The 56,107-nt window shown below is 59.7% G+C and carries 51 protein-coding genes and 4 tRNA genes (1 of these 55 cut by a window edge); 42 read left to right on the top strand and 13 right to left on the bottom strand.

Features of this window, described 5'->3' with window-relative positions:
* Positions 1-288 precede the first annotated feature (288 nt).
* Positions 289-780, bottom strand: coding sequence for a 5-(carboxyamino)imidazole ribonucleotide mutase (gene purE, locus NLK58_RS05615; RefSeq protein ID WP_117617644.1), 492 nt, complete (start codon positions 778-780; stop codon positions 289-291).
* A 312-nt stretch (positions 781-1,092) separates the two neighbouring features.
* On the opposite strand from purE, the gene NLK58_RS05610 reads away from it, so the two are divergent.
* The 6 genes from NLK58_RS05610 (at position 1,093) to NLK58_RS05585 (ending at position 3,910) form a co-directional block, all read left to right on the top strand.
* The gene (locus tag NLK58_RS05610) at positions 1,093-2,073 is read left to right on the top strand and encodes a hypothetical protein (protein WP_117617643.1); all 981 of its coding nucleotides are present in this window, start codon (positions 1,093-1,095) and stop codon (positions 2,071-2,073) included.
* Positions 2,074-2,214: 141 nt separating this feature from the next.
* Positions 2,215-3,087 (top strand): DUF2846 domain-containing protein, encoded by an 873-nt coding sequence (locus NLK58_RS05605; RefSeq protein WP_117617642.1) that lies wholly within the window; start codon positions 2,215-2,217, stop codon positions 3,085-3,087.
* A 47-nt stretch (positions 3,088-3,134) separates the two neighbouring features.
* Entirely contained in the window at positions 3,135-3,392 is a 258-nt protein-coding gene (locus NLK58_RS05600; protein ID WP_117617641.1) for a hypothetical protein, read from the top strand.
* A 215-nt stretch (positions 3,393-3,607) separates the two neighbouring features.
* Positions 3,608-3,683 (top strand) — tRNA-Val (locus tag NLK58_RS05595).
* Between the two features lie 67 nt (positions 3,684-3,750).
* A tRNA-Asp gene (locus NLK58_RS05590) sits at positions 3,751-3,827 on the top strand.
* Between the two features lie 7 nt (positions 3,828-3,834).
* Positions 3,835-3,910, top strand: a tRNA-Val gene (locus NLK58_RS05585).
* A gap of 166 nt (positions 3,911-4,076) precedes the next feature.
* On the opposite strand, the gene NLK58_RS05580 is transcribed toward NLK58_RS05585, so the two are convergent.
* A complete protein-coding gene (locus NLK58_RS05580; RefSeq protein WP_341582229.1) occupies positions 4,077-5,483 on the bottom strand; it encodes a 3-oxoacyl-ACP reductase in 1,407 nt (468 codons plus the stop codon).
* A 310-nt stretch (positions 5,484-5,793) separates the two neighbouring features.
* Here NLK58_RS05580 and NLK58_RS05575 point away from each other — a divergent pair, with 310 nt between their 5' ends.
* The 8 genes from NLK58_RS05575 to NLK58_RS05540 all read left to right on the top strand — a co-directional run bounded on the left by NLK58_RS05575 (position 5,794) and on the right by NLK58_RS05540 (position 15,370).
* Complete coding sequence (locus NLK58_RS05575) at positions 5,794-7,131, top strand: acetyl-CoA C-acetyltransferase (protein ID WP_227539450.1); 1,338 nt, start codon at positions 5,794-5,796, stop codon at positions 7,129-7,131.
* 357 nt (positions 7,132-7,488) lie between these two features.
* Positions 7,489-7,565, top strand: a tRNA-Met gene (locus NLK58_RS05570).
* Between the two features lie 262 nt (positions 7,566-7,827).
* Positions 7,828-8,016 (top strand): DUF2933 domain-containing protein, encoded by a 189-nt coding sequence (locus NLK58_RS05565; RefSeq protein WP_341582228.1) that lies wholly within the window; start codon positions 7,828-7,830, stop codon positions 8,014-8,016.
* A 12-nt stretch (positions 8,017-8,028) separates the two neighbouring features.
* Positions 8,029-8,301, top strand: coding sequence for a DUF5676 family membrane protein (locus NLK58_RS05560; protein WP_117617637.1), 273 nt, complete (start codon positions 8,029-8,031; stop codon positions 8,299-8,301).
* A 57-nt stretch (positions 8,302-8,358) separates the two neighbouring features.
* A complete protein-coding gene (gene nhaA, locus NLK58_RS05555; RefSeq protein WP_341582227.1) occupies positions 8,359-9,525 on the top strand; it encodes a Na+/H+ antiporter NhaA in 1,167 nt (388 codons plus the stop codon).
* Positions 9,526-9,615: 90 nt separating this feature from the next.
* Positions 9,616-12,162, top strand: coding sequence for an alpha-glucan family phosphorylase (gene glgP, locus NLK58_RS05550; RefSeq protein WP_341582226.1), 2,547 nt, complete (start codon positions 9,616-9,618; stop codon positions 12,160-12,162).
* Between the two features lie 73 nt (positions 12,163-12,235).
* Positions 12,236-12,901: a DUF998 domain-containing protein gene (locus NLK58_RS05545; protein WP_341582225.1), complete on the top strand. Its 666-nt coding sequence runs from the start codon at positions 12,236-12,238 to the stop codon at positions 12,899-12,901.
* A gap of 114 nt (positions 12,902-13,015) precedes the next feature.
* Positions 13,016-15,370, top strand: coding sequence for a phosphoketolase family protein (locus NLK58_RS05540; RefSeq protein WP_341582772.1), 2,355 nt, complete (start codon positions 13,016-13,018; stop codon positions 15,368-15,370).
* A gap of 66 nt (positions 15,371-15,436) precedes the next feature.
* On the opposite strand, the gene NLK58_RS05535 is transcribed toward NLK58_RS05540, so the two are convergent.
* From NLK58_RS05535 to NLK58_RS05525, 3 genes are all read right to left on the bottom strand, one after another.
* Positions 15,437-16,675: a cyclopropane-fatty-acyl-phospholipid synthase family protein gene (locus NLK58_RS05535; RefSeq protein ID WP_341582224.1), complete on the bottom strand. Its 1,239-nt coding sequence runs from the start codon at positions 16,673-16,675 to the stop codon at positions 15,437-15,439.
* A gap of 232 nt (positions 16,676-16,907) precedes the next feature.
* Positions 16,908-18,395, bottom strand: coding sequence for an amidase family protein (locus NLK58_RS05530; RefSeq protein ID WP_341582223.1), 1,488 nt, complete (start codon positions 18,393-18,395; stop codon positions 16,908-16,910).
* 44 nt (positions 18,396-18,439) lie between these two features.
* Complete coding sequence (locus tag NLK58_RS05525; protein WP_341582222.1) at positions 18,440-19,447, bottom strand: hypothetical protein; 1,008 nt, start codon at positions 19,445-19,447, stop codon at positions 18,440-18,442.
* Between the two features lie 291 nt (positions 19,448-19,738).
* Here NLK58_RS05525 and NLK58_RS05520 point away from each other — a divergent pair, with 291 nt between their 5' ends.
* Both NLK58_RS05520 and NLK58_RS05515 read left to right on the top strand, forming a co-directional pair.
* Positions 19,739-21,388, top strand: coding sequence for an autotransporter assembly complex family protein (locus NLK58_RS05520; RefSeq protein WP_117617631.1), 1,650 nt, complete (start codon positions 19,739-19,741; stop codon positions 21,386-21,388).
* Positions 21,385-25,146: a translocation/assembly module TamB domain-containing protein gene (locus NLK58_RS05515; RefSeq protein ID WP_341582221.1), complete on the top strand. Its 3,762-nt coding sequence runs from the start codon at positions 21,385-21,387 to the stop codon at positions 25,144-25,146. The genes NLK58_RS05520 and NLK58_RS05515 overlap by 4 nt, the downstream gene beginning before the upstream one ends.
* A 2-nt stretch (positions 25,147-25,148) precedes the next feature.
* Here the strand turns inward: NLK58_RS05515 and NLK58_RS05510 are convergent, their stop codons facing one another.
* From NLK58_RS05510 to NLK58_RS05500, 3 genes are read right to left on the bottom strand one after another with little or no spacing between them, the layout of a single operon-like run.
* A complete protein-coding gene (locus NLK58_RS05510) occupies positions 25,149-25,835 on the bottom strand; it encodes an SIMPL domain-containing protein (protein ID WP_117617630.1) in 687 nt (228 codons plus the stop codon).
* Positions 25,836-25,866: 31 nt separating this feature from the next.
* A complete protein-coding gene (locus NLK58_RS05505; RefSeq protein ID WP_117617629.1) occupies positions 25,867-26,607 on the bottom strand; it encodes a gamma-glutamyl-gamma-aminobutyrate hydrolase family protein in 741 nt (246 codons plus the stop codon).
* Entirely contained in the window at positions 26,600-27,601 is a 1,002-nt protein-coding gene (locus NLK58_RS05500; protein ID WP_117617628.1) for an amidoligase family protein, read from the bottom strand. The genes NLK58_RS05505 and NLK58_RS05500 overlap by 8 nt, the downstream gene beginning before the upstream one ends.
* Before the next feature lie 219 nt (positions 27,602-27,820).
* Between NLK58_RS05500 and lexA the strand changes: the two genes are divergently transcribed.
* Positions 27,821-28,429, top strand: coding sequence for a transcriptional repressor LexA (lexA, locus tag NLK58_RS05495; protein ID WP_117617627.1), 609 nt, complete (start codon positions 27,821-27,823; stop codon positions 28,427-28,429).
* Positions 28,430-28,471: 42 nt separating this feature from the next.
* A complete protein-coding gene (locus NLK58_RS05490) occupies positions 28,472-28,963 on the top strand; it encodes a SulA-like leucine-rich domain-containing protein (protein WP_341582220.1) in 492 nt (163 codons plus the stop codon).
* Positions 28,964-28,967: 4 nt separating this feature from the next.
* On the opposite strand, the gene NLK58_RS05485 is transcribed toward NLK58_RS05490, so the two are convergent.
* Both NLK58_RS05485 and NLK58_RS05480 read right to left on the bottom strand, forming a co-directional pair.
* Positions 28,968-29,228, bottom strand: a complete 261-nt coding sequence (locus NLK58_RS05485) for a hypothetical protein (RefSeq protein WP_117617625.1) — start codon at positions 29,226-29,228, stop codon at positions 28,968-28,970.
* A 51-nt stretch (positions 29,229-29,279) separates the two neighbouring features.
* Positions 29,280-29,792 carry a hypothetical protein gene (locus tag NLK58_RS05480; protein WP_341582219.1) on the bottom strand — a complete coding sequence of 171 codons (513 nt, stop codon included), beginning with the start codon at positions 29,790-29,792 and terminating at the stop codon, positions 29,280-29,282.
* 274 nt (positions 29,793-30,066) lie between these two features.
* Between NLK58_RS05480 and NLK58_RS05475 the strand changes: the two genes are divergently transcribed.
* The 22 genes from NLK58_RS05475 (at position 30,067) to flhB (ending at position 50,588) form a co-directional block, all read left to right on the top strand.
* Positions 30,067-30,396: an SOS cell division inhibitor gene (locus tag NLK58_RS05475; RefSeq protein WP_341582218.1), complete on the top strand. Its 330-nt coding sequence runs from the start codon at positions 30,067-30,069 to the stop codon at positions 30,394-30,396.
* Positions 30,397-30,466: 70 nt separating this feature from the next.
* Positions 30,467-31,918: a sigma-54 dependent transcriptional regulator gene (locus NLK58_RS05470; RefSeq protein WP_117617622.1), complete on the top strand. Its 1,452-nt coding sequence runs from the start codon at positions 30,467-30,469 to the stop codon at positions 31,916-31,918.
* Positions 31,919-32,149: 231 nt separating this feature from the next.
* The gene (locus tag NLK58_RS05465; protein ID WP_117617621.1) at positions 32,150-33,388 is read left to right on the top strand and encodes a PAS domain-containing sensor histidine kinase; all 1,239 of its coding nucleotides are present in this window, start codon (positions 32,150-32,152) and stop codon (positions 33,386-33,388) included.
* Positions 33,389-33,400: 12 nt separating this feature from the next.
* Positions 33,401-34,852: a sigma-54 dependent transcriptional regulator gene (locus NLK58_RS05460; RefSeq protein ID WP_117617620.1), complete on the top strand. Its 1,452-nt coding sequence runs from the start codon at positions 33,401-33,403 to the stop codon at positions 34,850-34,852.
* Between the two features lie 252 nt (positions 34,853-35,104).
* On the top strand, positions 35,105-35,473 hold the full coding sequence (fliE, locus tag NLK58_RS05455; protein ID WP_341582217.1) for a flagellar hook-basal body complex protein FliE: 369 nt from the start codon (positions 35,105-35,107) through the stop codon (positions 35,471-35,473).
* Between the two features lie 15 nt (positions 35,474-35,488).
* The gene (gene fliF / locus NLK58_RS05450; RefSeq protein WP_341582216.1) at positions 35,489-37,189 is read left to right on the top strand and encodes a flagellar basal-body MS-ring/collar protein FliF; all 1,701 of its coding nucleotides are present in this window, start codon (positions 35,489-35,491) and stop codon (positions 37,187-37,189) included.
* The gene (fliG, locus tag NLK58_RS05445) at positions 37,182-38,225 is read left to right on the top strand and encodes a flagellar motor switch protein FliG (RefSeq protein WP_117617617.1); all 1,044 of its coding nucleotides are present in this window, start codon (positions 37,182-37,184) and stop codon (positions 38,223-38,225) included. Before fliF ends, fliG begins: the two co-directional genes overlap by 8 nt.
* Positions 38,225-39,118, top strand: coding sequence for a flagellar assembly protein FliH (locus NLK58_RS05440; protein ID WP_341582215.1), 894 nt, complete (start codon positions 38,225-38,227; stop codon positions 39,116-39,118). The genes fliG and NLK58_RS05440 overlap by 1 nt, the downstream gene beginning before the upstream one ends.
* Positions 39,099-40,490, top strand: a complete 1,392-nt coding sequence (gene fliI, locus NLK58_RS05435; protein ID WP_341582214.1) for a flagellar protein export ATPase FliI — start codon at positions 39,099-39,101, stop codon at positions 40,488-40,490. The genes NLK58_RS05440 and fliI overlap by 20 nt, the downstream gene beginning before the upstream one ends.
* Positions 40,490-40,933 (top strand): flagellar export protein FliJ, encoded by a 444-nt coding sequence (gene fliJ, locus NLK58_RS05430; RefSeq protein ID WP_117617614.1) that lies wholly within the window; start codon positions 40,490-40,492, stop codon positions 40,931-40,933. Before fliI ends, fliJ begins: the two co-directional genes overlap by 1 nt.
* A 122-nt stretch (positions 40,934-41,055) precedes the next feature.
* On the top strand, positions 41,056-41,361 hold the full coding sequence (locus NLK58_RS05425; RefSeq protein ID WP_341582213.1) for an STAS domain-containing protein: 306 nt from the start codon (positions 41,056-41,058) through the stop codon (positions 41,359-41,361).
* Between the two features lie 24 nt (positions 41,362-41,385).
* Positions 41,386-43,149 carry a fused response regulator/phosphatase gene (locus tag NLK58_RS05420; RefSeq protein ID WP_341582212.1) on the top strand — a complete coding sequence of 588 codons (1,764 nt, stop codon included), beginning with the start codon at positions 41,386-41,388 and terminating at the stop codon, positions 43,147-43,149.
* Between the two features lie 29 nt (positions 43,150-43,178).
* Complete coding sequence (locus NLK58_RS05415; protein ID WP_117617611.1) at positions 43,179-43,526, top strand: Hpt domain-containing protein; 348 nt, start codon at positions 43,179-43,181, stop codon at positions 43,524-43,526.
* Positions 43,527-43,665: 139 nt separating this feature from the next.
* Positions 43,666-44,859, top strand: a complete 1,194-nt coding sequence (locus NLK58_RS05410; protein ID WP_341582211.1) for a flagellar hook-length control protein FliK — start codon at positions 43,666-43,668, stop codon at positions 44,857-44,859.
* A 165-nt stretch (positions 44,860-45,024) separates the two neighbouring features.
* Positions 45,025-45,534, top strand: a complete 510-nt coding sequence (gene fliL / locus NLK58_RS05405; protein ID WP_117617609.1) for a flagellar basal body-associated protein FliL — start codon at positions 45,025-45,027, stop codon at positions 45,532-45,534.
* Positions 45,535-45,569: 35 nt separating this feature from the next.
* A complete protein-coding gene (gene fliM / locus NLK58_RS05400; protein WP_117617608.1) occupies positions 45,570-46,568 on the top strand; it encodes a flagellar motor switch protein FliM in 999 nt (332 codons plus the stop codon).
* Entirely contained in the window at positions 46,561-47,052 is a 492-nt protein-coding gene (gene fliN / locus NLK58_RS05395) for a flagellar motor switch protein FliN (protein WP_117617607.1), read from the top strand. Before fliM ends, fliN begins: the two co-directional genes overlap by 8 nt.
* A 1-nt stretch (position 47,053) precedes the next feature.
* Complete coding sequence (gene fliO / locus NLK58_RS05390; RefSeq protein WP_117617606.1) at positions 47,054-47,503, top strand: flagellar biosynthetic protein FliO; 450 nt, start codon at positions 47,054-47,056, stop codon at positions 47,501-47,503.
* A 4-nt stretch (positions 47,504-47,507) separates the two neighbouring features.
* Positions 47,508-48,299 carry a flagellar type III secretion system pore protein FliP gene (gene fliP / locus NLK58_RS05385; RefSeq protein ID WP_341582210.1) on the top strand — a complete coding sequence of 264 codons (792 nt, stop codon included), beginning with the start codon at positions 47,508-47,510 and terminating at the stop codon, positions 48,297-48,299.
* A gap of 8 nt (positions 48,300-48,307) precedes the next feature.
* Positions 48,308-48,577: a flagellar biosynthesis protein FliQ gene (gene fliQ / locus NLK58_RS05380; protein ID WP_053112477.1), complete on the top strand. Its 270-nt coding sequence runs from the start codon at positions 48,308-48,310 to the stop codon at positions 48,575-48,577.
* Positions 48,578-48,580: 3 nt separating this feature from the next.
* A complete protein-coding gene (fliR, locus tag NLK58_RS05375) occupies positions 48,581-49,366 on the top strand; it encodes a flagellar biosynthetic protein FliR (RefSeq protein ID WP_341582209.1) in 786 nt (261 codons plus the stop codon).
* Between the two features lie 85 nt (positions 49,367-49,451).
* The gene (gene flhB, locus NLK58_RS05370; RefSeq protein WP_341582208.1) at positions 49,452-50,588 is read left to right on the top strand and encodes a flagellar biosynthesis protein FlhB; all 1,137 of its coding nucleotides are present in this window, start codon (positions 49,452-49,454) and stop codon (positions 50,586-50,588) included.
* Between the two features lie 94 nt (positions 50,589-50,682).
* Here the strand turns inward: flhB and NLK58_RS05365 are convergent, their stop codons facing one another.
* The 3 genes from NLK58_RS05365 to upp are packed head-to-tail and all read right to left on the bottom strand — an operon-like array spanning position 50,683 to position 53,415.
* Entirely contained in the window at positions 50,683-51,537 is an 855-nt protein-coding gene (locus NLK58_RS05365) for a class I SAM-dependent methyltransferase (protein WP_341582207.1), read from the bottom strand.
* The gene (locus tag NLK58_RS05360; protein ID WP_117617601.1) at positions 51,518-52,774 is read right to left on the bottom strand and encodes a uracil-xanthine permease family protein; all 1,257 of its coding nucleotides are present in this window, start codon (positions 52,772-52,774) and stop codon (positions 51,518-51,520) included. The genes NLK58_RS05365 and NLK58_RS05360 overlap by 20 nt, the downstream gene beginning before the upstream one ends.
* A 2-nt stretch (positions 52,775-52,776) precedes the next feature.
* Complete coding sequence (gene upp / locus NLK58_RS05355) at positions 52,777-53,415, bottom strand: uracil phosphoribosyltransferase (protein WP_117617600.1); 639 nt, start codon at positions 53,413-53,415, stop codon at positions 52,777-52,779.
* A 218-nt stretch (positions 53,416-53,633) separates the two neighbouring features.
* On the opposite strand from upp, the gene flhA reads away from it, so the two are divergent.
* Positions 53,634-55,814: a flagellar biosynthesis protein FlhA gene (flhA, locus tag NLK58_RS05350; protein ID WP_117617599.1), complete on the top strand. Its 2,181-nt coding sequence runs from the start codon at positions 53,634-53,636 to the stop codon at positions 55,812-55,814.
* A gap of 60 nt (positions 55,815-55,874) precedes the next feature.
* Positions 55,875-56,107 carry the 5' end (the start) of a flagellar biosynthesis protein FlhF gene (gene flhF / locus NLK58_RS05345; RefSeq protein WP_341582206.1) on the top strand. Its footprint extends 1,060 nt past the window's final position, so the window shows 233 of its 1,293 coding nt (coding positions 1-233); it begins with the start codon at positions 55,875-55,877; the stop codon falls past the right edge of the window.

The following is a 56,107-nucleotide window of genomic DNA, read 5'->3' as shown; positions in this document are numbered from 1 at the left end:
CTTGGGCTCCGCCATCCATGGCTCCGCACAGTTTTGGAAAAGGGTTTCCACCCCGCTCAGCAGGCTTGGGAGTCAACGCGTGGCTTAGTTTGTTTGACCATGGTGCCATTTATGATGAACCACCCAAAGCTGGGGGAGCCTTCGGGAGATGCCCTTCCAAAACTGTAGAGGGCCATGGATGGCCCGAAACAAGCGCACATGGACGTGCTTGTAGCGTGTTTTGGAAGGGCATCTCCCGAAGGCTCCTTTCTCCGGAGTTTGGCTCCGGGGCCTGGCACCCAGTTCTGATTACTGATCCTGAGGGTCAGGATTGTCCAGTATCGTCTGTGTTTGAGTAGAGCGAAATTCTTCTACGGCTTTGCGGACATTGTCGTCGGACGTGCCGATAATCTGTGCTGCCAGCAGGCCAGCGTTGGTGGCCCCGGCTTTGCCGATGGCCAGTGTGCCAACGGCGATGCCGCCGGGCATCTGGACGATGGACAGCAGGGAATCGAGGCCATTCAGGGTTTTGGACTGAACAGGCACGCCCAGGACCGGCAGGGCGGTTTGCGAGGCAATCATGCCCGGCAGGTGCGCTGCGCCGCCGGCACCGGCAATGATGACTTTCAGGCCGCGGTCCGCGGCGGTTTTGGCGTAGTCAAACAGCAGATCCGGGGTGCGGTGGGCCGAGACGACTTTGGTTTCATAGGGTACGCCAAGTTTTTCGAGCATGTTGGCGGCGTGTTCCATGGTGGGCCAGTCGGATTTGGAGCCCATGATGAGTCCTACAAGCGGCTGCATATGCAACAGTCCTGTGATAATTGGAAAGCCGGCCATTGTATGTTTTGCCTACCTGCCATGCAACAAAGCCCGGAGCATGGCGGGGTTGGGGTTCCTTTTCCAGAAACCGCTACGAGCACATCCCTGTGCGCTTGACTCCGGCCATCCTTGGCCTCCGACATTTCTGGAAAAGGAACCCCAACCCCGCCCCAGGGCTCTGTGCGGTGTTCCTGTAACAAGCCTTCATTTCACCCTGCTTATAAGTACAGGTATTATCGGTCCTTATTGTTTAAACCGTCCATTTGTTTAAACCGCCTATAGTCAGGAGCTGTAATGGAACCCATCCGTCCAGGTGATGATGAGCTGAGAGCCGAACGACCGATTGGTAGTGCCGGGCCCAGGGCAGCGGCTGAGAAAAAGCCCAAGCCATTTTCCGCCGGAAAGGGGGAGCCGCCGCGGCGTGAGAGGCCGGCTGTCGGGGGTAAAAGCGGCAAGGGCGGTAGCGGCGGCAATGGCCGTGGGAGTGTGGCGATGCTCTGGTTGCTGGTGATTGCGGTGGCCGTGGCAGCGGGTGCTGGCTGGTATTCGCAGAACCAGAGGGTTCAGGCTTTGGAGAGCCAGTTGGAGGAGGCGGACTACTGGGCGCGGCAGAGCAAGCTGGCGTTGGCGCGGTTTGAGGGGGATCTTTCCGAGACCGGGGAGACTCTTCAGGAGCGTGGTGCGTCGCTGGCGGATCAGATTGCTGCGCAGAAGAAGCGGCTGGATACGGCGGACAGTGAGATCAGGAAACTTTGGGCCATTGCCAATGAGCGCAACAAGAAGCGCCTGGACGAGCATCAGGAGCGGATTGCCGCAGTTGAGTCCGGCCTTGCTGAAAGCAAGAAGGCCGTTGGTGCGCTGGAGGCTTCAGCCGAGAAGGTCCGGACGTCGCTTTCGGCAGATATTGCGGCCGTGAAGCAACAGACGGAGACGTCGATAACGGCCCTGCAGGACGCAAACCGGCAGGCGACGAATCAGCTTACCAAACTCAGCCAGCAACTGGCGGATGTGGATCAGGTGATTGAGAGCCGTATCCGGCGGTTTGAGCAGGAGCAGAAACTGGGGATCAGCGGTATGGAAGGGCGGGTTGCGGCCCTCGAGCGGAAGACCGAGGCGCTTTCCGATGGCGGCCGGGTTCAGGCGCTTCGGAATGAGCTCGCAAGCCTGAAAAGGACGGTGGAGTCCATTGATGCCTCCCGCTCGCAGCTGACTTCCCGTCTGGTAAGGCTTTCCGAGGAGTTGAACCAGCTTCGGACTCAGGTGAGCCGGCAGTAGTCTGAGGTTTTCGGTTCATTAAACGGTGGTATTTCGGGTTTTGTAACGGTTTGTAGTCATCCCTTGCGGTAGCTCTCATTTCTGCTGTTTTGCAGTTGTTATGATCAGGCAACTCGCAATCAGGATGAAGAGTTAACAACAATGAAAACCCGGGTGCCCTCTGCTTTGTCTGTTCTCCGGCCGCTGGCTGTGTTGTCTCTGTTGCTGGTGATGTCGGGTTGTACGGTTTACCAGTCCATCGGCAAGAGCGTGGGCTCGTTCCTGCATCCGGTCTCCGGCCATGACTTCGTGCATATTGATAACGACCGCTGGGACCGCCGGAATGCGGTGCTGTACTTCTACCGGACCCATTCCCAGTGGGCGGCGGACGAGATTGAGGCCCCCAGTGTCTACATCGACGACACGCACTACTTCAATATCCGCAACGACAGTTATACCTGGCTGGAGGTCAGCCCGGGGGAACGTCACATTGCCATGCGCCGGCCGTTGCTAGGGCTGGAGGGGATGAACTCCTTCAGTCTGAGCCTGATTGCGGACGCCACGCTGGAGGTTGAGCCGGGCCAGATCTATTACCTGCGGTACAACGAGCTCACGGAGCCAGGTCAGCGGCATCCGGATCTGGATCCGGATCATCCGCTGGCTCGGGGCGACCTGCAGCTGGTGACCCGGGATTATGCAATGCAGGCGGAGGAGATTGTCTCAACCCGTTTTCTGAACAGCGATCTGCTGGCGCCAAATCACGCAGCTACGTCTATTGTCGAAGTTAATGAGGATATGGATTATGAGCGTCGGCTGGTGCTGCTCGAGGAAGAGCGTGAGCTTGAAACCGAGCGTCTGAAGCAGGAGGGCAAGTACGAATCTGCCTCATGGTTCTGGCCCTTTGGCGGTGGTCCCACGGTTCCTTTGGAAGCGGATCGCAAGATCGAGAAGCTGGAAGCCGAATACGCGGAGCTGGAACTGGAGCGCGAGCGCCGTGAGGAAGCGGAATCCGGTGGTCGCTGGTGGATTTTCTGAGGGCTGACTACACTGTCTGCAGTTGAAACGCTCGGGAAGTGAAAACAATGTCGCTCAAGGATTCTCTACGCCATCGTTTGGAAAAACTGACGGATGATGTTGTTCCGCAACTGCTGGAAACTTGGGGTGATCTGCGGAAACGTCTGGACGATCTGAATTGCTCCCTGGCGAATCGCGCGGTTCCGGAAGACAGGCGCAGCCGTGTGAGTGAGTTGTCTCTGCAGGAAAAGGCCAAGCAGGCGGGCCAGAATCGTCCGGAAATGAGGTTGGTCCGGACCGCCGGCAGGGCCTCCGGCAAAAAGTAGGATTGCTCAAAAACTGTCCTTTTTTTAGAGGCTTGCAGGTTTTCCCGGAAAATTTCCGGAAAATATTTGACACCGCCAGCCAAATGCTTAAAATGCGCCTCTCACTTGATTGAGACAGCGTCGCTGGCCAGCAAGTGAGCGCCTTTGGAAGGTTTTACGCCTTTGTCAGGTTTGTTTGTACGCCTTTGTCAGGTTTGAGAGAAAGGCTTGAAAGTGGGTGGTTAGCTCAGCTGGGAGAGCATCGCCCTTACAAGGCGAGGGTCACTGGTTCGATCCCAGTACCACCCACCACTTTCAAATGCATCACCGGATCCCCCCATCCGGTTTCAGGTTCAGGCCCACGGGCCGGGACTGATGCGGAGCGGTAGTTCAGTTGGTTAGAATACCGGCCTGTCACGCCGGGGGTCGCGGGTTCGAGTCCCGTCCGCTCCGCCATTTTCCCGGGTGGTTAGCTCAGCTGGGAGAGCATCGCCCTTACAAGGCGAGGGTCACTGGTTCGATCCCAGTACCACCCACCAGAATTCCGAAAAGGGCCGGTCCGCAAGGACCGGCCCTTTTTTCGTGCTGAAACCGGGGTCAGATGTGGAATCGGTGAAATCGGTGAAATCGGGGTCAGATGAAAGCTTTCATCTGACCCCAGGTTAATGACCCCAGGTTCATGACTCCCGGTTCATGAACCCAGGTTCACTTGCCGATCAGCGACTGCCCGCAAACCCGCACCACATTGCCATTCACGCCGTTCGACGCAGGGCTGCAGTACCAGGCGATGGTTTCGGCAACATCGACCGGTTGACCACCCTGAGACAGGCTGTTCATGCGGCGCCCGGCCTCGCGGATGGTGATGGGCATGGCGGCGGTCATCCGGGTTTCGATAAACCCGGGGGCGACGGCGTTGATGGTGATGCCATTTTTCACCTGCCGGGCCATGGCTTCCACGTAACCGATGACCCCGCACTTGGCGGTGGCGTAGTTGGTCTGCCCGAAATTACCGGCAATGCCGCTGATGGAGGAGATACAGACAATACGCCCGTTCTCTTTCAGTAGCTCCCGGTGCATCAATTCCTCGTCAATCAGCTCTTCCGCAGTCAGGTTCACTGCGATGGTCATGTCCCAGAAGTGTTCGGGCATATTGCCGAGGGTTTTGTCGCGGGTGATGCCTGCATTGTGGATGACCAGATCAATGCCCCCGAAATGTTCTTCAAGAAAATCAGCGATCAGCTTCGGGGCTTTGCCGTCGGTAATGTCACAGGCCAGGGCCCTGCCGTTGATGGCGCCGGTAACTGTCTCCAGCTCCTCCCTGGCCGGAGGGATATCCAGCCCGATCACGGTGGCGCCGTCCCGGGCCAGGGTTTCGGCGATGGCGGCGCCAATACCCCGGGATGCGCCGGTGACCAGCGCAACTTTGCCGGTCAGCGGTGCAACGGGGTTGGTTGCCGGTGCGGCATCGCTCTTGCCGATTTTTACGATCTGTCCGGATACGTAAGCCGAGCGGGGAGACAGGAAGAAGCGCACACTGGAATCCAGCTGCTTTTCGGCCCCCGGGGCTATCCATAGCAGGTTGGCGGTGGAGCCTTTGTTTCCGATTTCCTTGCCGACACTGCGGACAAAACCTTCGAGTGCCCGTTGCGCGGCGGCCTGCGGCGCCTTGCGGCAATTGGCGGGATTCTGGCCGATTACCAGAACGCGGGCGTTGCTGCCCAGTTTTTTGATGGTGGGGTGGAAGAAGTCGTACAGGGCCCGTAGGTCGGCCGGACCTTTCAGGCCGGTGGCGTCAAACACCAGGGCCGAAAACCGCTGGTTGATGTCGGAGCCCAGGTCCAGCGGCCGGGCTTTGTTGCCGGCTTTCGATGAGTCCGCCAGGCGATTGCTTTCGCTGGCGTGATGAAGGGTGGCCGCGCTGGCGCCGAGAATACTGCCTAAAGTGGCAATGGCTTTTCCGCCGTTGGCGGCGCCGATGAGCACCTCGCCTTCGATAAACGGCTGGTCGGTGCGCTTCAGGCGCTTCAGTGGCGCGGGCGCGGGGAGACCAAGGGATTGTGCGGCGGTTTTACCGACGGGGGTGTTTACTAGTCTAAGATAGAGGTCGGACATGGGGGCTTCCTTGTGGTTGCAATCGGTTCTCTGGATGCGGATCGTCTACAGGGTAAAGAATCGGACAGTTTTTGGATTGACTCAATGCCTGTAAGGTGTTGTCAGGGGTGCCAATGAGGCATTGTGCGTTGTCGCTACACTTGTTGCCAGCCTGGGTGCAGGGAGCATTGGGGGCTGGCCTCCCAAAACACGCTGTGAATACGTCCTTGTACGCTCGGCTCCGCCATCCATGGCTCCGAACGGTTTTGGGAGGCCAGCCCCCAATGCTCCATCCGGCAATGAAATTTTCCGCAAAAGGATTGGATTGATCATGGCAGAAGCATCGAAAACTCCACGCAAGAAAACCGCTACTTCAAAAAAGTCCAGCACAGCCCCTTCGGGTATTCGCCGCGTAGCGGTGCTGGGTGGTAACCGGGTTCCGTTTGCCCGGTCCAATACCGCCTATAGCAAGATCAGTAACCAGGAGTTGCTGACGTCCGCGCTGCGGGGGCTGGTGGATCGGTACAGTCTTCAGGGCAAGCGGCTGGGGGAAGTGGCGGCAGGGGCGGTGATCAAGCATCCCCGGGATTTTAACCTTACCCGGGAGTCGGCGATGAGCTGTGGTCTGGCGCCGGAGACACCGGCTTATGATATTCAGCTGGCCTGCGGGACGGGGCTGGAGGCAGCCATTCTGGTGGCCAACAGGATTGCCCTGGGGCAGATCGAATGTGGTATTGCCGGTGGTACCGATACCACGTCCGATGCGCCGATTGGTGTAAGCGAGGGGCTTCGGGAGATTCTGCTGGATCTGAACCGGGCCAAAACCACCGGCGAGCGGTTGAAGATTCTGGCGCGGTTCCGGCCCGCGCACCTAAAGCCCGAGGTTCCGGAGAACCGCGAGCCTCGCACCGGCATGTCCATGGGGGAGCATGCCCAGGTGATGGCCAGGGAGTGGGACATTCCCCGGGAAGATCAGGACAGGCTGGCCTGGGAGAGTCATCAGAAGCTTGCCAAGGCCTATGAAGAGGGGTTCTTTACAGATTTGCTGACGCCGCTGGCGGGGCTGGAGAAGGATAATATTCTGCGGCCGGATACGACCCTTGAGAAGCTGGCGACGCTCAAGCCGGTGTTTGACCGGGACAACGGCACCATGACGGCGGCCAACAGCACGGCGCTGACTGATGGCGCCTCCTGCGTGCTGCTGGCCAGTGAGGAGTGGGCGAAAGAGAATAACCATGAGGTGAAGGCCTGGTTGACGTTCTCCGAGGTGGCAGCGGTGGATTTTGTGGACAAGAAAGAGGGGCTGCTGATGGCGCCAGCTTACGCCGTGCCCCGGATGCTGGAAAAAGCGGGGCTGACACTTCAGGATTTCGATTTCTACGAGATCCACGAAGCCTTCGCCTCGCAGGTGCTGTGTACTCTGAAAGCCTGGCAGGATCCCGCCTTCTGCAAGGACCGTCTGGGGCTGGACAAGCCGGTGGGCGGCATCGACCGGGACAAACTCAATGTGAAAGGCAGCAGCCTGGCCACCGGCCATCCGTTCGCCGCCACCGGCGGGCGCATCATTGCGACCCTGGCCAAGTTGCTGGAGGAAAAGGGCAGTGGCCGCGGCCTGATCTCCATCTGCACGGCAGGCGGGCAGGGGGTAACGGCGATTCTGGAGCGGTAAGTTTCCGAAAAACCGGAACTTTCCTTTGACAGTGCCAGGCTCACCCCTTATCATGCGCGCCACGTTGATCAGGGGTTCTCTGAGAAACAACCAGTTTGATGCGGGGTGGAGCAGTCTGGTAGCTCGTCGGGCTCCCAATCCCGAGAAAGCCGAAGGGAGTCATCGACCTTCGGCTTATGAGCCCGACCAAGAGGCGGACTCTGAAGAAAAAATTGATGAAAAGTTTGATGCGGGGTGGAGCAGTCTGGTAGCTCGTCGGGCTCCCAATCCCGAGAAAGCCGAAGGGAGTCATCGACCTTCGGCTTATGAGCCCGACCGAGAGGTGGACTCTGAAGAAAAAATTGATGAAAAGTTTGATGCGGGGTGGAGCAGTCTGGTAGCTCGTCGGGCTCATAACCCGAAGGTCGTTGGTTCGAATCCAGCCCCCGCTACCACATAAAAGAAAGGCAGATCAGTTACGTACTGGTCTGCCTTTTTTGTTTGTCCGGCGGAAAGTGCTGCGGTGCTGTATAACCGGTTGAGTGCATTGATCAAAAACCGCAGTTGATTGAGATCAAACTTCGGTCCGGTTTGTGCGGAGAATTCAGGCTGGGCTCAGGTAGTTGTGGTTTGATGGTGGCGGTGAATGGAGACGATTGCCCGCACCGGAGATCAGTCGATGGCAGCCGGGTGCAACCGCAGACGAAGGAGGGTTATATGGAGTGGTTAGCGGAAAACTGGTTCTGGGTGGTTATCGGCATCCTGTTCGTGGGCATGCACATGTTCGGCCACGGAGGGCATGGTGGTCACGGTGGGGGCGGGCACGGCGGACATGGCGCGCCAGACAAACCGGACAATCCAGACAAACCGGACAAGCCGGACAGGCCCTCGGGCCATCAGCATTGACGGGGGTGGAACATGCTTAACACAAGACTGGTTACCTGGGCGCTGGGGCTGTTCACAGCGGTCACCTTCATTGTCTGCGTTATCTACGGACTGGTGACGCCCCAAAGCCTGCATATGCACACGTTTCTTGAGCAGGTGCTGCCAGGGTTCAAGTGGCTGACCTGGTGGGGATTTCTGCTCGGCCTGATTGAGAGTTTTCTGTATGGCGCCTATGCCGGGCTGGTGTTCTGCCCGATCTACAATCGACTTCACCGCCACTTCGGTGCCGGGCGAAGTGGGGACTGAGTCTGTGCTCGTCCACGCTGTAAGCTCGGCGGAGGATCTCCGGTGAGTTCTGGAGCCTTGTCGCGCTCGCAGCTTGTCGCCGGCCTGACCACGCTCGGGGCGATGTTGCTGGCGCTATTGCTCGACAACTCGCCCGTGCGAGCCTGGTATGACATCGTCCACCACGTGCCGGTGTCCCTGCGCGTAGGTGAGTTTGCCATCGACAAGCCGCTCATCCTCTGGATCAATGAGGGGCTGATGGTGTTCTTTTTCCTGCTCATTGCCCTGGAGCTGAAGCGCGAGGTGGTGGAAGGGCAACTGGCGACACCCAAGGCGATCGCCACACCCGGTTTCGCCGCCCTGGGCGGCATGGCAGTCCCCGCGCTGATCTACACTGCGTTCAACGCCGGCGATCCGGAGGCCATGCGTGGCTGGGCGATCCCCGCCGCCACTGACGCCGTGCTGGCGCTGACCGTGCTGGTGCTGCTTGGTCCGCGCGTGCCGTCTTCGCTCAAGGTTTTCCTGGTCGCGGTGGCGATCTTCGACGACCTGGGCGCGATTTTGGTTATCGCGCTGTTCTACACGGAGCAACTCTCCACACCGTCGCTGGTGATGGCGGGTTTTGGAATTACGGCCCTGGTGGCGCTCAATGTCTTCAAGGTCACTCGCACCGCAGCTTACGTCGTTGTCGGCGTGTTTCTCTGGGTCACGGTGCTCAAGTCCGGTGTGAATGCGACGCTCGCCGGGGTGGCCATTGGCCTGGCGATTCCCATGCGGGCCACGCAGGGAGGCCGCTCCTTCTCGCCGCTGCGGGACACGGAGCAGGCGCTCAATCCCTGGGTGGCGCTTGGCGTGGTGCCGGTATTCGCGTTCTTTAACTCGGGTATTGTGCTGTCGCTGGCGAGCGCAGCCACGCTGGGCTCTCCGACCTCGCTGGGGATAGCGCTCGGACTGTTCGCCGGCAAACCGCTCGGCATCCTGGGCTTCACCTGGCTCGCGGTCCGGCTTGGGGTGGCACGGCTTCCAGAGGCGGTGAGCTGGCGTCAGCTCGCCGGGGTCGCCCTGGTCGCCGGCATTGGCTTCACCATGAGCCTGTTCATCGCCGGCCTCGCCTTTCCCGATCCGGAGGCGTTTCGCAATGCCCGTCTCAGTGTGATTGCAGGCTCGCTGCTGTCGGCAGCCGTCGGCGTGGTGGTCCTGATGAAGACCACGCAACCACGGTTTAATCCCCCGGAGCACAGCTGATCCCGGCAGAGACAGCGTTACTCTGGTTGAGCGGCAGCGCAAGCGCTGCCAACGGGCGCAGGCCCCGGTCTTAATAAGGAAGGAGACCCCATGAACAATGAAACCCCTGTCAGTCAACCGCTATACGGCCTGTTGCATACGGATGTCGAGGGATTTGATGCCCTGGCTGAGCTGGCTCTGGATATGCGTTCGTCGTGGAATCACGCGACCGATCAGGTGTGGCGGCAGTTGGATCCCGGGCTCTGGGCGTCCACGCATAACCCCTGGGTCGTTCTGCAGACGGTTTCGCGGGAGAAGCTCCAGGGCGTTCTGGCCGATCCCGTGTTCCGTAAAGACGTCGGGGACCTGGTGCAAACCAGGCGGGATGCCGCCAGCGCACCGGCGTGGTTTCAGCAAGCCTACCCGCGGCCGCCTTTAACCTGTGCCGCTTATTTCAGCATGGAGTTCATGCTGAGCGAGGCGCTGCCCATTTATTCCGGCGGGCTGGGTAATGTGGCGGGCGATCAGCTCAAGGCCGCCAGCGATCTGGGGGTTCCGGTGATCGGCGTGGGGCTCCTCTACCAGCAAGGTTATTTTCGCCAGCTGATCGACCGGGACGGCGCGCAACAGGCTCTTTACCCGTATAACGATCCCGGCCAGTTGCCGGTCACGCCCTTACGCCATTCCAACGGGGAGTGGTTGCGGATACAGCTCGACCTGCCCGGCCACCCGATCTGGCTGCGTGCCTGGCAGGTCCAGGTTGGCCGGGTGAAGCTTTACCTCCTGGACAGCAATGATGCGGCGAACTATCCGCCGTACCGGGGAATAACCAGTGAGCTATACGGGGGCGCGCCGGATCAGCGCCTGATGCAGGAGGTGATCCTCGGGATCGGCGGCTGGCGGTTGCTCGCCGCGCTCGGCATCGAACCGGAAGTCTGTCACCTGAACGAAGGGCATGCGGCTCTCGCCGTGCTGGAGCGCGCGCGCCATTTCATGCAGCAGACCGGGCAGCCCTTCGACGTTGCACTGGCCGCCACGCGCGCGGGCAATCTCTTCACCACCCACACGGCGGTGGCCGCCGGCTTCGACCGTTTTGCACCAGGCCTCATCGAACACTGTCTGGGTGGATACGCGAGCAACCAGCTCGGCATCAGGCTCCACGATTTGCTGGCGCTGGGCCGCCGGAATCCGGACGATCCGGCCGAGGATTTCAATATGGCGTATCTGGCGATCCGCGGCAGCGGGGCGGTGAATGGCGTGAGTCGCCTGCATGGCAAGGTGAGCCGGCACCTGTTTGCACCGCTGTTTCCGCGCTGGCCGGTGGACGAGGTGCCGGTCGCACACGTGACTAACGGCGTTCACATGCCGACCTGGGATTCGGCGGCGGCGGATGATCTTTGGACGGAGGCCTGTGGCAAGGATCGCTGGCTGGGGACGACGGACGCCCATGAACAGCACATTCGCGCGCTCTCCGACGCCCGTCTCTGGCAATTTCGCACGGCGGCCAGCAAGGCGTTGGTTGAATACGTCCGTGATCGGCTGTCCCGGCAACTGGCCGCTTCCGGCGAGGCGCCCGAGGCCGCTGATACAGCGAAACAGCTGTTTGATCCCAGTGTATTGACGCTGGGGTTTGCCCGCCGCTTCGCCACCTATAAGCGGCCGAACCTGCTGCTGCACGACCCGGAGCGCCTGCTGCGCCTGCTGACTGATCCGCAGCGCCCGGTACAGCTCATTATGGCCGGCAAGGCTCATCCGCAGGACCGGGCAGGCCAGGCCCTGATCCAGCAATGGATGCATTTCATCCGGCGGCCCGAGGTACGCTCCCGTGTGATCTTCCTCAGTGACTATGACATGCACTTGGGTGAGCGCCTGGTGCAGGGCGTGGATGTCTGGCTCAACACGCCGCGCCGGCCCTGGGAGGCGAGCGGCACCAGCGGCATGAAGGTGCTCGTCAATGGTGGCATCAATCTGTCGGAATTGGACGGCTGGTGGGCGGAAGCCTACACTCCGGATGTGGGGTGGGCACTGGGGGACGGCCAGGAACATGGCGACGATCCGTCCCGGGATGCGGCCGCAGCCGACGCGCTCTACGACCTGCTCGAACACGAAGTGATCCCCGAGTTCTATACTCGTGATGAACAAGGCATTCCCGCCGCCTGGGTGAACCGGATGCGCGAGAGCATGGCGCGGTTGACGCCGCGCTTTTCCACCAACCGTACGGTGCGCGAATACACCGAGCAACACTACCTCCCGGCCGCCGCTGCGTACCGTGAGCGCGCTGCCGGCAAAGGCGGAATCGGCGTGGAACTGGTTGAATGGCGGCACGCGCTGGACCACAAATGGGCTGCGATACGCTTCGGCGACGCGAAGGTCGAGCCTGAGGGCGAGCAACACGTCTTTGAGGTTCAGGTGTATCTCGATGAGCTTGATCCAGAGGCCGTGCGGGTTGAGCTGTATGCCGACGGCACGGACGGCAGCGCACCCGAACGGGTGGAGATGCAGCGCGTAGGGCAACTGACGGAGGGAAAAGGTGGCTACACCTATCGCGCAGGGGCGCCCGCGGCCCGCCCGGCGACGGACTATACGGCGCGACTCATACCGCATCACGATGGCGTGGTGACTCCCCTGGAAGCGGATCACATCCTGTGGCAGCGGTGAGGGGCGGGTGTGGCTGCCCCGGAAGACGGGGAGCCGGGGCAGCGTCCGGGCACACAAGAGGCACGCAGGAGAGATGAAATCGAATATGATCAGGGAATACACATTTTCATGGCCGGTGCGCCGGCTTGCGCTGCTTGGGTTGGCGGGGGTTGCGGTATTCGGGGCGTCAATTATTGCCCTGCACCTGACCGGCAGCGGGGTCGACTGGACGTACGATTATGTCAGCGACCTGGCTAACCAGCCGTTCGGCTGGCTGTTCATGGTTGGCGCCTTCGTGCATGGCTGGGGCAACCTGGCGCTGACCCTGGCCCTGCGCGGCGCGCTGCGCCCGGGGCCGCCGCGGACCTGGGCAGTACTGCTGTTCGGACTGGCTTCGGTCGGTATTCTGCTGGCGGCGCTGTTTCCCATCGAGGCACTCGGTCAGGCACCGAACCTGCCCGGGCAAATACATCGGGGGGCAGCCAGCCTAGCGTTTGCACTGGAACTCGCCGCGCTGTTCGTGTTTTCGGCGGCCTTTCGCCGTCAGCGCGTCTGGCGCCGCCAGCGCCCTGTCTCGCTGACGCTCTCGGTGATCGCGGCGACGGCGGTGACGGCGTTCGTGATCGCCATTCAGCTGGATATCGCGCCGGGGCTGGCGGAGCGTATCGCGCTGGCGGTTTTCCTGGTCTGGGAAGTTTGGGCTTGCCTGCAAATCATCCGGCCGCAACAGAAACCTGAGCCTGCCCGGGTAGGGCCCTGACCTGACGCACTCCTATCCCTGACCTTTGTGGAGGAACTGATCTTGAAACAATCCATACAAACCGAACAAGCCAGTGCCGGGCCGACTCCGCTGGCGGCGGACGAACTCCGCCGGATGGATGCCTACTGGCGCGCGGCCAACTACCTCTCGGTGGGGCAGATCTACCTGCGCGACAACCCCCTGCTCACCGAGCCGCTGACCCTGGCGCACGTCAAGGCGCGCTTGCTGGGGCACTGGGGGACCACGCCTGGGCTGAACTTCATTTACGTGCACCTGAACCGGATGATCAGGGCGCAGGATCTGAGCGTCATTTACATCACCGGCCCCGGACACGGCGGGCCGGGTCTGGTTGCCAACACCTGGCTCGAAGGCAGTTACAGTGAGGCTTATCCGAACATTCCGCAGAACGCCGTCGGCATGCAGCGGTTGTTTAAGCAGTTCTCGTTTCCCGGCGGCGTGCCGAGCCACGTGGCGCCGGAAACCCCGGGCTCCATCCACGAAGGCGGCGAACTCGGTTACGCCCTGTCCCATGCCTTCGGTGCGGTGTTCGACAACCCGGATCTCATCGCCGCCTGCGTGGTCGGTGACGGCGAGGCCGAAACCGGGCCGCTCGCCACCGCCTGGCATTCAAACAAATTTCTCAACCCCGCGCAGGACGGCGCGGTGCTGCCGATCCTGCACCTGAACGGCTACAAGATCGCCAATCCCAGCGTGCTGGCGCGCATTCCCCACGAGGAGCTGGAGAGCCTGTTTATCGGCTACGGCTACCGGCCTTACTTCGTCGAGGGCGACGAGCCCGCACTGATGCACCAGCGTATGGCGGCGACCCTGGACACGGTGATCGGCGAGATCCGGGCGATCCAAAACGAAGCCCGCACCAAGGGAACGGCCGTGCGCCCGCGCTGGCCAATGATTATCCTGCGCACCCCAAAGGGCTGGACCGGCCCGAAAGAAGTCGATGGCCGGAAGACCGAAGGTACCTGGCGTTCGCACCAGGTGCCCTTCGCGGAACTGGCTAGCAAGCCGGAGCACCTGGAGCTGCTTGAGCACTGGATGAAGAGTTACCGTCCCGACGAGTTGTTCGACCGGACCGGGGCCCTGAAACCGGAGTTGGCGGCACTGGCACCGCAGGGCGAACGGCGTATGGGCGCCAACCCGCATGCCAACGGCGGTCTGCTGCTCAGAGACCTGCAACTGCCCGACTTCCGTGAATATGCCGTCGCGGTGAGCGGCCCCGGCACGGAACAGGCGGAATCGACCCGGATCATGGGCGGTTACCTGCGCGATGTCATGCAACTGAACACGGAGACGCGGAACTTCCGCGTTATGGGCCCGGACGAGACCAACTCCAACCGGCTTGGTTCGCTGTTCGAGGTGACCAGCCGTGCCTGGATGGGCGAGACGCTGCCGGGAGACGATCACCTGGCGCCGGACGGCCGGGTCATGGAGATCCTCTCCGAGCACACCTGCCAGGGCTGGCTGGAAGGGTATCTGCTGACCGGCAGGCACGGGCTGTTTTCCTGCTACGAAGCATTCATCCACATCATCGACTCGATGTTCAACCAGCATGCCAAGTGGCTCAAGGTTACCAGTAAGGAGATCCCCTGGCGCCGTCCCATCGCCTCGCTCAATTATCTGCTGACCTCGCATGTCTGGCGCCAGGACCACAACGGCTTCTCGCACCAGGACCCCGGCTTTATCGATCACGTGGTGAACAAGAAGGCCGACGTTATCCGCGTCTATCTGCCGCCTGATGCCAACACCTTGCTGTGGGTGACCGACAGCTGCCTGCGCTCGCGCAATTTCGTTAATGTGATCGTGGCCGGCAAGCAGCCGCAGCCCCAGTGGCTCGACATGGACGCAGCCATCAAGCACTGCAGTGCCGGTATCGGCATCTGGGGCTGGGCGGGTAACGACCAGGGCAGCGATCCGGATGTGGTGATGGCCTGTGCCGGTGACGTGCCGACCCTGGAGATCCTGGCGGCGGTGGATATCCTGCGCCGCCACCTGCCCGAGCTCAGGGTGCGGGTGATCAACGTGGTGGATCTCATGACCCTGCAGGACCAGGCGGAACACCCGAGCGGGCTGTCACACAAGGACTTCGACACCCTGTTCACGACCGATAAACCGATCATCTTCGCCTATCACGGGTATCCGTGGCTGGTCCATCGCCTGACCTACCGGCGCACCAATCACAAGAACCTCCACGTGCGTGGCTACAAGGAGGAAGGCACCACCACCACGCCGTTCGACATGGTGGTGCGCAACGACATGGACCGTTTCCACCTGGTGGCCGATGTCATCGATCGGGTTCCGCAACTGGGGTCACGGGCCGCCTATCTCAAGCAGTGGCTGCGCGACCGGCTGATCGAGCACCAGCATTACATTATCGAGTACGGCGTGGATATGCCGGAGGTTACCCAATGGCGTTGGGGGGCAACCGCGGATCGCACCCGAAGTCAAGAATAATTCCCATGGCTGCAGGCTCCCATGCCTGCAGCCAATAACGCTCGTCGCTGCGGAAAAGCCGGGTCGCTACTCCCGGCTTAACTCCACCTGCATCACATTGATACCTCCGGCGCGAAACATGCCGGCACAGCTGGCCAGGTAAAACCGCCACTTTCGCACGAACATCTCGCTGTACCCCAGCGCCCGTATCGCCGGTATCTGTTCGTCGACGTTCGCCAGCCATTTTTCCAGCGTAATGGCGTAATCCTGCCCGAATTCGAACACATCGTTCACCACCAGGCCGCTATTGGCGGCAACAGCTTCAAAACGCTCTCTGGAAGGCAGCATACCACCGGGGAAAATATGTTCCCTCAAAAAGTCGTTGCCGGAGCGATATCTCTCAAATCGCTCCTCGGCGATGGTAATGGTCTGTATCATTGCCTTGCCGCCCGGTCTCAGGTAGTCGTGCACATCCCTCATGTAGGCGGGCCAATACGACTCGCCAACGTGCTCAAACATCCCGATTGATACCAGGTAATCAAAGGGGCCGGACAGGTCCCGGTAGTCCTGTAAACGAACCTCGGCATTTTCCGCCAGTCCGGCGGATTCGAGTCGCTGGCGGGCATAATCCGCCTGTTCGTCTGACAGGGTCGCACCGGTCACATGGCATCCGTGTGTGGCTGCGATTTCCATGAAACCACCCCAGCCACAGCCTATTTCCAGAATGCGGCTTCCCGGTTCCGGTGCCAGTCGCTGAAGGATGCGTTCATATTTCGCTTTCTGGGCCTCGTAAAGCGGGAGGGACGTATTGCCGTCAAACAGGGCGCAGGAGTAAGTCATGCTCCTGTCCAGCCAGAGCTGATAAAAGTCGTTGCCTAAATCATAGTGCTCCTGAACGTTCTTACGGCTGCGTTTCAGTGTATTGGAAGACAACCGGTACTTGCACCAATGCCACAACCTGAGCCATACGCTGGTGTGCAAAACCCGCTCAAAAACAACGATATTGCCTGCGGCGAGGCGCATCAGGGCAAGCAAGTCGGGTGTGGACCATTTGCCTGCCATGTAGTCCTCGCCCAATCCCACGTCACCGTGGGTGATCAGGCGATCAATGACATCCCACTGCAGCAATGTCATTTCCGCATGCACACCGTCTTGCTTTCCTTCATGGCGCGTCGTCTTTCCATCCGGCCATGTAAGCGATAACGAACCGAACTGGAGAGATTTCAACGCCTGCAGAAAAAGATTACGGTGAATTGCGCTCGTCTTTTCCGTTGACTTTTCCCGGGACACCAGGTGCCCGCCTTCCGGCAAGGATTCCCTGCTCATGCCTTTCCATCCTTACGCTGTTCCCAGCAAGTTTCAGTGGGTTAAAAAGTAGGTAAACTATCATTTATTAGGCAACTGCTGTTCGTCAAACCTTATCGGAAACTGCGACGCTTGCAGGAGTTACCGGAACTACGGAAGTCTTTTCCGGCCATCCGGACTTACTCCTGTATTTCCGGATGATCTTGGCTTACTTCGGCCCGGGTCGGTAGCCCTGAAATTCCCGGAATCCCTCTCACAAACCCTCCGGCTTCACAAACCCTGCCAGCCCGGCCTCCTCCAGCAACCGCGCAAACCGGATCGTGGTCAGGTCCATCCCCGGCGCACCGATGACCTGCACATTGAATGGCAAGCCATCCTTGGTACGCCCGATGGGTACCGAAGTGGCCGGCAGGCCCAGCAGGGTGGCGAAGGCGATCCAGCAGAACTGGTCCATATAGGCCCGTGGCTGGCCGGCGACGGTGATGCGCCGCTTGAATACCGGGTGGCTATGGTCGTGCCGGATGGCGGTGGTGGGTGTGACCGGGGTGAGCAACACATCCACCTCCCGGAACAGGGATTCGATTTCCGCCCGCATTTTCTCCCGCATTTCGCTCCAGGCCATCCACTGGTAAACGGGCTGATTCACACCTCGCCCGTATTCACCGATAAACGGGGTCATGGGTCCGAGAAACTTCAGCCAGGGTTCGAGCCGGGCGATCCATCTCATCTGCCGGCGCTGGGCGGGTTTCAGGGAGGTGCTGAGCAGGCTGCCCAGCAGGTTGAAGTAGGCGGGCAGGATATGCTCCAGGCTGAGCAGGGGGTGGCTGGCTTCGGTCACCAGGGCGCCCCTGTCGGCCAGGGACTTGCCCAGGGTGCGATAACCCCCGGTGAGCTCATGCTCCACTGGGCACAGCGGATCCTCCAGCCATAAACCGACCCGGGCCTGATCGAGGGTCTGCAGTCCGGACGGCGCCATGTTCAGGGCCCAGCTGCGCTCCTCCGAGGGCCGGGGCCCGGCAATGACCTTCAACAGCAGCTCGAGATCCCGGGCATTGCGGGCCATGGGGCCGCCCTCGACCAGATCCGGTCGGGACTGGGTGCCGGGCGGGCCGGGAATGTGGCCGCGGAAGGAAACCAGCGAGCGCGTGGGCTTGTGGCCGAACACTCCGCAGAAATGCGCAGGTGTGCGGATGGAGCCGGCCAGATCACTGCCCACTTCCAGGGGCGTCATGCCGGCCGCCAGTGCCGCAGCGGCACCACCGGAGGACCCGCCGGGTGTGTGGGCGGGGTTGTGGGGGTTGTTGGTTACCCCAAACAGCTTGTTGTAGCTCTGCAGGTCGGTGGCATAGATCGGCACATTGGTCTTGCCCAGTATGATCGCCCCGGCGTCCTCCAGGCGTTGCACTACATCAGCGTGGGTTTCCGGCCTGTGGTTGCTGAGCGCCGGCGCACCTGCGGTACAGGCCATGCCTGCCACTTCCCAGGTATCTTTCAGGGTAAGTGGTAAGCCATGCAGTGGGCCCTTAACAGTATTTGCCGCGCGTTGCTTATCCGCTTCGCGGGCGCTGGCCAGTGCGCTGTGTTCATCCAGCGCCACAATCGCGTTGATGGCAGGGTTCTGGTCCCGGATTCTGTCCAGTAAGGCGGTAACCAGTGCTTCGCTGGTCAGGGTCCCGGCCTCCAGTTGTCCCAGGAGTTCATGGGCCGGCTGATAGTGCAATTGAAGGTGCAGTGCATCCATGAGTGCTCTCTTTATTGTGGATTTAACGGACAAATACCGGTTGCTCAGGGCAATTCATCACGCCAGTGTTTTACTTTCACCTGTCCCTTGATGGCATCGATGACTTCAATAATCAGGTTGATCAGAGCTTCGTTCTGAGCCTCATCTTCCCGTGCCTCACCGGGGTTTGGCAGGAAAACATTGACAATGTCCTCAATGAAGGCGTGATTGGAGGCCGAGGCGAGGTCTTCCAGAATCTGGTGGATGACATGGGCAACGATGTCTCCCACGGCCTCTTCAAGGGTTTCCTGGATGGTGGGGCCAACCACCGGCAGAAATTTCAGCCGTGACAGCTCCAGATTCTGTTTAAGGGCATTATCGACCCTGTCCTCCAGATAGCTTCTGAGGGCGCCGCGGTTGGGCACATACCCCTCCTGGGCCGCCTCGGCAACCCGCCTGGAAATCCAGTCGGACAGCATGTCGCGCCGGGGGTAGAGAATGTCCAGTTGTATCTTTTCAAACAACGGAGACCCGCGCTTGACCTCTTCCTGCACACCGCTGAGCACCTTGAGTACGATCCGGTCCGACAGTTCTTCCATAAAGGCTTCGTAGTAGAAGTTAACGAACCGGTAGATTTTGGTGTTGGTAACATCAATGATCTTGTACTGATGCAGGCGGTAGATGATGGAGATCACCCGCAGAATACGAAGGAACCGCAGGCTGCCAACGGGGATACAGCCCACCAGGTCGTACCAGTGGATAAAGGGGTAAAAATACCAGCGGTCATAGATCCTGGCCTTGATGGCGTAGCCCCAGCGGACGAAAAATTCGGTCAGGAAGATGGCAACGAAGATCAGATCGTAAAAAATGAATCGTTCGTGGATCGGCTGGTAGAGGGACTGGATCGCCGGTGCCTGCTCTTTCAGCAGATTCTGAATGGCGACAAAGCTGTAGATCGAGTCCCAGATGATAAACGCCAGGTTGATAATCAGCAGGCCCAGCATCAGGAAATCGATGATGAACCAGATGAGCTGGTGGCTGGATTTGAGGTTGTCCCGATTTATCTTCAGCATTCGCCAGGGTCCGGTTTGTAGCTAAGTATCTGACAGGTTAGCTTATTTCAGCGCCACAAACGACTCGCCCTGACGCCAGTGCCCGGAGGCCGTTCGGCCAACGGCGGATTAACTTGACCGTGCGCCATTAAACTCCCACGCTTGAACGGAAATCCTTCTTGTTACCACCAACACTGAAATAGCCGGATGCTATCAATCTACCAAGCTGTGAATTCGGGCCGGATCCGGCTTTGTGTGGCTCTGCTTTTCTGCATACCTGCGTGGGCTTCCGCGCAACAGGTGGACGTGCGGATGGAGGGGGATTACCCGGACCTCAGGAAAAATGCGGAGGCTTTTATCGGTGAAGTGGAAGGCCGCAGTGCCGGAAATCTTCGCCGGTATGCGCCCACGGCGGTCAGTCAGGCGCGGCAAGCGTTGCGGGCTCTCGGCTATTACAGCCCGACGATTGATTGGCAGCTTAAGGAAGGTGACGCGGACACAGCCGCAAAGCTTGTATTGACCATCAGTCCCGGAGAGCCCGTGAGGGTCACCTCCCGGACGGTTGAAATCAGGGGCGCGGCGGCGTCCGATGAGCGGTTTGGCGCCGATCTCCCGGTTACCCCCGCGGAAGGCGATATTCTCAATCACGGCCAGTATGCAAACCTCCGGGACACCATCCAGACACGGGCCCGCCGCCGGGGGTATTTTGATGGCAGGTTTGTCACCCGCACCCTGGAGGTGGACCCGGCAACCCGGAGTGCTACTGTCACCCTGATTTATGACAGCGGCGAGCGGTACCGTCTCGGCGAGGTCACGTTTGAGGAAGACCACTGGTTCGAAACCGGTCTTCTGAGGCAGTTCGTCACCTTCGAGCCGGGTATTCCCTACCATTCCGACGAAATTGCCAGACTCAACAGCAACCTGCAGAACAGCGGCTACTTCAGTGGTGTGGATATTGACGCCTCTCCGGCCCGTGCCGAAAACGGGACAATTCCGGTGCGCGTTGCGCTCACCAGGCGGGAGGCTCGCTCGGTGGCGGCGGGTGTCGGCTTTTCGACCGATGTGGGTCCCCGTTTCCGGGGCACCTGGAGGGAACACTGGATCAATCCCATGGGCCACAAGCGCGGTGCCGAGACGGAACTTTCGGTGCCGAGACAGAACCTGAGCACCTGGTATGAATTGCCGCTGGATCCGCCGATGACAGATCTGATCCGACTCACCGCTGGCTATCAGCGAGAAGATATCGAGAATGTCGAATCGGAACTGCTGACCCTGGGCCAGCAGTGGCAGCATCAGCTTGATAACGGCTGGTTGCAGGTGTTGTCTTTGCGCTGGGAGGGTGAGCGTTTCAACATCGGAAACGATGAGAAAGGCACGAGTACGCTTCTTCTGCCGGGGGCCGGGTACTCCAGAATTCATACCGACTCGCCGCTGGATCCGTCCCGGGGATACCGGTTGCAGTTCGATGTCACGGGTTCCCACCGGGCAGCGTTGTCCGATGTGGATATCCTGCACGTGAATGCTCTGGCAAAGGGGTTGTTTACCCTGGCGGACAAACACAGATTCCTCGCCCGGTTTCAGGCGGGCTTGGTGGCTACCAACCGGTTCGAGGATGTGCCGCCGTCGTTGCGGTTCTTCGCGGGGGGGGACCAGAGTGTCCGCGGGTATGGCTATGAAACCCTGTCGCCGGAGAACGATAATGGTGTGCCGGTGGGCGGGCGTTACCTGATGGTTGGCAGTGGCGAGTACCAGTACCAGTTTGCCGACAAGTGGCGTGCAGCCCTGTTTGTGGATCACGGTAACGCGATCAACGATTTGAGCGACCCACTGGCGACCGGCGCCGGTGTTGGCATTCGCTGGATCAGCCCGGTCGGGCCGCTGCGGCTGGATATTGCCAAGGGGCTGAACCCCGAGTTTGGCGGGGACTGGCGCATTCACTTTTCCATGGGGCCCGAGCTGTGACGCAGACACCGGAAACATCGGCAGACAACAATCAGGCGCCGCAGACCAGACCCCGTCGCTTCCGGTTCTGGCTGCTTCTGGGTCTGGGCATCTTGCTGCTGGTGCCCGTGTTACTGCTGGCGGCTGTTCTGCTTGCCCTGCGATCGGAGACGGGTACTGCCTGGGTGATTGACCAGATTCCGGGCTTGCAGGCCGAAAATGACCGCGGCTCGCTGTTTGGCCAATGGCAGGCCGATCACCTGGAATGGCGGGGTTATGGGGTTGAGTTGATTGTCGAGGCGCCGCTGGTGGACTGGTCGCCCTCGTGCCTGTTCAGTAAGCAGTTGTGCCTGGAAATGCTGCAGGCGGAAAAGCTCGAGGTTACCCAGCTGCCTCCGGCCGAAAAATCCGGGGCTGGTGGGGTAATATCCCTGCCTGGAGTTGATCTGCCCCTGGGCCTGAAAATCAGCAACGTAAGAATGGGGCCGTTCAACTTTAATGGCACCAGGATATGGGACCGGTTTGAACTGGATGCCGGTGGTTCCGGGGCCGACTGGAACATTGATCATGCCTGGTATCAGCTCGATGACACCACCGTTGCTGTGTCGGGACGGATCGAAACCCGCAGGGAGTGGCCCGTCAGTCTGCAGGTTACGGCAGATCTGCCGCCACCCTACGGTGACGACTGGACCCTGGATGCCACGCTTTCGGGCAGCGTCCGGGATTTGATGGTCACGGGCAGCAGTCGTGGTTATCTGGATGCCGAACTGTCGGGCAAAGTCGAGCCGCTTGATCCGGCGCTGCCAGCGCGGATCAGGGTGACTTCGAAGCAGTTCCTGGCGGTTGAGGCGCTGCCCGCGACCCTCACGCTCAAGGACTGGTTTGTCGAAGCCAATGGCAGTCTGCGGAAAGGCTTCCGTACCCTGGGGCAGGCCAGACTGCCAGGTACAACCGGACCGGTGCAGCTTTCTCTGGAGGGCCTGGTGACTGCTCGGAGTGCAAAGAATATCCGTATTGAGCTGGCCACTGACAGGGAAGCCGGGACAGATCAGGATACCGTAGTGGCGACAGGTACTGTGGACTGGCGCCAGGGCCTGGCTGCCAATGCGGATTTACGATTGCGCGGGTTTCCCTGGTATACCCTGGTTCCCGGCCTTGAACCACCAGCGGTTTTGCTTCGCTCGCTGGATGGCTCGGCGTCCTGGCGCGAGGGAAGCTACCACGCGGAACTGACCGCAGGTGTTGATGGCCCTCAGGGCAGCGCCGAAATATCGACTACCGTAGACGGCGACACGCAACAAACCACACTGACCGATCTGATGGTCAGCACCGGCGCCGGTTCCCTGACCGGCAATGGCTCGGTGAATTTTTCCGGGCCCCTTGCCTGGCAGGCGGCGCTTCGGCTTGAGGGATTCAATCCGGGGTACTGGATGCCGGTTCTCGAAGCCAGTCTCAGCGGTGATGTAACTACCGAAGGGCAGTTCCGGGACGGTTCGATCCCCGCCATGAATGCGAGCTGGAGCCTGGAGGGTGACTGGCGCACCCATCCGGCTGTCCTGGCAGGCCGCCTTGATACCTCCTCAGGAAGCTGGGAGCTGTCGGGCCTGGAAATGTTAATAGGCGACAACCGGTTAGAGGGTAGTGGGACCTGGGGCAACGCCATTCGCGGTGACCTGGCCCTGAGCATGCCAGAGCCCGAAGCATTACTGTCCGGCCTGGCGGGGCGTCTGGAGGCGAAGCTGAAGGCAGGAGGTACGCTGGAAGACCCGACCGGAGAGCTGACGGCAAATGCCCGTGACCTGCGCTGGCGGGACGAATTCTCTTTAGAAAACCTGAATCTGGAGGCGCGCCTCGAATCTGGCCTTCGGCTCATGAGCCAGGTGGAGGCGGGTAACCTCCGCGCATTCGGGCAGGAACTGGAAACGCTTGTCCTGGAAGCGAGTGGCAAACAGGAACAGCACAGGCTGACCATCAGCGCCAGCCACACCGAGGCAAATCTGGAGCTCGGATTTGAGGGTGGCGCCGGGGCGGATTGGAGGACCTGGCAGGGGGCGCTGTCCACGGGTGTTATCGCCCTTCCCGGGCAATCCCAGCGCTGGCAACTGGAATCGCCGGCGGCTCTGGACTACAGCGCAGGAGGCGAGCTTACCTTTGGCAATCACTGCTGGCGCTGGCAGCAGAGCGCGGTCTGTGCTGACGATCAGACACTGCTTCCCGTGCCCCGTCTTGCCTATCGTATAGACCGGTTCCCGGCGCAGGCCCTGGCGCCGCTGCTGCCGGAGACCCTGCGCTGGAATGCCCGGATAAACGGAGAAGTCAATTTTACGACGACCGATGCCGGACCTGATGGGCGGATCTTCCTTGATGCCGGAGACGGCGAGTTTCAGTTGCTGGTGGATGGTGAATGGGAGTCCCTCTCCTATGATGCGCTGACAACTGAGGTTGGTCTCAAGCCCGGGCAGGCCAGTCTGGCGGCCCGTCTCTCCGGCCCGAAGCTGGGTGACTTTGCCCTCGATATGGCGATGGATCCAAACTCGGAAGATCGTATTGTCGACGGAACCTTCCAGCTCGACGGGCTCGATATTGCCCTCGCCGGTCTGCTCTCGGGACTCCAGGAAGTTGCCGGCCGGGTGGATGGGAGAGGCCGTATCTCAGGCCCCCTGATGGGACCCGCTGTAAACGGGGTGCTGCACCTGACCAACGGCAGGGTGTCGGATCCCCGGCTACCAGTGCCAATGGAAGAGGTGGTTGCCAGCCTTGATTTTGCGGGCTATTCCGCCAAGCTCAGCGGCCGGATTCAAAGTAATTCCAGAAGCCGGACGATCATCGATGGTGAGTTTGACTGGCAGCAGGCACCCCGGGGTGAAATCACCATTTCCGGCAGCCGTTTGCCGTTTAACCTGGAGCCCTATGCCCAACTGGAGGTGGAGCCTGATCTCACTATTGCGTTCCGGGAGGGCTCCCTTCAGGTGTCCGGAGCCATTGGGGTTCCGAGAGGCACTATTGAGATCAAGGGATTGCCGGCGCAGGCGGTTTCGGTGTCGGAGGATGAAGTCATCGTGGGGGTTGAACGGGAGGCGCCCGTTGTTCGCTCCCTGAACATGGATGTCAAGGTTGTGGTGGGCGAAGACAAGGTCACGTTCGCGGCATTCGGGGTAACCGGTGATCTTGAGGGAACTCTGCGGATCGGTAATGACATGGACACGCGCGGCACACTTCAGTTGGTTAATGGCCAGTACGAGGCTTATGGTCAGGAGCTTGAGCTGAGGCGGGCCCGACTGCTGTTTGTCGGTAATCTGACCCAGCCTTATCTGGACATTGAAGCAGTGCGGACCGTTGATACGGTTGTTGCCGGCATTCGCCTGAGCGGACCCGTGCAGTCGCCCGAGACGGAGGTCTTCTCCAATCCCGATATGCCGCAGACAGACGCGCTGTCCTATGTCATTCTGGGCAGGGCACCCCAGAGCCGGGGCGATGAGGGGCAGATGAGCCGGGCGGCGCTGTCGCTGGGGCTGACCCAGGCGAACAAGGTTACAGGGCAGATTGGTGAGGAGTTTGGCATTCGACAACTGACGCTCGAGGCAGAGGGTTCGGGTGAGCAGACATCGGTGGTGGCCAGTGGCTATCTGACCGATGAACTGAGTGTCCGGTATGGCGTGGGGATTTTCGAGCCGATTACTACCGTCGCGCTGCGGTATGACCTTGGCAAGAATATTTACCTGGAAGCCGCCAGTGGTCTGGCGGCTTCTCTGGATATCTTCTATACCCGGGATTTCTGAGCTCAGTCCAGCTCAAAGGTGGCACTGACCGAAGCCCGGATTTCCCGTTCACCCACGCTGGATACAGTATCCGACATTGCTTTGGCTTCCGCCATCATCATTGGCACGGGACGATGGCCGCCATTGACGTTGATGGTTACGACATCCCCGCAGGTCTGGTCCAACTGGCCTGCCACGAAACTGCAGCGGGCTTTGGCGTCGGCAATGGCCCTGGCCAATGCCTCCTGTTCCAGGCCCGTTTCATCGGAGTGGAAAAACTGGTGTGGCCCCAGGCTATAGTCCAGTCCCAGGGCCTGAGCCTGCTGCAACAAGGGGTTAAGCAGCGTCAGGTCATTGATGCTGAAGCTGATGGTCTGGGAGGCCACGGCCTGCTTTTGCGGATCTTCGCCCCGTGCTTCGGGGGGCAGGGTGCGGGTATAAAGGTGGACGGTGGAGTCGGAATATTCCCCGAGCTGGTCCCGATAGCGGCGGATGCCGTCTCGCCATTGGGCCACCAGAGCCGCCACCTGTTCCGTCGCCTTCCGCGGGAGTGCATGTTCGGCGCTGGCGGTAAACTGAAGCCGTGCACTGTCCGGCTCATAGCGAACACTGCCCTCGCCGGTAAGGGTGACTTCCCCCGCCAGGGTCAGAGCCGGCACCATCAGTGCCAGGGTAAGAAGACAACGGGACTCTTGGTTCCGTCCGGCCATGGAAGTTCCTCCTGTGCATACAGCATTGATATCAGGCCTCGCCGGTATCCGGTTCCAGGCGTGCCAGTTTGAATCGGCGGGCGGCGTCCACAAAATTGCGGAAGATGCGTCTGTGCCCACTGTGGTAAAGCAAATACTCCGGATGCCACTGAATGCCCATCAGCCACTGGCCCCGAGTGTTTTCAATGGCCTGAACAAACAGATCGTTGTCGACGGCGGTAACGCGCAGGTTTCGGCCCAGGCGCTTGATGGTCTGGCTGTGAATCCGGTTGGCACCGATCACCGGGGAATCCATCACCTGCCGTAGCCGGCTGGGTTCAACCAGACGAACCGTCTGTAGTGGTAACAACAGAGGGCGATGCCGTGTGTTCACTCGCAGAGGTGTCACGTTCTGGCACAGGGATCCGTTGTGGAAAACGTTGATGAACTGGGCGCCGCGGCAGATGCCGAGCACAGGTATGCCAATTCTTTCCGCCTGCTCCAGCAGCGCCTGGTCGGTGGCATCCCGTTTGCGATCATAGCGCGCGGTTACCTGCGACTCCTGGCCATAGCGCTCCGGATGAACATGGGTGCCGCCGGAGAGCACCAGTCCGTCCAGTAGTGAGACGTCCACCCGGGAGCCCGGACGAATGTAGTAGGTCCGGGCACCATGCAGTCTCAGGCCGAGGCCGATCAGCCGATGTGCCAGGCTCTTTCGTGCGGGGCCGCTGATGCCGATGGTCAGTCCCGGTATTTCCGGTTCCCGGCCGGGGGTTTCAGGCGGCTCAGACATAGCCCTTCCTGGCCAGCCAGTCTTCGGTGGTTTCCTGCCAGCTGTGGGTCAGATTATGCAGGTTGAGTTTACCGCCTTCACGGAACAGAGCGCGCATCTCCGACAGATCGTCCGGATTGCTGGCTAATTGTTCGAGCACCACCCAGTCATTCCAAACGGATGAGAAATGCCAGCCCGGGTTGTTGATATCGCAATCCGGAAGCCGGTAATGCAGGGTTGGCCGGCTTTTGATTCTCGGGTCCCGAACGTGGCGATCCAGCCGTTCATGATCGAGATGGGCAAACAGGGGCAGAAGGTCCAGGGCCCTGTTCCGGGTTGGATTGAACTCCAGGTAATCGTCCATCAACTGCGGCAGTTCCGGCTGGTAGTCGTCTTCCATGAGCAGTTCGGTATATCGGCTGTGCCAGGGTTCGATATAGGTCGTGAACTTGCGGCTGACATCAAGCTGGTGCCTGGCCTTGAGCCAGTCGTACAGCAGGGTGAAGGCCTGGAAATAACGCACCAGCGTTGCCGGCCTGAGGTCCGGCAGCTCGGGATTGAGCTGGAGGCCGAAGGCGAAGTAGATCGCCTCACGGCTGCCAAGGGCGCCGGCCTCGCGGAGATTATCGACCAGAGATTCGACCGTTTCCAGACTGGTAAATGGCAGCGGCGGGCTGATGATTTCCAGTGGCACGATCCGTTCCGCGGCGGCATCGATCACATCCATGGCCTGGCCGCCCAGTTCCCGAATCGAACGGGGAAGCCGCTCATCGGCCAGATCAAGCTCCTTGATGGGGGCGGAATCCAGTTCAATCGTGAATTCACCCAGCTCTGTCTTCAGTGTTGTCACGTACCGCGACCGGAGGACCGGTGTTCCTCCCAGAAGCTTTGCGGCAAGAGCCACCAGTTCGTCGTAGCCCAGACCGGACATTTCAATTTCAACGCCAACCCTGCGCTCCTTTCCATCCGCGGTTTTCAGAACATCGGGCATCCTGCAGGCCTTGGTCCGTGTCATGGTGCTCCCTGGTAGGTAGTGAGTCATGGCCCCACCATATCACACCGGCATTGATCGTCATCCTTAAGCACTGGCAAGAAAATCAGGGTGTCGACTTTACACTGGATAAAACACTGTATATAGTCAAATGACTGTATATAAAAACAGGTTGGCCGGCGCCCCTCGGGGCACCCCTCTTTGAAAACGGACATACCGGCCCTGATCAAGCGGAGTCGCTCAATGAAGCTTACAGCAAGGCAGTCCCAGGTACTGGACATCATCCGCCGATACGTTGACGAGACCGGCTATCCGCCCACCCGGGCAGAAATTGCGGCCGAGCTGGGTTTTCGTTCAGCCAATGCCGCCGAAGAGCACCTGCGGGCGCTGGCCCGCAAGGGCGCCATTGAAATGGTGCCCGGGGCAAGCCGGGGCATCCGTCTGCCCGAGGCAGAAGAGGATCTGGGTTTGCCGGTGATTGGTCAAGTGGCCGCCGGCAGTCCGATACTGGCGCAGGAGCACATTGAGGATCACTGCACCCTTCGGCCGGAGTTCTTTTCACCACCGGCTGATTACCTGCTCCGGGTACGGGGTATGAGCATGAAGGACATTGGTATTCTGGACGGCGATCTGCTGGCGGTTCACAGCACCCAGGATGTCCATAACGGCCAGGTGGTCGTTGCCCGGGTGGGTGATGAAGTCACGGTTAAGCGTTTTCGCAAGGAAGGCCCGAAAGTCTACCTGATCGCCGAGAATGACGAGTTTGCGCCCATCGAAGTAGACCTGAAAGAACAGGAACTGTTCATTGAAGGTCTGGGTGTGGGTGTTATCCGTCGCTCTGATCTTCACTGATCAGGCCGGATAACCACGGATTTATTGAGAAACGGGTGAATTATGGAACAACTGAGCTTTAACCAGAATCTGGCATACCAACACAACGCTCTGTCCTGTTCAGTGCCGGCAGCGGCCGCCGGCGAGCGGCGTTCCGTCATTCGCGCCCGACGCACCCCGGACGCCACGGAAGCGCCTGCTGCCGGAAATGTGACTGAAATTATCCTGCCGCAGGGGCAGGTGGAAAACTTCCAGTTGCTGCTGCCTATGCTGACTCAATTGAACCAGGAGAACCGCTGGCTGGCGTGGATTGACCCACCTCAAGCGCTGGTCAGCAAATGGCAGACGATGCACGGGATTATTGCCGGAGAGCTGCTGGTGCTCCGCTCAACCACGGAATACCCTGCGCAGGAACTGGCTGAGCGCGCCCTGAGCGCAGGTACTTGCCATGCGGTTGTCATGTGGACCCGGAAACTGGGCCGTGTCGCCTTCAATTCCCTGCAAAAGGCGTCCGCACAGGGTAACAGTCACGGTGTGGTGTTAAGGCAGCGTTAATCGCTCAGTGCAGGGTGTAGGAGGGCTGGGCGTCCGGGGCGTCCAGTTCGTCGTCTTCCCAGTCGATATCGTGTGCAACATTGCCGACAGCTTCAATACCCGCGGCGATCATCGCCTTGGCAACGGACAGGTCGCGGTCTTCCATCATTTCCCGCGCTTCTTCCGAGAACGAGATCTTTACCAGCGGCGCACTGTCGTCGTCGATGCGGCGCAGGGCATAGTCGCCATTGGTCAGTTGTACAATTTCAAAAAACGATGGTGACATTCAGTAAACCTTTCAGTTGTTGGGATCCGGATAATGGACAGCCTTATGCGCTTACCACTCGCTATGCTGTTCTTCCAGATCGTCGGCAAAGTGTTTGACGGCATTGAGTGTGTTCAGCAACGCCGGGGCAGACCGGTCCGGACCTGAGTCGGCGGATACCGCAATGACATTTTCCGTACTGACCGTTTTTCGGGTTGCCGGCGGCCGGCTCTGGGCCATTTCCAGCTGATCCAGATGGTTCCACCAGCTTCCGGCTCTGTGCTCAATCGCCCGCAGCCGGTTTACTTCGCTGGGCTCCTCTCCGATTGCCTTGGCCAGCTCGTCCAGTGTTGAAGGCTCTTCAGACTTTTTCTGGTATAGCCGGGCAATCATTACCAGCAGCAGGCGTCTGGACCTCAAGAGTAACTCCGTGGCCCCCTGTATCGCCGCTTCGCGACGTAACGCCTGCTCTGCTTCGTTGGGTGCGTGTTCCTCATCCCGGGCCGTTGCACGGTCAAGTTGACCGAGCAATGTCCGGGCAAGGAACAGTTTCTGCGAAACCAGTGAATGCCATTGTGAGGCCATGAAACACCTGCAATCCCGGAACCTGGGCTTAACCCCGGAAAATTAATCCGCCACTATACCATTTCTGACAGAAAAATTCTGCAGCTGTCTTTCGCAAAGGGTAGCGCAAAGGGTAGCGCAAAGGGTGGTCGCAAAGGGTCGCAGAGAGGATTTACAATATCAGTTATTACCGTGAGCCGGTATTCTGGACTACCATGGAAACGACTTACCACCTCAAGGCGGAGCGGTACTGCACCGACGGCCTGGCGCGACGTTGATTTGAAAGGAGAATTCAATGGCAGATCCTCAGGCTCAACTGGAACACCTGGACCGGCTGATGGCAGATCTCGGTCGCGCGCTGGCGGACAGGGACTGGGACGCACTGGCACAGCTGAACAACAAGGTTCAGCCTGCAGTTGAGCCTCTGATGGCTGCCCTGGAGGCTGGAGAGCTGGAACCGGAGCCGGTGCGGCACCGGCTGGAGCAACTGCAGCAGTTTATTGACGCTGCGGATGAATCCGCCCGCACTGCCCGCAAGGAAGCGGAAGCCGGCCTCAAAGGTGTCAACCGGAACCGCAGCGCGGCCAGGGCCTATCAAAACATATCTTCAAATCCGCGAAAATAGCGTCATAAAATTGACTCAGTCGTCCTTACAGTCTTAAATACCGCACAAATCCCTCAAGAGATTCTGTTGAATGTCTAAAAATAACAAAGTGCTGGTGCTGAGCGAGGATGATTCAAGATTGCGGGACATGGTCACCATTCTTGAATTCATTGGTGAGGAGCAGGTCCTTGCCGGCGACGAAGCGAAGGCGCTTTTGAGCAGTGGCGACGAGGAGAGCCTTTCGGATATTTCCACGGCGGTGGTGAACGGCGAAGATGCCGGTGCCGCCGACAACATTACAGCTCTGTGCAAGGCGGTTAAGGGGGTTCCTCTGCTTTTGCTGGGCCATCCGGAGCTCAGGGGCGTGTCCGATGATGACAGCGCCCGTATTATTGCCCGCATAGAATGGCCGCTGAACTATACCAAGTTCGTGGATTCGCTTTACCGTGCGCAGGTCTACCGGGATCAGTTCAGCCGTTCCCGGGAGCGCGGCCAGCAGCGAGGCCTTCAGCTTTTCCGGAGCCTTGTGGGCACCAGTCGCAAGGTTCAGCATGTACGGCAGCTGATGGAGCAGGTGGCCGACAAGGACGTGAGTGTCCTGATTACCGGTGAATCCGGTACCGGCAAGGAAGTAGTGGCCCGCAACCTTCATTATCATTCTTCCCGCCGTGACAAACCATTTGTACCCGTGAACTGTGGCGCCATTCCCGCCGAGTTGCTGGAAAGTGAATTATTCGGCCATGAGAAAGGCGCCTTTACCGGGGCGATTACCGCCCGGGTGGGGCGTTTTGAGTTGGCAGAGGGAGGCACCCTGTTTCTGGATGAAATCGGGGATATGCCGCTCAATATGCAGGTTAAAATTCTGCGGGTTCTGCAGGAGCGCACGTTCGAACGGGTGGGTAGCAATCGCACCCAGTCGGCGGATGTCCGGGTCATTGCAGCAACCCACAAGCACCTCGAGGACATGATTGAGGCCGGGGATTTCCGGGAAGATCTTTATTACCGGCTGAACGTGTTTCCGATCGAAATGCCGTCGTTGCGTGAGCGGGTGGAAGACATTCCCCTGTTGATTAACGAGCTGATCTCCCGGATGGAAAAGGAGAAGCGCGGCTCCCTGCGGATGAATTCGGCGGCGATCATGAGTCTCTGTCGCCATGAATGGCCGGGCAACGTGCGTGAGCTGGCCAATCTGGTGGAGCGACTGGCCATCATGCATCCTTACGGCGTCATCGGTGTGCAGGAGTTGCCCAAGAAATTTCGGTATGTTGACGATTACGATGAGAACCGGCCGGTTGAGGACACCGGAATGCCTTCGGGTATACCCGGGCTGGTGGGGCTGGATGCACCAGCGCTGCTGCCAGTGAACGGGATTGATCTGAAGGACTACCTCTCGAACCTTGAGAAGCAGCTGATCCAGCAGGCTCTGGACGAGGCGGGCGGCGTGGTCGCTCGGGCCGCCGAAAAGCTGCGAATCCGGCGCACAACCCTGGTGGAGAAGGTGCGCAAGTACGGGCTTCGGGAGGAGGAGTCCGAAGAGTCCTGAAACCTTTTTTAGGGGTGACAGCGTTTCCAGCAATGGCGTCAAAGGTTCGTAACCTGAGGCGCCGTTCTCGTTTCTGGCCGACGTAAAATTGTCATCCCCCTTCCAGGTAATTCCCTTTCTGTCTGAAATATATAGAAAAATTCAAGTTGGCACGGTGCTGGCTTAACAACCTGCAAACGAAGCATCCGAACAATACGGCCCAGGCCGATGGGCCGATCGGGGAGTCAGGTTATGAGTCAGGCACAGTTTGTGATTCAGTCCGAAGCGGGCGGCGCAAAGGCCAACGCGGCGGCGGACGTTAACGACAAGGTTACAGCGTTGTTTCCGCAACAGGACGATGAGGCGGTGGATTCCGCCCTGGAACTGTTTAACCGGATGTCGCGCCAGATCACCGACTCTTACCGCACTTTGGAATCCCGGGTTAACCAGTTGTCCGGTGAGCTGACCCAGGAATCGCTGCAGCGCCAGCAGGAGCTGGAGGAAAAGGAGCAGCTTGCAGACCGGTTATCTACCCTGCTCAATGCGCTGCCCGCCGGTGTGGTTGTGCTCGACAGCCAGGGCGTGGTGACCCAGACCAATCCCGCTGCCATCGCCTTGCTGGGGGAACCCCTGGACGGCGCCCGCTGGGTTGATGTGATCCGGCGCTGCTTCGCGCCGCGCCGGGATGACGGCCACGAGGTATCTCTGAGTGATGGCCGCCGGGTCAGCATTGAAATCCGGACCATGGAAAACCAGCCCGGGCAGCTGATTCTGCTCACCGACCTGACTGAAACCCGCCATCTGCAGGCACAGCTGGCCCACGCCCAGCGACTGACCGCCATGGGCAGGATGGTGGCGTCTCTCGCTCACCAGATTCGCACGCCGTTGTCAGCCGCCATTCTTTACGGTGGCCACCTCAGCCAGGAAGACCTGGATGAAGAGATGCGCCAGCGTTGCGCATCCCGTTTAATGTCCCGCCTGACCCATCTCGAGCAACAGGTGCGGGATATGCTGATTTTCGCCCGCGGTGAAACCCGGCTCGCCGAGGAGCTCTCTGCCGGCAAACTGGTTTCCGCATTGGCCTCAGCGGTCGAAGGGTTAAGGCCGGTACCCGGTGCGGAGGTGACCCTCCAGGATGACGTTTCCGACGAGTGCCGCCTGATGTGTAACCGCGACGCTCTTGTTGGCGCCTGCACCAATCTTGTCAATAACAGTCTCGAAGCCGGCGCCAGTCGCGTTGCTGTGCAGGTGGCGGAGGAGGCCGGAGAGCTGGTGATCCGGGTCCGGGATAACGGCCCGGGGTTTCAGCCCGCTGAAGCAAGCCGGCTGGCAGAGGCCTTCTACACCACCAAATCCCATGGCACGGGTCTCGGGCTTGCGGTGGTGCAGGCAGTCGTCAAGGCGCATCAGGGGCGCTTTGCCATTGAATCGCCGGAGCAGGGCGGTGCTGTCGCCACTTTGCGTTTACCGCAACTGCGTAACAAATACTGATCGGAGGCAACCATGGCCAAGGCCCAGATTCTGATTGTTGAGGATGACCATGACCTGCGGGAAGCGCTGGTCACCACGCTGGAGCTGGCGAAGTTCCGTGTCCGGGAAGCGTCGAGCGCCAGTGAGGCGCTGGAGCGGCTGGCGGAGTCCCCGGTCGATATGGTGGTCAGTGACGTCAACATGCCGGGTCTGTCCGGGCATCAGCTGCTGGCTGAGGTGCAGCGTCTTTATCCCGGTTTGCCGATGATGCTGATCACCGCCTATGGCCAGATCAGCGATGCGGTGTCTGCCATGCAGGCGGGCGCCACCGATTATCTGGTCAAACCGTTCGAGCCGCAGTTCCTGGTGGATGCGGTCAGCAAGGTTGTAGGCGGCGGACGCCAGAAATCCGGTGATGAACCGGTGGCTGAAGATCCGATCAGCAAGCGCATGTTCCAGCTCGCCACGAAAGTGGCCAGCAGTGATTCCACGGTGATGATCTCCGGCGAAAGCGGAACCGGTAAGGAAGTGCTTGCCCGTTTCATCCACCAACAGTCCCCCAGGGCCGGTCAGCCATTTGTGGCCATTAATTGCGCGGCGATTCCCGAGAATATGCTGGAAGCGATTCTGTTTGGCCACGAGAAGGGCGCCTTTACCGGAGCCGTGGCTTCTTCGCCGGGTAAGTTCGAGCAGGCCAACGGCGGCACTATTCTTCTGGATGAAATCTCAGAAATGGATCTGGGGCTTCAGTCCAAGTTGCTGCGGGTGTTGCAGGAACGGGAAGTGGAACGTGTGGGCGGTCGAAAGACCATCAGCCTGGATGTGCGGGTGGTGGCTACGACCAACCGGGATCTGGCGGATTACGTTCGCGAAGGCAAGTTCCGGGAAGATCTTTACTACCGGCTGACTGTCTTCCCCATGCATTGGCAGCCCCTGCGGGAGCGGCCGTTGGACATCATGCCGCTGGCCACGTCGCTGCTGAAAAAGCATTGTGGGAAAATGAAGCTTACCGGGATCACCTTTGCACCGGATGCAAGGAACGCTCTGATGAACCATCGGTGGCCCGGGAATGTCCGGGAGCTGGATAATGCCATTCAGCGCGCCCTGGTGTTGCATCAGGGCAACGTGATTCACGCCGGCGATCTGTGCCTGGAGCTTGGTATTACCGGCCGGCCGGATATGCACAGCGCTGCGCCGGCTGAGGTTTCCCAATTCCGGCCGGTGGAGGATGTTTCCAGCCATTACGTGGCTGCAGTGGAACAGGCGCAGCCGCGGCACGATGAAGACTCTGAGGCGGCGGGATCTTTGGGCGATGATCTGAGGCAGCAGGAATTCCGTATTATCATCCAGACACTCCGGAAAGAGCGTGGGCGTCGCAACCGGGCCGCGGAGCAACTTGGGATCAGCCCCAGAACGCTCCGGTACAAACTGGCCCAGATGCGTGATGCCGGAATCGATCTGGATGCCGAGATGGCCATGGCCTGACCCACTGCAAGACGAACTCCTTCACTGGCACCCTTTTGGGTGCCGTTTTTCTTTGTCCTTTCTGTCATGGGCTCAAGTAACTCCCGGCGCGTCGTCAAAAGTCCGTCATTGATCCCCCGGTCTCCCAGAGAATATATCGTAACTGTCTGACGTATAATAATAAATTTCAGTTGGCCTGCTGATTGCTTAATTCGGAGTAACAGAGTCCCAGGAGCAATTCCGTCCGTGGCAGGACGGAGCCAGGAGAGAGTTATGGTTCAGCGCGCCGACATCAACAGTGTTTTGTCCGATATCCGGTCCCTGCGTTCACAAATGATGCAGAACCAGCGAGTCGAGCAGGATCAATCGGTTCGTGGCCGCGTCGACGGCCCCCGCCAGGTTCAGGAAACCCAGGAAACCCCCAGCTTCAGCGATATGCTGGGCAAGGCTGTGAACAACGTGAATGAACTCCAGCAAACCGCGGGTGAACTTCGCACTGCTTACGATATGGGCGACCCGAATGTGGACATAACCCGTGTTATGATCGCCGCCCAGAAATCCTCTGTCTCCTTCGAAGCACTGACCCAGGTACGCAATCGGGTGGTCCGGGCCTACGAAGACATTATGAACATGCCGATCTGATAACGGAGCAGAGTCATGGCCAGCGTACCCGCAGAAACCAACGCCTCCAATGTTCCGGCAGCCCGGGATGGCGACGCGCCGGAGAGCCGGAGCGATCTGTTCCTCGGGTTCAACCGACTGAACCTGCTGCGCCAGATTGGCCTGATGGTTGGTCTTGCTGCCAGCGTGGCACTGGGGCTGGCCGTGGTGCTCTGGGCTCAGGAGCCGAATTACCAGCCTGTGGTGGGGGATCTGTCCTCCTACAACCCGCAGGACGTTACCTCCATCCTTGAAAGCAATGGCATCGACTACAAAATGGACCCGCGCACCGGCGCTTTGCTGGTACCGTCGGATCAGGTCTACAACGCGCGGCTGAAGCTGGCGGCCGAGGGTGTGACCGACCGAAAAACCATGGGCTACGAGTTGCTCGACCAGGAGCGCGGACTGGGCACCTCCCAGTTCATGGAAACCATCAGCTACCGCAGAGGCCTTGAGGGTGAGCTGGCCCGCACCATTGCCAGCATGCGAGGTGTGCGCAATGCCCGGGTTCACCTGGCCATTCCCGAGCGCTCGGTTTTCGTCCGTGATGCCCGGGAGCCCTCTGCCTCTGTGTTTCTTGAAGTGTTCGCAGGCCGCCGGCCGGAGCACGAGCAGATCAGCGCGATTGTGAATCTGGTTGCTGGCAGCATTCCGATGATGAGCAAGGAACACGTGACTGTCGTGGATCAGAACGGCAACCTGCTCACCGGCAAGAAAAGCCAGGGTGATGCTGACAGGATGGCAGATCAGTATGACTACACCTCCAGGATTGAAGAACGGCTGACGCGCAGTGTCGCGTCCCTGATCTCACCGATTGTAGGCGATGGCCGGTATCGGGCAGAGGTCTCCGCGGATCTTGATTTCTCTTCTGTTGAGCAGGCGGAAGAGCTTTTCAATCCGGAGCAGCAAGCCGTACGAAGTGAGCGGGAGCTTACCGAACAGCGCGCGGCCGGGGCCTCGGGCGGGATTCCAGGTGCGCTGGCCAACCAGCCTCCGGCAGATGCGACGGTGCCAGAGCAGGCCGTCGGAGGAAATGGCGAAGGCGCTGCGCCCCCGCCGGTGAATGTTCGTCGCGAGTCGACACGGAATTATGAAATGGACCGCACGGTCAGTTACGTGCGCCAGGAGCTCGGCCGGATCAAACGAATTACCGTAGCACTGGCCGTGGACGACATGAGAGTGGTCGATCCCCAGACCGGTGAGGTCAGCTATGAGCCCTGGCCTGAGCAGGAATTGCAACGCCTGAGTATGCTGGTGCGGGATGCAGTGGGTTATTCAGCGGCAAGGGGCGACAGCGTTACCGTAATGAACACCGCATTCGCACCGGAAGAAACCGTTGAATTCGAGGCCCCGGGATTCTGGGAGCAGCCCTGGTTCTGGGATCTGATGAAGCAGGTGCTGGCCGGGCTGGTTGTTCTGGTTCTGGTGCTTGGCCTGCTGCGCCCGACCCTCAAGAGCCTTTCTGGCGGTGGCCAGCGGGAACGGGGCATGGATTCCGGTGATGGCGGTTATGGTGGTCTGGGCCAGATTGAAGGCGGTGATGAACTGCGCAAGGCCATGTCGTCACAGGATGACCTGCTTTTGCCGGGCGCGACAGACAGTTATGATAGGCAGCTGAATGCACTGAAAGGCCTGATCGCGGAGGACCCGGCGAGGGTCGCACAGGTGATGCGCCAGTGGGTGAACGTCGATGACTGAACAAGCCAACCAGCAGGGCACCAGCGCACCGCAGAAACCCCAGCGGAAGATTCCGAGGGTTGAGCAGGCAGCCATTCTGCTGATGTCCCTGGGCGAGGCCGATGCTGCCGAGGTTTTGAAACACATGGGGCCTAAAGAGGTTCAGCGTGTCGGCGTTGCCATGGCCCAGATGAAAGACGTCAGCAAGGACGACGTGACCTTTGTACTGAATCAGTTTGTCGATGCCGTGGGTGGCCAGACCGGTCTGGGCGTGGGCAATGACGATTACATCCGGGCGATGCTGACCCAGGCTCTGGGCGACGATAAGGCCGCCAGCCTGATTGACCGCATCCTGATCGGCGGCAACACCACGGGGCTGGATACCCTCAAATGGATGGAACCCCGGGCCGTGGGTGACATCATTCGTTACGAGCATCCCCAGATCCAGGCCATCGTTATCTCCTACCTGGATCCGGACCAGGCCGCGGAGATTCTTGGCACACTCGATGAAAAAGTCCGCCTTGATGTGATGATGCGGGTGGCATCGCTGGAGAGCATCCAGCCCCAGGCCCTGCAGGAACTGAACGATATTCTGGAGAAACAGTTCTCCGGTGGCGCTGCCTCCCAGACCAGCCGGATTGGCGGCGTGAAGCGGGCGGCGGACATCATGAACTTCATGGACCGGAGCATTGAAGGCAACCTGATGGATTCCATCAAGGACATGGATCCGGATCTTGCCAGCACCATCGAAGATCTCATGTTCGTGTTCGACAACCTCAAGGAGGTCGACGATCGCGGTATCCAGGCGCTGCTGCGGGAGGTGTCCTCGGAGGTTCTGGTGGTGGCGCTCAAGGGTGCCGACGACCAGGTGCAGGAAAAGATCTTCAAGAACATGTCCAAGCGTGCGGCGGAACTGCTTCAGGATGATCTGGAGGCCAAGGGGCCGGTCAAGGTCAGCGAAGTTGAATCCGCACAGAAAGACATCATTACCATCGCACGCCGCATGGCGGAGGCCGGTGAAATCTCCCTCGGCGGCGCTGGCGAAGAAATGATGTGATGAAAGATTCCACCCGCGACCTCAACCGGATTCCGAAAGAGCAACTGACAGCCTATGAGCGCTGGGAGCTGCCCTTGCTGGATGCGCGTGGCAACGAAGTGGCCAGGGAAGAGGAGAGGGACGTCAAACCCCTGACGGTGGCGGACATTGACGGGATCCGCCAGGCCGCGCGGGAAGATGGCTATAACGAAGGCCGGGAGCAGGGCTATCAGGCCGGGCTCACGGAAGGACGTAAACAGGGCCATCAGGAAGGCCTGGAAACCGGGCTGGCGGAAGGTCGGGAGCAGGGCAAGAGCCAGGGCTACGAGGATACCCGAAAGGAAACTGATACCAAACTTGACCGGCTTGAGCATCTGCTGGGCGAGCTGCTGCTGCCCATCCGGCGCCACGAAGACGAGCTGGAAACCGCCCTGGTTAATCTCACCACCGTTCTGGCCCGGGCGGTGGTCTACCGGGAACTTACTATCGATTCCTCCCAGATTCGGCATGTGGTTCGCCGGGCACTGGATGCCCTTCCCTCCACGGCAGAAAACATCCGCATCCATATTCATCCGGAAGATTGTGAAATGGTCCGGGAAGTTACTGCACGCCTCGAAACATCCGCTTCGGTGATTGAAGACGACAACATCCTGCCCGGTGGCTGCAGGGTGGAGACTCGCCATAGCCTGGTTGATTTCACCGTGGAGAAGCGTTTCCAGCGAGCCGTTCAGAGCATGCTGGACCAACAGATGAGCGAGAGCGAAAGCGGAGAAACCGAAGAACTGGATTCGCTGATGGAGGATCTGACCGGTTTCCATCGCGATGTCCTGAGTTCGCAGGAGCCGGAGGACTCCCGGGAAGGCCCGAAGCCGGTGCCGAACGAAGGTGACGGCGATGACCTCGAACCTCGCTGACCGCCTGAGCCGCTTCAAGGGCTTTCTTGGCAATGAGCCCGAACCGGAGCTATCCGGCCGGCTGACCCGGATGGTCGGTCTGACCCTCGAATGCGTTGGCTGTCCCATGGTGGTGGGTGACCGATGTGTGATCTTTGGCCAGGGTGCCGGCAATGTTGAAGCCGAAGTCGTGGGGTTTGAGGATGACCGGGTTTACCTGATGCCCCTCACCGCGATTGAGGGCCTCAAGCCGGGGGCAAGGGTGGTGCCCCTGTCGGCGGCAAGCCGCGTACCGGTGGGCCCGCAACTGCTGGGCCGGGTGGTCGATGGCAGCGGTGAGCCCCTTGACGGCAAGGGCCCCTTACAGGCGGAAGCCCGGGTGCCCCTGGCCGGCGATATTATCAACCCCCTGAACCGTGCGCCGGTGCGCCAGTCCATGGACGTCGGCATTCGCGCCGTCAATGCCTTGCTGACCGTTGGCCAGGGTCAGCGCCTGGGCCTGTTTGCCGGAAGTGGCGTGGGCAAGAGTATGCTGCTGGGCATGATGACCCGGTTTACCGATGCCGATATCACCGTGGTCGGCCTGATTGGCGAGCGGGGCCGTGAGGTCAAGGAGTTCATTGAGGACATCCTTGGCGAGGAAGGACTTTTACGCTCGGTGGTGGTGGCCTCACCGGCGGATGATTCACCGCTGATGCGCCTGCGCGCGGCCATGCTGACCACCCGGATTGCCGAGTATTACCGGGATCAGGGCAAGCGAGTGCTCCTTTTGATGGATTCCCTGACCCGGTACGCCCAGGCGCAGCGGGAAATCGCCCTGGCCGTTGGTGAGCCCCCAGCGACCAAGGGTTACCCGCCATCGGTGTTTGCCAAATTACCGCAGCTCGTGGAACGAACCGGTAATGGCCGCCCGGGTGGTGGGTCCATTACTGCGTTCTATACCGTACTGACCGAAGGCGACGACCAGCAGGATCCGATCGCCGATGCCGCCCGTGCAATTCTCGATGGCCATATTGTGTTGTCCCGCCGGCTGGCGGAAGAGGGCCATTACCCGGCAATCGATGTCGAAGCCTCGATCAGCCGGGTGATGCCCCAGGTCACCGACACCGAGCATTTCGCCCGGGCCCAGCGGTTCAAGCAGGTGTATTCCCGCTATCAGCAGGCCAGGGACCTTATATCGGTTGGTGCCTACGTGAAGGGTTCCGATCCGGAAACCGATTTTGCCATTACTCACATCGGCAATATGCGACAGTTTCTGCAGCAGGGGCTGAACGAGAGTGCACCGCTGAAAGACAGTATCGAGCAGTTGCTGGCGGTTGTGCCTGAGCGCCGATCTCCTGAGCGGCGCAAGTCTGCCGTACCGAATCCCGCCAGCGGCGCAGGTGACGGCTGATGCTGAGGTCACAGCGACTGGCAGTGGTTCTCTCCCTTGAGGTGCGCAAAGAGCAGGAGGCCCTGGAGCGGATGGGCGAAGCCCGCAAACTGGTTGACCAGCAGCGTGAACAGGTGGAAAACCTGAACCGCTACCAGCAGGAGTATCGCCAGCAGATCCGGAACAGCCAGCAAGGGGTGGTGCAGGTGTCTCGCCTGCAGGCCTGGCAGGCCTTCATTGCGCAACTCGACCAGGTGATCCGGCAGCAGCAGACGCAGCTGGATCAAGCGGAGAAAGTGTTCGAGGTGCGCAAGCAGGAATGGCAGCAAGCCTGGGAGCGGCGCCGTGGCATGGAAAAATACATCGACACCTGCCGACAACAGGAACGCACAGAGCAGGACCTTCGTGACCAGAAGCTTTCGGATGAAGCGGCAGGCCGGGCCTTTAGCCGGCGGCAGCGCTGAATTTTGTCCTGCATCAAGCAAATGCGGATGCAATTTCAGGTCACTCAGCTATCCTTAACCGAAGAAGAGCCGGTGGGTAGGGCCGGTTGAATGCTGCTCTTGACGCCTTTGGAGGTTTGGGAATGCCGATTCAGACGCGCCGCGATAATAGCGGTCGGACCCTTGTTATCAGAATTGAGGGGCGCTTTGACTTCAGCACCCACCAGGCGTTCCGGGATGCCTACGAGCATGGCGATCCGGACATCCGGGGGTATGTCGTAGACCTGTCGGATACAACCTACCTGGATAGCTCGGCGCTGGGCATGCTGTTGTTGCTCAGGGATTATGCCGGCGGCGACAGCGCCCGCATTGTGATTGAGAATTGCAATAACGACGTCCGGCGAATCCTCTCCATCTCCAATTTCGAGCAACTGTTCAACATTCGCTGATGCGTACGAACTGGTGGAGCTCTCATGGATGATGCCGTTGCAGAACACCGCCCACTCAGAATTCTTATTGCCGATGATTCGGACAGCGATCGCCTCATCCTTAAAACCCTTTTAAAGCGCCTGGGCCACGAGGTCTTGGATGCCTCGAATGGCCTCGATGCCGTCTCCCTGTTCCGGCAGGAAGCGCCGGATCTCGTTCTGCTGGATGCCTTGATGCCGCTGATGGATGGTATGGAGGCTGCCAGGCAGATCAAATCCCTGGCCGGCGAACGGCTGGTTCCGCTGATTTTCCTGACGTCCCTGTCCGAAGCCGGGGCGCTGGCCCGGTGCCTGGAAGCCGGCGGCGATGACTTTCTGGGAAAACCCTACAACCGGATCATCATCGAAGCGAAGATCAACGCCTTCAACCGGATGCGGCTGATGCACCAGGCCCTGTCTGACCAGCGGGATCTGATCCGGGAGCGGAACCGGCAATTGACCGAAGAGCAGGAAATTGCCAAGCGGGTATTCGACAATGTTGCTCACTCCGGTTGCCTGGACGCGAGCAACATTCGCTACCATGCGTCGCCGCAATCCATTTTTAATGGCGACGTGTTGTTTGCGTCTCCGAGACCGGCCGGCGGCATGCTCATTTTCATGGGTGACTTTACCGGCCATGGATTGCCGGCAGCCATTGGCGCCATGCCGGTTGCAGAAATCTTTTACGGCATGGCCAGCAAAGGCTTTAACGGCCAGGATGTGTTGCGGGAGATCAACCAGAAACTCAAGCGCATTCTTCCCACCGACATGTTCTGTTGCGGCGCCATGATTGAGGCGGATTTCAAGCTCAATCAGGTTCAGGTCTGGAACGGTGGTTTGCCGGACGGCTGGCTGATTCGCTCTTCGGATGACCGGCAGGCGCTGCCTTCGCGGCACCTGCCCCTCGGTATCCTCGCGCCGGACCAGTTCAGTGCGGAGTTCGAAAGGCTTGGTACCGGCCCCGGCGACCGTCTGATGATGATGACCGACGGGTTTCTGGAAGCCGCGGACAGCACAGGAAACGTGTTTGGCGAGCAGGGTGTGGCTGATGCCCTGGCACATTCCGATAACAGTGAGCACCCGTTTGATATCATGATGTCGGCGGTACACCGGTTTACCGGGGACCTCAAAGATGGCGACGATCTGACGCTCTGTTGTCTGGAAATGAGCGACCAGGCGGGTTTTTCCGCTTTGCCGGACCGGACGGTGCCTTCCTCGCTTGCCGGCCCTGCGGAGTGGCGTTGCAGCTATGAGATCCGGGAGCAGACCCTCGGGGAGTTCAGTCCGCTGCCGCTGCTTCTGCATATCTGCATGGAGGTCCCGGGCCTTCGCCGGCGAAGCGGCGAGATCTATACGCTGCTGGCGGAGCTCTACAACAATGCCCTCGAACACGGGGTGCTGGAACTGCCGTCGGAGTGGAAACATTCCCCGGAAGGGTTTGGCCGTTACTATCTGGAGCGTAAGCGGCGTCTGGGCAATGTCGAGGGCCATTATATTCGCTTTACCCTTCATCATTCCCTGAAACCGGATGGCGGCCGGCTGCGTGTGGTGTGTGAGGACAGCGGACGGGGGTTTGATTTCCAAAGCCATCCGGGTGTCACATCCAGCGCTTACCCCGAAGGTAGTAAGCGATATGCCGGGCGGGGCCTGCTGCTGTTGAAACGTCTTTCTGAATCCGTCAGGTTTCATGAGCAGGGTAATCATGTTGAAATTGTCTATGATTGGCACTTCAGTGGCGCCGCGGCAAACCAGGGCGATATGGCCCGTTAGATGTCATCAAACGTACCAGGGGGTCGGTCATGAGTGATAAACCACACCTTGACGAGGAAGCGCTGGCTGAGCTTCAGGACGTCATGGAAGACGAATTCGACGTTTTGATACAGACCTATCTTGCGGATTCCCGGGACAGGATCCGGAGTTTGCGGGAAGCGCTGGAGGCAAATGACAGCGATGCCTTCATCAAAACAGCCCATAGTTTCAAGGGCAGCTGTATCAATATCGGCGCTCCCCGGCTCGGTGAACTGAGCCTGAATGCCGAAATGGCCGGAAAAGAGTCTCGTCTGGAAGAGGCTCCGGCATTGCTGGATGCCATTGAGGCGGAATTTCATCAGGTAACCCAAAGGCTGGAGGGTCTGCTGGTGCGTTAATTGGCGCCCGCTTTATCAAACCAGAGTGCCTGGCACCGCATTTGCTTAGCCTTTTGCAATAGTGGAACAATCGCCCGTGCATCGGCCAGAGTCCGGCAAGGTAAGGGCGCCAACGTGACAAAAGCGGCAAGAGGTTGCCATGGCCCAAATGGTTCTTCCCCAAACTCCTGCGCCCGGGATTCAGAAGGAATCCGGCCCTTCCAGATCCGCCAGCAGTGGCGATACGGCTGAAAGAAAACGCGATTTTGAGTCGGTCTCAGAGGCGGAGCAAAAACGTCTGGATCGCCAGAAGGCGGAGCGAAACGACAAGGCAAGTTCCACCGATGAGCAACAGCCTGCCCAATCTGACACCGGCCAGAGTGAGGCTTCCGGCGCCACAGGCACCGTCACGAAAGGTGATGAAGAAGCCGTCGGGTCCTTTGAAGCGGCGAGCTCAACCTCCGCTGAGACTGAGGTCGCCGAGGATGGAACAGACCCGGACGCTACTGCGCTCCCGCTTACCTTTGCCGAATTGCAGGCCTGGCTAAGTCCGCAATCCGCTAGCCCGGGCGAGGCCAGCCTGTTTGCAGCCGCACCCAAAACCGGGTCCGGGATGCCGGCCGGAGTAGCCGGTCAGTTGACCCCGGGCAATGGACTGTTCAACGGGCTCCTGTCGAACGTTCCTGGCCAGAACGCCAAGACCCCTGCCGGTGTCACATCTGATGCAACGGTGACGGAAGCCGTGAAAGCTGCGGCGCTCACGGACCTTGGCCGGAACGCGGATTCGGGCACAGTGCTTACCTCCGGTCGTTTCCAGTCGGCCCTTGACCTGGTGTCGCAGCAAGGGGCAAGCGGCACCAATGCCGCTGCAAAGCTGACTGCCGAGATGGCAGGCCCGCTGAGGAGTTACGCCACCTCCATTGATGTACCGGTTGGCCACGCTGAGTGGGGTGACAAACTGGTCGGTAAGCTCAGTTGGCTGACCGCCCGGAATATGTCGGTGGCGGAAATTCACCTGACTCCGCCCGACATGGGGCCGATGGAGGTTAAGGTCCGGGTTCAGAATGAACAGGCGAACATCACTGTTCACTCTGCCAACCCTGTGGTGCGGGACCAGCTGGAACTGCATTCCCACCGGTTGCGGGACATGCTGGGAGAGCAGGGTCTGTCTCTGGCAGGATTTGATGTTTCTGATTCGCCCCGGCAGCAGACCGGTGACCAGGGAGCCGGCGACAGCCATGCCTCTGGTACAGCCACGGCATCGCCACTTGCTGATACCGGGCAGGATGACGACAGCCTGAACTCGGTTAACCTTGATCTCAGCTGGAAAGGCGAAGTGGACATCTTCGCCTGACGGCTCCCGACATGCTCTTCCAATCTCTTTTGCCCATCCTTCCCGGCAACGCTAAACTGCTGTCCTGAACGGGAAGGTTGGGGTTTCTGGCCCATCCTTTGCATCCAATCTGAAAAAGTCACGGAAAAACGCTCCCTCTGACGGATTTCTGGCAAAGCGAACACTATGGCTGAAAATAACGCGTCTGAAACGGCTCCCGCCAAAAAAGGCAAACTGAAGCTGATCATCATGCTGGTGGTGGTCGTGATTCTGGCGATTGTACTGTCTGTTGTGGGCACCCTGTGGTTTCTCGGTGGTGGTTTGCCAGGAATGGGCGAAGACGATGGGGAAGCGGGCGAGGCAGCAGAAGAAAGCTTTGTTCCCAGCACCTACGTACTGATTGACAAGGCTCTGGTTACGACGGTGCAAGCCCAGGGGCGCCAGCGTTATGCCCAGGTCTACCTGGCGCTGGAAGCGACTGATCCGCAGGCTCTGGCAGCGGCGCAACTGCACTTGCCACTGATTCGCAGCCAGTTGGTCATGGTTCTTGGTAACAGTGAGTTCAATGAGTTGCAGACACCCGAGGGGCGCCGGGGCCTGGCCGAGCGAATGCTGACGACCGTGAACCAGGTGCTGGAACAGGAAGGTGAGCCCGCCGTCAAACGGGTGCTATTCAGAAATTTTGTCGTGCAATAGGGCATGGGCGAAGCCTATCAGGGGCAGGATTAAGTATGCAGGACTTGTTGTCACAGGATGAAATCGATGCCCTCCTCCACGGGGTGGATGATGGTGACATAGATACCTACGAAGAGGCCGATGATTCCGGCATCAAGCCCTACGACCTCTCCAGTCAGGACCGCATCGTCCGTGGTCGCATGCCGACCCTGGAAATGATCAATGAGCGGTTTGCCCGCTATACCCGAATCAGTCTGTTCAACCTCATGCGCCGCAACGCCGACGTTTCCACCGGCGGCGTCAAGATCATGAAATTTGGTGAGTACATTCACACGCTGTATGTGCCCACCAGCCTTAACCTGTGCAAGGTACGCCCGTTGCGGGGCACCTCCCTGTTCGTGCTGGACGCCAAGCTGGTGTTCAAGCTGGTGGACAATTTCTTCGGCGGGGAAGGGCGCCATGCCAAGATCGAAGGCCGGGAATTCACCCCGACCGAGACCCGCATCGTCCAGATGGTTCTGAACCAGGTATTTCAGGATATGAAAGAAGCCTGGCATGCGGTGCTCAAGGTCGATTTCGAGTACCTCAGTTCGGAAGTAAATCCGGCTATGGCCAACATCGTCAGCCCCAGCGAAGTGGTGGTGGTCAGCACCTTCCATATCGAACTGGACGGTGGCGGCGGAGAACTCCACTTCGCCTTGCCCTATTCCATGATAGAACCTATCCGCGACGTACTGGACGCCGGGGTACAGAGTGATATCGATGATGTTGATGAGCGTTGGGTTAACGCGCTGCAGGAAGACATCAAGGAGGTGAACGTGCCGATCAACACCACGGTCTGTCGCCGGCGGATTTCCTTGCGGGACATCGCAAGAATGAAGGCCGGAGACATCATCCCCGTGGAGATGCCGGATCACCTGACCGTTACCGCTAACGGCATTCCCATCTACAAAGCCACGATGGGGACCCGTGACGGAAAACTGGCACTGAGAATTCACGAACGGGCAACGCTGCCCAAAGTAAAGAAACAACTGAAGGTGGGACGCAATGGCTGACGACAACAAGAACGACGAGCAGGAACTCAGCGAAGACGAAAAGCTGGCTGCCGAGTGGGAAGCAGCCATGGAAGAATCCGGCGATGAGGGCAGCCGTGAGGACGAGTGGTCTGCCGCCATGGCCGAGGCCGGTGAATCCGGGGAGGCCGACAATGGCGTTCAGACGGCCCCCATGGAGGAATTCGATACGGGAACCGAGCCCGCCCAGGGCAATGGCCTGTCACCGGATATCGACGTTATCCTGGATATTCCGGTCACCATATCAATGGAAGTAGGCAACACCCAGATTCCGATACGCAACCTGCTTCAGCTGAACCAGGGCTCGGTGATCGAGCTGGACCGGCTGGCGGGTGAACCGCTGGATGTCCTGGTAAACGGTACGCTGATTGCTCACGGGGAGGTTGTTATGGTGAACGAAAAGTTCGGCATTCGCCTGACCGATGTGATCAGCCCGGGCGAACGAATCAAACGGTTGCAGAAATAATATGTGGTCAAAGTTCCCGGGCATCTCATTGTTGGTGCTGGTGACTCCGGCCCTGGCTCAGGAAACGGCCAGCACTGCGGCTCCGGCTTCCCCGATCCGGTCGCCGGATACCCTTGGCACCATTGTCAGCCTTGGTCTGGGCCTTGTCGCCGTGATTGCGGTGATCTATGGCTGCGCCTGGATCATCCGCCGCATGAACGGCATGACCGGCATGAACAACAACGCCATCAAGGTGGTTTCGGTCATGGCCATCGGAACACGGGAACGCATCGCCCTGATTGAGGTGGGTAGTCAGCAGATCCTGTTGGGGATTACGCCCTCGGCCATAAGAACCCTGCACGTGTTTGACGAGCCTGTCGTCGACGCCGGCAATGCCAATTCCGGTGATTTTGCCCGCCGTCTGCAAACCATGATCGGCAAATCCTGGACCGCCCCGACGAGGAACGACTAGGCCCATGCTTGCCGCGACTCTCAAGCCTGCCATTATCAAGCGACTGATTCCGGCTCTGGTTGTGCTCGCCGGCCTGGCCTGGGCGCCACTGGCTCTGGCTCAGGAATCTACCGGTATTCCCGGTATTCCCGCGTTTACGGTCACGCCGGGGGAAGGCGAGGGCGTACAGGAATATTCGGTGACCCTGCAGATACTGGCGCTGATGACCGCGCTCACCTTCCTGCCGGCGATGCTCATGATGATGACCTCATTTACCCGTATCATCGTGGTGTTTGCGATCCTCCGCCAGGCCATCGGCCTGCAGTCCACACCGTCAAACCAGATTTTGCTGGGGCTGGCCCTGTTTCTCAGTATCTTCATCATGAAACCGGTACTGGAAGAGGCCAACCGGGTAGGTTTGCAGCCCTATCTGCAGGAAGAAGTCACGTCTCTTGAGGCGGTTGAGCAGGCCAGCCAGCCATTCAAAAAGTTCATGCTGGAACAGACCCGGGAAAGCGATCTGGCCCTGTTCATGCGAATTTCCGACGTGCAGTACGACACCCCGCAGGACGTTTCCTTCTGGATCCTGATGCCGGCGTTTGTCACCAGTGAGCTCAAGACCGCCTTCCAGATCGGATTTATCCTGTTCATCCCGTTCCTGATTATCGACATGGTAGTGGCCAGTGTTCTCATGGCGATGGGTATGCTGATGCTGTCGCCCATCATCATCTCCCTGCCTTTCAAGATCATGCTGTTTGTGCTGGTGGACGGCTGGGCCCTGGTCATGGGCACCCTGGCTGCCAGTTACGGAATATAGGAGGCCTTATGACTCCGGAAACGGTTATCGACATCCTGCGCGAAGCACTCTGGTTGATAGTCCTGCTGGCGTCCGTAATCATCGGACCGGGTCTGATTATCGGTCTGGTTGTCAGCACCTTCCAGGCGGCGACCCAGATAAACGAGCAGACCCTGAGCTTCCTGCCACGACTGCTGGTCACGCTTGTCGTTATCATCGTCTGGGGACCCTGGATGCTGACCCAACTGCTGGACCATGCCAACCGCCTGATCTCCAGCATCCCTTACCTGATCGGCTGACGGATGATACCGGCAGACATCAGCGCGGACATCATAGGCCAGTGGGTAGGCCAGCACCTCTGGCCCCTGTTCCGCATGGCCAGCTTTCTTATGGTCATTCCCATCTTCGGCAGCCAACTGGTGCCGGCCCGGGTGCGCCTGGGTCTCGCCCTGCTGATGACCGTGCTTATCGTGCCCATGATCCCGGCCGCACCCCGGGTTGAAGCCCTCAGTGCCGACGCCGTGGTAATCACCCTGCAACAGATCCTGATTGGCGTCGGCATGGGCTTCGCGCTGACCGCCCTGTGGCAGCTCTTTGTCGTTGCCGGCCAGATGATCGCCATGCAAATGGGCCTCGGCTTCGCCTCCATGGTCGACCCGGCCAACGGCGTCAACGTGCCGGTACTGTCCCAGATCTACACCATCACAATCACCCTGCTGTTCCTGGCCATGAACGGACACCTGGTGGCCTTCGAAGTCTTCATCGAAAGCTTCCGGACCCTGCCCGTTGGCATGGAGGGCCTGGGTCAGACCGGCGTATGGGAACTTGCCCACCGGATCAGTTGGATGTTCGCCTCCGCCTTGCTCCTGGCGCTGCCAGCCGTGACCGCCGTGCTCATTGTCAACATCTCCTTCGGCGTCATGACCCGTGCCGCGCCCCAGATGAACATCTTCGCCCTCGGTTTCCCGATTGGCCTGATTTTTGGTTTGTTTGCGATATGGGTGCTGCACGCCAATTTTCTGCCACACTTTGATCAGTACACGAGGGACACCTTTGACTTCATGCGGGGGTTGCAAGGGCAGCCCTGACCAAGCGTCACATGGATGTGCCGCAAGGAGCGTGTTTTGGGAAGTCATCACCCCCGACCGCAACTCAGAAAGTTGGATCCAGAGAATGGCCGAAGAAAACGACAACAGTCAGGAAAAAACGGAAGAGGCCACCCCCCGAAGGCTGGAAAAAGCCAAGGAGGAGGGCCAGACCCCCCGCTCCAAGGAACTGGCCACCATGGCCGTTCTCCTGGCCGGCGCCGGCGGCCTGCTCATGTTCGGCACCAGCCTCGGCGCCTCACTGGAAGCCATCATGCACGACAGCTTCGTTATTGAACGCTCCGCCATTTTCGACACCCGGCACATGAGCGTCCAGCTGCTAGCTTCCGCCAAGGAAGCCGCCTGGGCGCTCGCACCCATCCTGGTCATGCTCCTGATTGCCGCCGTATTCGGCTCCATAGGCATCGGCGGTTTGCTGATCAGCGGCAAAGCCGTAGCGCCAAAACTCAATCGCATGGACCCCATCAAGGGCTTGGGTCGCATGTTCTCCATGCGCTCCCTGATCGAACTGGTCAAAGCCATTGCCAAAGTCGGCCTGGTCATGGCCTTAGCTATCCTGATCCTCAACCTGCACACCGAAGACCTGCTCAGCATTGCCGAAGAGCCGGTGGTACCGGCGATGGAGCACGTGCTCTGGACCCTTGGCTGGAGTTTCTTCCTGTTATCCTGCGCCACCATCATCATTGCGATGATTGACGTGCCTTTCCAGATCTTCGATCACCAGAAAAAACTCCGGATGACCAAGCAGGAAGTGAAGGACGAGTATAAGGACACCGAGGGCAAGCCGGAGGTCAAGGGCAAGATTCGCCAGCTCCAGCGCGAGATGGCCCAGCGCCGGATGATGCAGGACGTGCCCTCGGCAGACGTGGTGATCACCAACCCGACCCATTATGCGGTGGCCCTGAAATACGACCAGAAGGCGATGGGCGCTCCGGTAGTGGTGGCCAAGGGTGCCGACGAGATTGCCTTCAAGATCATGGAAATCGCCCGTGAGAACAAAGTCGAAATCCTGCGCACGCCCCCGCTGACCCGGGCGGTTTACCACAACACCGATATCGGTGAGGAGATTCCCGATGGCCTTTATATGGCTATCGCACAGGTTCTTGCCTATGTGTTCCAGTTGCGGCAGTTCCGCAAGGGGCGTGGACCCAAGCCTGGTATGCCTGATTTTCCGATTCCTTCGGATTTGCGGCGGGATGTTTAGCCTGGTTTCCCAGCCTTTCAGGGTTGGAGGTTGCGTGGTTGTGGGCCGCAAACTCCATTATTCGGCAGGCTACAAAAAGTCCAGAACAACGAACTCAACAGTCAGCCTTAATAACACGAACCATCGGCTCCCCGCGGCTTTCGGGTATCGGCAGAACCCCATACCAGGATCGGGGGTCGTGAACCGTGGCCGAGGTGAAACCACAGGACAGGAAATGCTCCCGGGCCTGGTCGTCGGTCTGAAAGTGAAAGCTGACCTGGCTGCGGGTGGCGGCCCCGAGCAGACTGCCGAGGGCTTTGAGGGTGGTGTTCAGCAGTGGCTGGCTGGGTTGGTAGTAACTTTCGGACAGGTAAACGGAGCCGGGGCGTCTGGCCATGGCGGCGGACAGGCGGCGCCAGAAGTCGGTGATGGTCGCCAGTGAAAAATAGCTGGTGAGGCCTTCGGTGATGATGATCACCGGCCGGGTGTTGTCGAACACGCGGTCGATCACCTTTTCCAGTTGGTATTCACCTTGGTCCGCGAGGATGTCGATGGGGGTAACCTGATGATGGTCGCCCAGCCGGTTGGTGGCCAGAAGCCGTAGCGCTTTGCGGCCGGCCATGTCCGGAAGGTCGGCTTCGACCATGTGGATCAGGGGGTGTTTTTGCCGGAGGCGGATGCCGCGGGGTGACATGCCGCAGGCGATTTCCAGAACCTGGGTAATGCCCCGTTCGGCAATGGCGCGGTCAATCAGGTGATCAATGATCAGGTGGCGCTGGAGCAGGAACGTCCGGATGTTGCCGCCAACCGCTGCCTTGCTGACGGCCTCGAACGGTGTCATCAGGCGGTACAGCCAGCGACCCTTCCCGGTGGCCAGGGTGTCGTCCGACAGCCCGTGCCGGTGCCAGACGGCGCCGGTATAAAGGGCAGTGAAACTGATGCCGGAGCTGTCAGTCGGTCTTCTGCTCATAAATGGCTCTTCCCCAGGCCTCGTGGCTGCCGGGCAGCACCAGGTTCAGGGTGATGGCAACCACCGCGCTCAGCGAAATGCCTTCCAGGTTCCCCAGAACCATGCCGCCAATACCGAACACCAGGGTGACACCCACGATAACCAGGTTGCGGGACTGTGACAGGTCCACCTGATGGCGGATCAGTGTGTTAAGGCCAACCACGGCGATGGAACCGAACAGCAGGCACAGGATGCCACCCATGACCGGCACCGGGATGGTCTGCAGGGCTGCGCCGAACTTGCCCATGAAGGCCAGGACAATAGCAATGCAGGCGGCCCACCACATCACCTTCGGGTTGAAGTTCCGGGTCAGCATGACCGCGCCGGTGACTTCCGAGTAGGTCGTGTTAGGCGGTCCGCCGAGCAGGGAAGCGGCGCTGGTGGCCAGGCCGTCACCCAGCAGGGTGCGGTGAAGGCCGGGCTTTTCCAGGTAATTCTTGCGGGTGACATTGCCGATGGCCAGTACGTCGCCGATGTGTTCGATGGCCGGGGCGATGGCGACCGGAATCATGAACAGAACAGCACCCCAGCTGAACGCCGGCGCAACAAAGTTGGGGACGGCAAACCAGGCCGCTTCCTGAATCGGTGTGGTATCGACGATGCCCGCGAAGGCGGAGAGGAGGTAACCGGTAATAACGCCGAACATGATCGGGATCAGCCGGAAGATGCCCTGGGCCCAGACCGACATGATGATGGTCACCGCCAGGGAAATCATGGCGATCCAGATGGCGGTGTTGTACGGGATCAGTTGGGTGGCGCCATCACCGGTGCGGCCCGACGCCATGTGAACGGCGACCGGCGCCAGGCCAAGGCCGATGGTCATGATCACCGGGCCGATAACGACCGGAGGCAAAAGACGGCGTACAAACCCGGTGCCCCTCAGGCGAATCAGCCCGCTCAGGATAATGTAGAGGATACCCGCAGCCATCAGGCCGCCGAGGGTTTCTTCCATGCCAAACCGGCCCTTGGAGGCAATAACCGGTGCGATAAAGGCGAAGGAGGAGGCCAGGAAGATGGGAATCTGGCCGCCGGTGACCAGGTGGAAGATCAGGGTGCCAAGGCCGGCCGTGAACAGGGCCACGTTGGGGTCCAGCCCGGTAATCAGTGGCATCAGAACCAGGGCGCCGAAGGCCACCAACAGCATCTGGGAGCCGGCGATCGCCTGTTTCCAGACCGGGTCGTTGGTAGGGTCCTGCATGCTCAAACGTCCTTCTGCTTGGTGCCGAAGATCTTGTCGCCGGCATCGCCGAGACCCGGAAGGATATAGCCTTTCTCGTTCAGGCGTTCGTCAACTGAGGCCGTGTAGACAGACACATCCGGGTGTTTCTCCAGGACCTTTTCAATACCCTCTGGAGCGGCGACCAGAACCAGGGCCCGGATCTCGGTGCTGCCCGCCTTCTTGAGCAGCTCGATGGTGGAAATCATGGAGCCGCCGGTAGCCAGCATCGGGTCGACAATCAGTGCCATGCGCTGGTCAAGCTCACCAACCAGTTTTTCCAGATAGGTGCTGGCTTCCAGGGTTTCCTCGTTGCGGATCTGGCCGACAACGCTTACCCGGGCGACCGGGATCAGGCTGAGTACGCCGTCGAGCATGCCAAGACCCGCACGAAGAATCGGAACAATGGTGATTTTCTTGCCGTGGATCTGTTCCACCGTCACCGGGCCGGCCCAGCCATCGATGGTCTTTTCCTGCAGGTTGAAATCCTTGGTGGCCTCGTAGGTCAGCAGGGCACCGACTTCCTGCGCCAGCTCACGAAAATTCTTGGTGCTGATATCCGCCCGGCGCATCAGGCCGAGCTTGTGGCGGATAAGCGGGTGTTTTACCTCGTGGATTGGCATGGGGTCACCTGTGTGTCTGATTGTGGTTTCAGTGTCTCAATTAAATGGCGCAAGGATACCGTATCTGGCTAGGCGAGTCAGGCTGCGGAGCACTGCTCCGCGTGAAATTCCCTCAGGAGTGGTACGGATCTTGCCATAACCCTTTCAAACGACGTCCCGGCGTCAGAATCCCGACCTTCATAACGCCTTCAGGCGCGGCAATCGGAGAAGTTTCCGGCATGGACAGAGCTTTGGTCCTCAATAACGTCAAAACCCTGACGCGGGGCAATCTGGGCGTACCCGTCATGTTGATGGGGTTGCTGGGCATGATGATTCTTCCCATGCCCGCCTTCCTGCTGGACGTGTTCTTTACCTTTAACATCACCCTGTCGATCGTCATCCTGCTGGTGTGTGTCTATGCCCTCCGGCCCATGGAGTTCGCCTCTTTCCCGACTGTGCTGCTTGTGGCGACGCTGCTGCGCCTGGCTTTGAATGTGGCGTCTACCCGGATCGTGCTGCTGAACGGCCACGAGGGGGGGGATGCCGCGGGTAAGGTTATCGAGTCCTTTGGTGCGGTGCTGATAGGCGGCAACTACGCCGTTGGGCTGGTGGTCTTTGCGATCCTGATGATCATCAACTTCCTGGTGGTGACCAAGGGCGCCGGCCGGGTTTCCGAGGTAAGTGCCCGGTTTACGCTGGATGCCATGCCAGGCAAGCAGATGGCGATCGACGCCGACCTGAACGCCGGTCTGATCAACCAGGATGATGCCAAGCATCGCCGGGCAGAGATTGCCCAGGAAGCCGACTTCTACGGCTCCATGGACGGTGCTTCCAAGTTCGTGAAGGGCGATGCCGTTGCCGGCCTGCTGATTCTGGCCATTAATATTATTGGCGGGGTCGCCATTGGTATGCTCCAGCATGGCCTGGATTTCGGCCTGGCCATGGAGCGCTATGCGCTGCTGACCATCGGTGATGGTCTGGTGGCGCAGATCCCGTCGCTGCTGCTGTCTACCTCCGCCGCCATCATGGTTACCCGGGTTACTTCCAGCCAGGACATGGGCGGGCAGATTTTGCAGCAGATGTTCAGCGCGCCCAAGGCACTCTCAATTGCCGCAGCCATCCTGATCATTCTTGGCCTGATTCCCGGTATGCCCCATGTGGCCTTCCTGGGGCTGGGTACCCTGGCCGGCGGTGCCGCCTGGTATATCTGGAAACATCAGCGCCAGACGATAGAAGAAGAGGGCGTATTCCCGGGACGGAGTGGGGCCGGGGGCGCGCCTCGACCGGCTGGCCGCGATCTTCCGCCGGGCGGTGACGCCGGCTCCGACCAGGGTCGTCAACTGCCGGCGCCGGGCGAAACCAAAGAGTTGGGCTGGGACGATGTGGCCACTGTGGACATCGTGGGCCTGGAGGTGGGGTATCGGCTTATTCCGCTGGTGGACAAGTCCCAGGGTGGCCAACTGCTCAGCCGCATCAAGGGCGTGCGAAAAAAGCTGTCCCAGGATCTGGGCTTTCTGATGCCTTCGGTTCACATTCGCGACAATCTCGATCTGATGCCCAACGTCTACCGCATCACGCTGATGGGTGTGACCATCGCCGAGGCTGAGATTCACCCCGACCGGGAGTTGGCTATCGATCCGGGTCAGGTATTCGGAAAAATTGAAGGCATTGAGGGCAAGGACCCGGCCTTCGGCCTGGATGCCAGCTGGATCGAACCGGACCGCAAGGATCAGGCCCAGACTCTCGGCTATACGGTTGTGGACGCCAGCACGGTCGTGGCTACTCACCTGAATCAGGTGCTGCAGAAGCACGCCCATGAATTGTTGGGCCACGAGGAAGTTCAGCAGTGGCTGGACCAGTTGGAGAAGATTTCACCGAAACTCGCCGAGGAGCTGGTACCGACCACCGTTTCCATCAGTCTGCTTCTCAAGGTGCTGCAAAACCTGCTCCGGGAAGAAGTGCCGATCCGGGACATGCGCTCCATTGCCGAGGCTATCGTCAATGTCCATCCGAAGAGCCAGGATCCAAAGTTGCTGACTACCGTTGCCCGTCAGTCGTTGCGGCGGATGATCGTGCAGAGCATCTGCGGCAATGAGGCGGAGATACCGGTGATTACCCTGGATCCGGATCTGGAACAGTTATTGCTAAAATCTTTTCAGCAGAGTCAACAATCCGGCGGACAGGAAGACATTGGCCTGGTCCTGGAGCCGAATATGGTTGAAAAGCTCCAGCGCTCCCTTCAGGAGAGCGTCCAGCGGCAGGAAATGCTGGGTAAGCCAGCCATTTTGCTGGTTTCCGGGCCCCTGCGGCCGGTACTGGCGAAATTCGCCAGCTACGGGGTAGAGCGTTTGCATGTGCTCTCGTACCAGGAAATACCGGATAACAAACAGATCACGATCGTGGCGTCCGTTGGCCAGTAACGGCGCGGATGACAGAGCGGACGGCGCCGGCACGGCGTTGCCGGTGGAGGAAGAGGCATCATGAAAGTAAAACGGTTTTTTGCCAGGACCATGGCAGAGGCGCTGAAACAGGTCAGTGAACAGATGGGGCCAGACGCCGTAATTCTTTCAAACCGCCGGGTAGACGGCGGCGTCGAAATAGTGACGGCGCTGGACTACGACGAAAACATGGCGCGTCAGCGATTGGGTGACCAGGCGCAGGAAGCCACTAACGGCTCCCGCCTGGCTGAAATGCAGGCGGACCAGCACCGTCG

This window comes from Marinobacter metalliresistant, from assembly GCF_038098645.1.
Lineage (GTDB): Bacteria > Pseudomonadota > Gammaproteobacteria > Pseudomonadales > Oleiphilaceae > Marinobacter > Marinobacter metalliresistant.
The sequence above is the reverse complement of the archived record's forward strand: the minus strand, read 5'-3'. Positions and strand labels throughout refer to the sequence as shown.

What these genes read in the sequence shown, in the direction of transcription:
- purE (WP_117617644.1), bottom strand. Translation starts at nt 780, where the DNA reads ATGCAGCCGCTTGTAGGACTCATCATGGGCTCCAAATCCGACTGGCCC.
- NLK58_RS05610 (WP_117617643.1), top strand. Translation starts at nt 1,093, where the DNA reads ATGGAACCCATCCGTCCAGGTGATGATGAGCTGAGAGCCGAACGACCG.
- NLK58_RS05605 (WP_117617642.1), top strand. Translation starts at nt 2,215, where the DNA reads ATGAAAACCCGGGTGCCCTCTGCTTTGTCTGTTCTCCGGCCGCTGGCT.
- NLK58_RS05600 (WP_117617641.1), top strand. Translation starts at nt 3,135, where the DNA reads ATGTCGCTCAAGGATTCTCTACGCCATCGTTTGGAAAAACTGACGGAT.
- NLK58_RS05580 (WP_341582229.1), bottom strand. Translation starts at nt 5,483, where the DNA reads ATGTCCGACCTCTATCTTAGACTAGTAAACACCCCCGTCGGTAAAACC.
- NLK58_RS05575 (WP_227539450.1), top strand. Translation starts at nt 5,794, where the DNA reads ATGGCAGAAGCATCGAAAACTCCACGCAAGAAAACCGCTACTTCAAAA.
- NLK58_RS05565 (WP_341582228.1), top strand. Translation starts at nt 7,828, where the DNA reads ATGGAGTGGTTAGCGGAAAACTGGTTCTGGGTGGTTATCGGCATCCTG.
- NLK58_RS05560 (WP_117617637.1), top strand. Translation starts at nt 8,029, where the DNA reads ATGCTTAACACAAGACTGGTTACCTGGGCGCTGGGGCTGTTCACAGCG.
- glgP (WP_341582226.1), top strand. Translation starts at nt 9,616, where the DNA reads ATGAACAATGAAACCCCTGTCAGTCAACCGCTATACGGCCTGTTGCAT.
- NLK58_RS05545 (WP_341582225.1), top strand. Translation starts at nt 12,236, where the DNA reads ATGAAATCGAATATGATCAGGGAATACACATTTTCATGGCCGGTGCGC.
- NLK58_RS05540 (WP_341582772.1), top strand. Translation starts at nt 13,016, where the DNA reads ATGGATGCCTACTGGCGCGCGGCCAACTACCTCTCGGTGGGGCAGATC.
- NLK58_RS05535 (WP_341582224.1), bottom strand. Translation starts at nt 16,675, where the DNA reads ATGAGCAGGGAATCCTTGCCGGAAGGCGGGCACCTGGTGTCCCGGGAA.
- NLK58_RS05530 (WP_341582223.1), bottom strand. Translation starts at nt 18,395, where the DNA reads ATGGATGCACTGCACCTTCAATTGCACTATCAGCCGGCCCATGAACTC.
- NLK58_RS05525 (WP_341582222.1), bottom strand. Translation starts at nt 19,447, where the DNA reads ATGCTGAAGATAAATCGGGACAACCTCAAATCCAGCCACCAGCTCATC.
- NLK58_RS05520 (WP_117617631.1), top strand. Translation starts at nt 19,739, where the DNA reads ATGGAGGGGGATTACCCGGACCTCAGGAAAAATGCGGAGGCTTTTATC.
- NLK58_RS05510 (WP_117617630.1), bottom strand. Translation starts at nt 25,835, where the DNA reads ATGGCCGGACGGAACCAAGAGTCCCGTTGTCTTCTTACCCTGGCACTG.
- NLK58_RS05505 (WP_117617629.1), bottom strand. Translation starts at nt 26,607, where the DNA reads ATGTCTGAGCCGCCTGAAACCCCCGGCCGGGAACCGGAAATACCGGGA.
- NLK58_RS05500 (WP_117617628.1), bottom strand. Translation starts at nt 27,601, where the DNA reads ATGACACGGACCAAGGCCTGCAGGATGCCCGATGTTCTGAAAACCGCG.
- lexA (WP_117617627.1), top strand. Translation starts at nt 27,821, where the DNA reads ATGAAGCTTACAGCAAGGCAGTCCCAGGTACTGGACATCATCCGCCGA.
- NLK58_RS05490 (WP_341582220.1), top strand. Translation starts at nt 28,472, where the DNA reads ATGGAACAACTGAGCTTTAACCAGAATCTGGCATACCAACACAACGCT.
- NLK58_RS05485 (WP_117617625.1), bottom strand. Translation starts at nt 29,228, where the DNA reads ATGTCACCATCGTTTTTTGAAATTGTACAACTGACCAATGGCGACTAT.
- NLK58_RS05480 (WP_341582219.1), bottom strand. Translation starts at nt 29,792, where the DNA reads ATGGCCTCACAATGGCATTCACTGGTTTCGCAGAAACTGTTCCTTGCC.
- NLK58_RS05475 (WP_341582218.1), top strand. Translation starts at nt 30,067, where the DNA reads ATGGCAGATCCTCAGGCTCAACTGGAACACCTGGACCGGCTGATGGCA.
- NLK58_RS05470 (WP_117617622.1), top strand. Translation starts at nt 30,467, where the DNA reads ATGTCTAAAAATAACAAAGTGCTGGTGCTGAGCGAGGATGATTCAAGA.
- NLK58_RS05465 (WP_117617621.1), top strand. Translation starts at nt 32,150, where the DNA reads ATGAGTCAGGCACAGTTTGTGATTCAGTCCGAAGCGGGCGGCGCAAAG.
- NLK58_RS05460 (WP_117617620.1), top strand. Translation starts at nt 33,401, where the DNA reads ATGGCCAAGGCCCAGATTCTGATTGTTGAGGATGACCATGACCTGCGG.
- fliE (WP_341582217.1), top strand. Translation starts at nt 35,105, where the DNA reads ATGGTTCAGCGCGCCGACATCAACAGTGTTTTGTCCGATATCCGGTCC.
- fliF (WP_341582216.1), top strand. Translation starts at nt 35,489, where the DNA reads ATGGCCAGCGTACCCGCAGAAACCAACGCCTCCAATGTTCCGGCAGCC.
- fliG (WP_117617617.1), top strand. Translation starts at nt 37,182, where the DNA reads ATGACTGAACAAGCCAACCAGCAGGGCACCAGCGCACCGCAGAAACCC.
- NLK58_RS05440 (WP_341582215.1), top strand. Translation starts at nt 38,225, where the DNA reads ATGAAAGATTCCACCCGCGACCTCAACCGGATTCCGAAAGAGCAACTG.
- fliI (WP_341582214.1), top strand. Translation starts at nt 39,099, where the DNA reads ATGACCTCGAACCTCGCTGACCGCCTGAGCCGCTTCAAGGGCTTTCTT.
- fliJ (WP_117617614.1), top strand. Translation starts at nt 40,490, where the DNA reads ATGCTGAGGTCACAGCGACTGGCAGTGGTTCTCTCCCTTGAGGTGCGC.
- NLK58_RS05425 (WP_341582213.1), top strand. Translation starts at nt 41,056, where the DNA reads ATGCCGATTCAGACGCGCCGCGATAATAGCGGTCGGACCCTTGTTATC.
- NLK58_RS05420 (WP_341582212.1), top strand. Translation starts at nt 41,386, where the DNA reads ATGGATGATGCCGTTGCAGAACACCGCCCACTCAGAATTCTTATTGCC.
- NLK58_RS05415 (WP_117617611.1), top strand. Translation starts at nt 43,179, where the DNA reads ATGAGTGATAAACCACACCTTGACGAGGAAGCGCTGGCTGAGCTTCAG.
- NLK58_RS05410 (WP_341582211.1), top strand. Translation starts at nt 43,666, where the DNA reads ATGGCCCAAATGGTTCTTCCCCAAACTCCTGCGCCCGGGATTCAGAAG.
- fliL (WP_117617609.1), top strand. Translation starts at nt 45,025, where the DNA reads ATGGCTGAAAATAACGCGTCTGAAACGGCTCCCGCCAAAAAAGGCAAA.
- fliM (WP_117617608.1), top strand. Translation starts at nt 45,570, where the DNA reads ATGCAGGACTTGTTGTCACAGGATGAAATCGATGCCCTCCTCCACGGG.
- fliN (WP_117617607.1), top strand. Translation starts at nt 46,561, where the DNA reads ATGGCTGACGACAACAAGAACGACGAGCAGGAACTCAGCGAAGACGAA.
- fliO (WP_117617606.1), top strand. Translation starts at nt 47,054, where the DNA reads ATGTGGTCAAAGTTCCCGGGCATCTCATTGTTGGTGCTGGTGACTCCG.
- fliP (WP_341582210.1), top strand. Translation starts at nt 47,508, where the DNA reads ATGCTTGCCGCGACTCTCAAGCCTGCCATTATCAAGCGACTGATTCCG.
- fliQ (WP_053112477.1), top strand. Translation starts at nt 48,308, where the DNA reads ATGACTCCGGAAACGGTTATCGACATCCTGCGCGAAGCACTCTGGTTG.
- fliR (WP_341582209.1), top strand. Translation starts at nt 48,581, where the DNA reads ATGATACCGGCAGACATCAGCGCGGACATCATAGGCCAGTGGGTAGGC.
- flhB (WP_341582208.1), top strand. Translation starts at nt 49,452, where the DNA reads ATGGCCGAAGAAAACGACAACAGTCAGGAAAAAACGGAAGAGGCCACC.
- NLK58_RS05365 (WP_341582207.1), bottom strand. Translation starts at nt 51,537, where the DNA reads ATGAGCAGAAGACCGACTGACAGCTCCGGCATCAGTTTCACTGCCCTT.
- NLK58_RS05360 (WP_117617601.1), bottom strand. Translation starts at nt 52,774, where the DNA reads ATGCAGGACCCTACCAACGACCCGGTCTGGAAACAGGCGATCGCCGGC.
- upp (WP_117617600.1), bottom strand. Translation starts at nt 53,415, where the DNA reads ATGCCAATCCACGAGGTAAAACACCCGCTTATCCGCCACAAGCTCGGC.
- flhA (WP_117617599.1), top strand. Translation starts at nt 53,634, where the DNA reads ATGGACAGAGCTTTGGTCCTCAATAACGTCAAAACCCTGACGCGGGGC.